54 protein-coding genes (1 of these 54 running past the window's edge) are annotated in these 55,357 nt (G+C 67.9%); 10 read left to right on the forward strand and 44 right to left on the reverse strand.

What is annotated here, in order from left to right; translation table 11 throughout:
- Positions 1-211 precede the first annotated feature (211 nt).
- The 3 genes from LMJ29_RS08650 to LMJ29_RS08660 are packed head-to-tail and all read left to right on the forward strand — an operon-like array spanning position 212 to position 1,916.
- On the forward strand, positions 212-769 hold the full coding sequence (locus tag LMJ29_RS08650) for a PAAR domain-containing protein (protein ID WP_229605119.1): 558 nt from the start codon (positions 212-214) through the stop codon (positions 767-769).
- On the forward strand, positions 766-1,548 hold the full coding sequence (locus tag LMJ29_RS08655) for a hypothetical protein (protein ID WP_229605120.1): 783 nt from the start codon (positions 766-768) through the stop codon (positions 1,546-1,548). Before LMJ29_RS08650 ends, LMJ29_RS08655 begins: the two co-directional genes overlap by 4 nt.
- Positions 1,545-1,916, forward strand: coding sequence for a DUF7079 family protein (locus LMJ29_RS08660; protein ID WP_417715020.1), 372 nt, complete (start codon positions 1,545-1,547; stop codon positions 1,914-1,916). Before LMJ29_RS08655 ends, LMJ29_RS08660 begins: the two co-directional genes overlap by 4 nt.
- Positions 1,917-1,947: 31 nt before the next feature.
- Here the strand turns inward: LMJ29_RS08660 and LMJ29_RS08665 are convergent, their stop codons facing one another.
- Positions 1,948-2,616, reverse strand: coding sequence for a TetR/AcrR family transcriptional regulator (locus LMJ29_RS08665; protein ID WP_229605122.1), 669 nt, complete (start codon positions 2,614-2,616; stop codon positions 1,948-1,950).
- Between the two features lie 96 nt (positions 2,617-2,712).
- The gene (gene quiC, locus LMJ29_RS08670) at positions 2,713-4,611 is read right to left on the reverse strand and encodes a 3-dehydroshikimate dehydratase QuiC (RefSeq protein WP_229605123.1); all 1,899 of its coding nucleotides are present in this window, start codon (positions 4,609-4,611) and stop codon (positions 2,713-2,715) included.
- Between the two features lie 465 nt (positions 4,612-5,076).
- Between quiC and LMJ29_RS08675 the strand changes: the two genes are divergently transcribed.
- Positions 5,077-6,342, forward strand: a complete 1,266-nt coding sequence (locus tag LMJ29_RS08675; protein ID WP_229605124.1) for an OprD family porin — start codon at positions 5,077-5,079, stop codon at positions 6,340-6,342.
- A gap of 107 nt (positions 6,343-6,449) precedes the next feature.
- Here the strand turns inward: LMJ29_RS08675 and LMJ29_RS08680 are convergent, their stop codons facing one another.
- The 4 genes from LMJ29_RS08680 to LMJ29_RS08695 all read right to left on the reverse strand — a co-directional run bounded on the left by LMJ29_RS08680 (position 6,450) and on the right by LMJ29_RS08695 (position 8,347).
- Positions 6,450-6,944: a hypothetical protein gene (locus LMJ29_RS08680; RefSeq protein WP_229605125.1), complete on the reverse strand. Its 495-nt coding sequence runs from the start codon at positions 6,942-6,944 to the stop codon at positions 6,450-6,452.
- 10 nt (positions 6,945-6,954) lie between these two features.
- Positions 6,955-7,350, reverse strand: a complete 396-nt coding sequence (locus LMJ29_RS08685; RefSeq protein ID WP_229605126.1) for a cupin domain-containing protein — start codon at positions 7,348-7,350, stop codon at positions 6,955-6,957.
- 305 nt (positions 7,351-7,655) lie between these two features.
- Positions 7,656-7,898, reverse strand: coding sequence for a DUF6868 family protein (locus LMJ29_RS08690; RefSeq protein WP_229605127.1), 243 nt, complete (start codon positions 7,896-7,898; stop codon positions 7,656-7,658).
- A 71-nt stretch (positions 7,899-7,969) separates the two neighbouring features.
- Positions 7,970-8,347 (reverse strand): nuclear transport factor 2 family protein, encoded by a 378-nt coding sequence (locus tag LMJ29_RS08695; RefSeq protein WP_229605128.1) that lies wholly within the window; start codon positions 8,345-8,347, stop codon positions 7,970-7,972.
- Between the two features lie 425 nt (positions 8,348-8,772).
- On the opposite strand from LMJ29_RS08695, the gene alkB reads away from it, so the two are divergent.
- Positions 8,773-9,450 (forward strand): DNA oxidative demethylase AlkB, encoded by a 678-nt coding sequence (gene alkB / locus LMJ29_RS08700; RefSeq protein WP_229605129.1) that lies wholly within the window; start codon positions 8,773-8,775, stop codon positions 9,448-9,450.
- Positions 9,451-9,595: 145 nt separating this feature from the next.
- On the opposite strand, the gene LMJ29_RS08705 is transcribed toward alkB, so the two are convergent.
- The 26 genes from LMJ29_RS08705 to LMJ29_RS08825 all read right to left on the reverse strand — a co-directional run bounded on the left by LMJ29_RS08705 (position 9,596) and on the right by LMJ29_RS08825 (position 36,329).
- The gene (locus LMJ29_RS08705) at positions 9,596-11,119 is read right to left on the reverse strand and encodes a DUF389 domain-containing protein (RefSeq protein WP_229605130.1); all 1,524 of its coding nucleotides are present in this window, start codon (positions 11,117-11,119) and stop codon (positions 9,596-9,598) included.
- A 23-nt stretch (positions 11,120-11,142) separates the two neighbouring features.
- Positions 11,143-11,814, reverse strand: a complete 672-nt coding sequence (locus LMJ29_RS21065; RefSeq protein WP_377655527.1) for an SH3 domain-containing protein — start codon at positions 11,812-11,814, stop codon at positions 11,143-11,145.
- Positions 11,815-12,047: 233 nt separating this feature from the next.
- Positions 12,048-13,025 carry a Gfo/Idh/MocA family oxidoreductase gene (locus tag LMJ29_RS08710; RefSeq protein WP_229605131.1) on the reverse strand — a complete coding sequence of 326 codons (978 nt, stop codon included), beginning with the start codon at positions 13,023-13,025 and terminating at the stop codon, positions 12,048-12,050.
- Positions 13,018-13,884 (reverse strand): DMT family transporter, encoded by an 867-nt coding sequence (locus LMJ29_RS08715; RefSeq protein WP_229605132.1) that lies wholly within the window; start codon positions 13,882-13,884, stop codon positions 13,018-13,020. Before LMJ29_RS08715 ends, LMJ29_RS08710 begins: the two co-directional genes overlap by 8 nt.
- 224 nt (positions 13,885-14,108) lie before the next feature.
- On the reverse strand, positions 14,109-14,501 hold the full coding sequence (pcaC, locus tag LMJ29_RS08720; RefSeq protein WP_229605133.1) for a 4-carboxymuconolactone decarboxylase: 393 nt from the start codon (positions 14,499-14,501) through the stop codon (positions 14,109-14,111).
- A gap of 198 nt (positions 14,502-14,699) precedes the next feature.
- Positions 14,700-15,488: a 3-oxoadipate enol-lactonase gene (pcaD, locus tag LMJ29_RS08725; RefSeq protein ID WP_229605134.1), complete on the reverse strand. Its 789-nt coding sequence runs from the start codon at positions 15,486-15,488 to the stop codon at positions 14,700-14,702.
- 10 nt (positions 15,489-15,498) lie between these two features.
- Positions 15,499-16,887 (reverse strand): 3-carboxy-cis,cis-muconate cycloisomerase, encoded by a 1,389-nt coding sequence (locus LMJ29_RS08730; RefSeq protein ID WP_264758821.1) that lies wholly within the window; start codon positions 16,885-16,887, stop codon positions 15,499-15,501.
- Between the two features lie 158 nt (positions 16,888-17,045).
- Entirely contained in the window at positions 17,046-18,251 is a 1,206-nt protein-coding gene (gene pcaF / locus LMJ29_RS08735; RefSeq protein ID WP_229605135.1) for a 3-oxoadipyl-CoA thiolase, read from the reverse strand.
- On the reverse strand, positions 18,248-19,030 hold the full coding sequence (locus LMJ29_RS08740; RefSeq protein ID WP_229605136.1) for a CoA-transferase subunit beta: 783 nt from the start codon (positions 19,028-19,030) through the stop codon (positions 18,248-18,250). The genes pcaF and LMJ29_RS08740 overlap by 4 nt, the downstream gene beginning before the upstream one ends.
- Positions 19,030-19,887: a CoA transferase subunit A gene (locus LMJ29_RS08745; protein WP_229605137.1), complete on the reverse strand. Its 858-nt coding sequence runs from the start codon at positions 19,885-19,887 to the stop codon at positions 19,030-19,032. The genes LMJ29_RS08740 and LMJ29_RS08745 overlap by 1 nt, the downstream gene beginning before the upstream one ends.
- 442 nt (positions 19,888-20,329) lie before the next feature.
- Positions 20,330-21,607, reverse strand: a complete 1,278-nt coding sequence (locus LMJ29_RS08750; protein WP_229605138.1) for an OprD family porin — start codon at positions 21,605-21,607, stop codon at positions 20,330-20,332.
- Between the two features lie 131 nt (positions 21,608-21,738).
- A complete protein-coding gene (locus tag LMJ29_RS08755; RefSeq protein WP_229605139.1) occupies positions 21,739-22,941 on the reverse strand; it encodes a benzoate/H(+) symporter BenE family transporter in 1,203 nt (400 codons plus the stop codon).
- Between the two features lie 187 nt (positions 22,942-23,128).
- On the reverse strand, positions 23,129-24,076 hold the full coding sequence (catA, locus tag LMJ29_RS08760) for a catechol 1,2-dioxygenase (protein WP_229605140.1): 948 nt from the start codon (positions 24,074-24,076) through the stop codon (positions 23,129-23,131).
- Between the two features lie 51 nt (positions 24,077-24,127).
- The gene (gene catC / locus LMJ29_RS08765; protein ID WP_229605141.1) at positions 24,128-24,418 is read right to left on the reverse strand and encodes a muconolactone Delta-isomerase; all 291 of its coding nucleotides are present in this window, start codon (positions 24,416-24,418) and stop codon (positions 24,128-24,130) included.
- 19 nt (positions 24,419-24,437) lie between these two features.
- Positions 24,438-25,559, reverse strand: coding sequence for a muconate cycloisomerase family protein (locus LMJ29_RS08770; protein ID WP_229605142.1), 1,122 nt, complete (start codon positions 25,557-25,559; stop codon positions 24,438-24,440).
- A 31-nt stretch (positions 25,560-25,590) separates the two neighbouring features.
- Positions 25,591-26,931, reverse strand: a complete 1,341-nt coding sequence (locus LMJ29_RS08775) for an MFS transporter (RefSeq protein ID WP_229605143.1) — start codon at positions 26,929-26,931, stop codon at positions 25,591-25,593.
- A gap of 90 nt (positions 26,932-27,021) precedes the next feature.
- Positions 27,022-27,795 carry a 1,6-dihydroxycyclohexa-2,4-diene-1-carboxylate dehydrogenase gene (locus LMJ29_RS08780; RefSeq protein WP_229605144.1) on the reverse strand — a complete coding sequence of 258 codons (774 nt, stop codon included), beginning with the start codon at positions 27,793-27,795 and terminating at the stop codon, positions 27,022-27,024.
- 88 nt (positions 27,796-27,883) lie between these two features.
- Entirely contained in the window at positions 27,884-28,894 is a 1,011-nt protein-coding gene (benC, locus tag LMJ29_RS08785) for a benzoate 1,2-dioxygenase electron transfer component BenC (RefSeq protein ID WP_229605145.1), read from the reverse strand.
- Between the two features lie 126 nt (positions 28,895-29,020).
- Entirely contained in the window at positions 29,021-29,509 is a 489-nt protein-coding gene (gene benB, locus LMJ29_RS08790; RefSeq protein ID WP_229605146.1) for a benzoate 1,2-dioxygenase small subunit, read from the reverse strand.
- Positions 29,510-30,871, reverse strand: a complete 1,362-nt coding sequence (gene benA, locus LMJ29_RS08795; RefSeq protein ID WP_229605147.1) for a benzoate 1,2-dioxygenase large subunit — start codon at positions 30,869-30,871, stop codon at positions 29,510-29,512.
- A gap of 221 nt (positions 30,872-31,092) precedes the next feature.
- Positions 31,093-32,043 (reverse strand): AraC family transcriptional regulator, encoded by a 951-nt coding sequence (locus LMJ29_RS08800; protein WP_229605148.1) that lies wholly within the window; start codon positions 32,041-32,043, stop codon positions 31,093-31,095.
- A 368-nt stretch (positions 32,044-32,411) separates the two neighbouring features.
- Positions 32,412-33,251, reverse strand: coding sequence for an IclR family transcriptional regulator (locus LMJ29_RS08805; RefSeq protein ID WP_229605149.1), 840 nt, complete (start codon positions 33,249-33,251; stop codon positions 32,412-32,414).
- A 51-nt stretch (positions 33,252-33,302) separates the two neighbouring features.
- Positions 33,303-34,379 (reverse strand): cell division protein ZapE, encoded by a 1,077-nt coding sequence (gene zapE, locus LMJ29_RS08810; protein ID WP_229605150.1) that lies wholly within the window; start codon positions 34,377-34,379, stop codon positions 33,303-33,305.
- Positions 34,380-34,615: 236 nt separating this feature from the next.
- A complete protein-coding gene (gene pcaG / locus LMJ29_RS08815; protein WP_229605151.1) occupies positions 34,616-35,206 on the reverse strand; it encodes a protocatechuate 3,4-dioxygenase subunit alpha in 591 nt (196 codons plus the stop codon).
- Between the two features lie 14 nt (positions 35,207-35,220).
- Positions 35,221-35,940 (reverse strand): protocatechuate 3,4-dioxygenase subunit beta, encoded by a 720-nt coding sequence (gene pcaH, locus LMJ29_RS08820; RefSeq protein WP_229605152.1) that lies wholly within the window; start codon positions 35,938-35,940, stop codon positions 35,221-35,223.
- A 161-nt stretch (positions 35,941-36,101) separates the two neighbouring features.
- Positions 36,102-36,329, reverse strand: coding sequence for a hypothetical protein (locus tag LMJ29_RS08825; protein ID WP_229605153.1), 228 nt, complete (start codon positions 36,327-36,329; stop codon positions 36,102-36,104).
- Positions 36,330-36,541: 212 nt separating this feature from the next.
- Between LMJ29_RS08825 and LMJ29_RS08830 the strand changes: the two genes are divergently transcribed.
- On the forward strand, positions 36,542-37,288 hold the full coding sequence (locus LMJ29_RS08830) for a tetratricopeptide repeat protein (protein WP_229605154.1): 747 nt from the start codon (positions 36,542-36,544) through the stop codon (positions 37,286-37,288).
- Positions 37,289-37,697: 409 nt separating this feature from the next.
- On the opposite strand, the gene pobA is transcribed toward LMJ29_RS08830, so the two are convergent.
- On the reverse strand, positions 37,698-38,882 hold the full coding sequence (pobA, locus tag LMJ29_RS08835) for a 4-hydroxybenzoate 3-monooxygenase (RefSeq protein ID WP_229605155.1): 1,185 nt from the start codon (positions 38,880-38,882) through the stop codon (positions 37,698-37,700).
- A gap of 168 nt (positions 38,883-39,050) precedes the next feature.
- Here pobA and LMJ29_RS08840 point away from each other — a divergent pair, with 168 nt between their 5' ends.
- Positions 39,051-39,995 carry a helix-turn-helix domain-containing protein gene (locus LMJ29_RS08840; protein ID WP_229605156.1) on the forward strand — a complete coding sequence of 315 codons (945 nt, stop codon included), beginning with the start codon at positions 39,051-39,053 and terminating at the stop codon, positions 39,993-39,995.
- Between the two features lie 30 nt (positions 39,996-40,025).
- Here LMJ29_RS08840 and pcaQ read toward each other — a convergent pair whose 3' ends face one another.
- The 8 genes from pcaQ to LMJ29_RS08880 all read right to left on the reverse strand — a co-directional run bounded on the left by pcaQ (position 40,026) and on the right by LMJ29_RS08880 (position 48,105).
- Positions 40,026-40,988 (reverse strand): pca operon transcription factor PcaQ, encoded by a 963-nt coding sequence (pcaQ, locus tag LMJ29_RS08845; protein WP_229605157.1) that lies wholly within the window; start codon positions 40,986-40,988, stop codon positions 40,026-40,028.
- Between the two features lie 156 nt (positions 40,989-41,144).
- On the reverse strand, positions 41,145-42,494 hold the full coding sequence (locus LMJ29_RS08850) for an MFS transporter (protein ID WP_229605158.1): 1,350 nt from the start codon (positions 42,492-42,494) through the stop codon (positions 41,145-41,147).
- A gap of 648 nt (positions 42,495-43,142) precedes the next feature.
- Entirely contained in the window at positions 43,143-44,147 is a 1,005-nt protein-coding gene (locus LMJ29_RS08855; RefSeq protein ID WP_229605159.1) for an ArsJ-associated glyceraldehyde-3-phosphate dehydrogenase, read from the reverse strand.
- A 230-nt stretch (positions 44,148-44,377) separates the two neighbouring features.
- Complete coding sequence (gene arsJ / locus LMJ29_RS08860) at positions 44,378-45,604, reverse strand: organoarsenical effux MFS transporter ArsJ (protein WP_229605160.1); 1,227 nt, start codon at positions 45,602-45,604, stop codon at positions 44,378-44,380.
- Between the two features lie 245 nt (positions 45,605-45,849).
- On the reverse strand, positions 45,850-46,854 hold the full coding sequence (locus tag LMJ29_RS08865) for an ArsJ-associated glyceraldehyde-3-phosphate dehydrogenase (protein ID WP_229605161.1): 1,005 nt from the start codon (positions 46,852-46,854) through the stop codon (positions 45,850-45,852).
- A gap of 29 nt (positions 46,855-46,883) precedes the next feature.
- Complete coding sequence (locus tag LMJ29_RS08870) at positions 46,884-47,210, reverse strand: YnfA family protein (protein ID WP_229605162.1); 327 nt, start codon at positions 47,208-47,210, stop codon at positions 46,884-46,886.
- A gap of 9 nt (positions 47,211-47,219) precedes the next feature.
- Complete coding sequence (locus LMJ29_RS08875) at positions 47,220-47,714, reverse strand: phosphatase domain-containing putative toxin (protein ID WP_229605163.1); 495 nt, start codon at positions 47,712-47,714, stop codon at positions 47,220-47,222.
- Positions 47,715-47,748: 34 nt separating this feature from the next.
- Positions 47,749-48,105 carry a metalloregulator ArsR/SmtB family transcription factor gene (locus tag LMJ29_RS08880; protein WP_229605164.1) on the reverse strand — a complete coding sequence of 119 codons (357 nt, stop codon included), beginning with the start codon at positions 48,103-48,105 and terminating at the stop codon, positions 47,749-47,751.
- Positions 48,106-48,321: 216 nt separating this feature from the next.
- Here LMJ29_RS08880 and arsB point away from each other — a divergent pair, with 216 nt between their 5' ends.
- Positions 48,322-49,401: an ACR3 family arsenite efflux transporter gene (gene arsB / locus LMJ29_RS08885; protein WP_229605165.1), complete on the forward strand. Its 1,080-nt coding sequence runs from the start codon at positions 48,322-48,324 to the stop codon at positions 49,399-49,401.
- 13 nt (positions 49,402-49,414) lie between these two features.
- The gene (gene arsA, locus LMJ29_RS08890) at positions 49,415-51,184 is read left to right on the forward strand and encodes an arsenical pump-driving ATPase (RefSeq protein ID WP_229605166.1); all 1,770 of its coding nucleotides are present in this window, start codon (positions 49,415-49,417) and stop codon (positions 51,182-51,184) included.
- Positions 51,185-51,290: 106 nt separating this feature from the next.
- On the opposite strand, the gene LMJ29_RS08895 is transcribed toward arsA, so the two are convergent.
- Together LMJ29_RS08895 and LMJ29_RS08900 are read right to left on the reverse strand one after the other, a co-directional pair.
- Positions 51,291-51,968 (reverse strand): phenylalanine--tRNA ligase beta subunit-related protein, encoded by a 678-nt coding sequence (locus tag LMJ29_RS08895; RefSeq protein ID WP_229605167.1) that lies wholly within the window; start codon positions 51,966-51,968, stop codon positions 51,291-51,293.
- 98 nt (positions 51,969-52,066) lie between these two features.
- Positions 52,067-52,435 (reverse strand): hypothetical protein, encoded by a 369-nt coding sequence (locus LMJ29_RS08900; RefSeq protein WP_229605168.1) that lies wholly within the window; start codon positions 52,433-52,435, stop codon positions 52,067-52,069.
- Positions 52,436-52,797: 362 nt separating this feature from the next.
- On the opposite strand from LMJ29_RS08900, the gene LMJ29_RS08905 reads away from it, so the two are divergent.
- On the forward strand, positions 52,798-54,630 hold the full coding sequence (locus LMJ29_RS08905; RefSeq protein WP_229605169.1) for a sulfatase-like hydrolase/transferase: 1,833 nt from the start codon (positions 52,798-52,800) through the stop codon (positions 54,628-54,630).
- A gap of 44 nt (positions 54,631-54,674) precedes the next feature.
- Here the strand turns inward: LMJ29_RS08905 and LMJ29_RS08910 are convergent, their stop codons facing one another.
- Positions 54,675-55,357: the end of a heavy metal sensor histidine kinase gene (locus tag LMJ29_RS08910; RefSeq protein WP_229605250.1), read on the reverse strand. Its footprint extends 688 nt past the window's final position; 683 of the gene's 1,371 nt are visible here — the last part of the coding sequence; its start codon lies beyond the right edge, outside the window; it ends in the stop codon at positions 54,675-54,677.

Raw genomic sequence — 55,357 nt, forward strand, 5'->3', positions numbered from 1 at the left:
TGATTAGCAAATGAGGAGTCGAATTTAAATTCGCTCCCTTTTCCACCTTGCAAAACCACCCAGCGACGGAGGATGTGTGGTGCCAGCGCGATCACGAAGCCATGGTCAGTGGATGAACACTCTCCACAAAGTTTGAACCCCGTCATTGCAATGTACTCAGTGAACCAATAATCCTCCTGCCACTTTGGAAGAAACAAGAGAAGGACTCTCCATGTCAGGCAAACCTGCCGCTCGCTTGAGCGATCCCACTACCTGCCCCGTACCCGGACACGGCACTCCGCCTATCCAGTCCGGCTCCCCCGATGTGCAGATCAACGGCCTACCCGCGGCGCGTCTGGGAGACCTCGCCAGCTGCGGTCAGGCTATCTCCGGCGTTTACTCCGCCACTGTATTCATCAACGGCAAGAACGCCGCCACGGTCGGCAGCACCCTAAGCCATGGCGGTGTGATCATCGGAGGCTCGGGTGATGTACTGATCGGCGATATGTTCGTCGCGGCGCCCTTCATCACTCCAACGCCTCTGGAGGTCGGCAATTGGATCAGCTTCCAGATCCCCACCACTGAGCGTTACACCGATTGGCAATGCATCGCCCATTTCGATGATGGCTCGATACTTACCGGCACCTTTAACAGCGACAACCTGGTGACTTTCACCAACCCCTCGGGATCGACCTGCACACGGATCGAAATCCCCGTGCCCAGCGTGAACGAGCAGCCCTCCGTGACCGACAAACTTCTTTCTATCATCACCGGGAATAGTCAAGGATGACCGAAAATCTCGAGGTCCAGGGCCAATACCAGACACAGCGCGGGCATTCCCTGCCACGCTCCCCACTCGAAGAGGCCATCGCCGGCATGGAAGGCGCAGCGACGAGGTTCTCCCTCGACGCCATCAATGACGCCCAGACTCGCACCAGCTATGCCGCCAACATCAAACGCATGTCCGCTCAAGTGCGGGCAGACGTTGCGGCCGGCAGGATCAGCAGCCAGGCAGGCGTCGAGTTCTGCTATGAGATGCGCAACAAGATCATGGCAGAGCACCGCAAGGTCACGTCCGTTACCGGACTCGCCAAGGCGGAGCAGTACAAGAAAACGCCCCCGCCTCTACCGCAACTGTTCGAGAAGTATGCAACCAGCAAATTCGGCAAGTCCTACGAGGCACTTACCGCTGAACAGAAGAAGCAGATTCATTACGAAGTCATCGAATCCTCCGGTCGGGACAACGCCAAGTTCACCAAAGGCACAGACCGCTTACGTATCATGGGCAAGGTAGGCATTCTGGTGACTGCAGCATTCGCTACCTACGAAATTCTCAATGCCGACAACAAGGTCAAAGAGACTGCGCGCCAAGGCATGATCATCGGCGGAGGCGCCGCCGGGGGCTTTCTCGCCGGTCTCGGCGTCTCGCTGATCTGTGGCCCGGGCGCGCCGGTCTGCGCCATCGCCGTAGTGCTGGCGGGTAGCGCGGTTGGCGGGGTTGCAGGCAGCATGGCAGCAGACTCCCTGGGTGACGAGCTCGAGGAATTCTCCAAGTGGGAAGTATTTTGACGCACGATGAGCGCATCCGGTTGTGGTCGGCGCTATCGGATGCCTTCGTCGACAACGAAGTCGACTACGCCGCCATCGCTCGTCAGGTGGCCGGCTTTGAGCGCGCCACGGTGGAGGCTGCGTTCTTCGAGGACGTAGCTTCTGCTTGCTACTCGAACCTGCAGGCACCCATCCCGCCGATCTGGACGGCATTCGACAGCACCTGGCTCGCCGAAACCATCTACAGCACCCAAGAAGCCCGCCGCGCCTCGGCCCTTCGTCGCCTGCGCGACCAGGTCTTCGTCGCCTACCTCCGTTATCGACTCAAGGACGAATGGCAGAGTATCGAGCGCGAACTGAATCGGCAGGGCGCAGCCGCCCCCGATTGAAGGACAGCCGAGGCAGCTCGCAAGCAACGCCTCACGCCCTCACATACCTCAACACCGCCTCGCAGATCATCTCCTTGTGCCGCGCGCGGGTCGTCGGGTCGGTGAAGTCGACCTGGTGGATGGTGGCGAAGGTGTGGCGGTTGGAGACGCGGAAGAAGCAGAACGAGCTGATCATCAGGTGCAGGTCCTGCGGCTCGATGCCCGGGCGGAATACCGCGGCGGCCACGCCGCGCTCGAGGATGGCGGCGATCTCGGCGAGGATCGAGCGGTTCATCGAGCGGATCACCTGCGACTCGGCCAGGTGCGCGCCGTGGTGGATGTTCTCGATGCTGACCAGGCGGATGAAGTCGACGTTGCTGTCGTGGTGCTCGAAGGTGAACTCGACCAGCCGGCGGATCGCCGCCTCCGGGTCCAGCTCGTCGAGCTTGAGCGCGGCCTCGGTGGTGCGGATGTCGCCGTAGAGCTTCTCCAGCACCGCCAGGTAGAGCTGCTCCTTGCTGTTGAAGTAGTAGTAGATCATCCGCTTGGAGACATTGGTGCGCTCGGCGATGGCATCCACCCGGGCGCCGCTCAGGCCGTGCGCGGAGAACTCGGCGACGGCCGCATCGAGGATGTCCTGGCGCGTCTTCTCCGGGTTGTTCTTGCGCGGCTGGCGCGCTTCGATCGGCTCGGCTTTGGGCTGGGGGATGACTAGCGACATGGCTCGCGGACTCGGCAACGAAGGTTTCAGGCGATTATCGGTTGCCGCCCAGCGGGAGGGAAGCCACGCCGCCCTCCGCGGCGTGGCTTCGGCCCGTCACAGCTTGGGACTGCGCCGCCCGGAGCGGGCCTGGGCCATGGCGGCGAGGCGCACGGCGACGTTGGCCGCGCCGTAGGCCGCGTAGTCCTTGCGCTGCAGGATCTCGAAGAAGAAGCGCTCGGCGAACGGCTCGGTGTAGACGTGGAACAGCTCGCCGCCCTGGGCGTCGCGGTCGTAGAGGACGTTGAAGTAGGCCAGCTTGCTGAGGAAGTCGTCGTCGAAGTCGAAGCGCGCGGCCAGGTCGTCGTAGTAGTTCATGGGGATGTCCAGGAGCGGCACCCCGGCCTCCTTGGCGCGCTCGACGGCGACGAAGATGTCGTCGCATTCGAAGGCGATGTGGTGCACGCCCGAGCCGCGATAGGTGGACAGCGAGCGGGAGATCGCCGTGTTGCGGTTCTCCGAGATGTTCAGCGGCAGGCGCACGGTGCCGCAGCGGCTGCGGATGGCGCGGCTCTTCACCAGGCCGTAGGGGTCGGGCAGCACCACCTCGTCGTCGGCCTCGAAGTCGAACAGGCTCTTGTAGAACAGCACCCAGGAGTCCATGCCCTCGGCCGGCAGGGCCATGGCGACGTGGTCGATGCGCTTGAGCATGCCGGCGTCGTTGCTGCCCTTCAGGGCGAAGTCGGTCTCGTAGATGCTGTGGCCTTCGGCGTCGAGGTCGGCCAGGTAGATCAGGCTGCCGTCCGGGGCGCGCACCGCGGGGATCTCGCGCTCGTTGGGGCCGATCAGGCTGCGGTACGGCTGGCCGCCGAACTGGCTGGCGCGCTCCAGCGCCTGGTGGCTGTCGCGCACGCGCAGCGCGGTGGCGCACAGCGAAGGGCCGTGGGCTTCGAAGTAGCTGTGGGCGAAGGAATACGGCTCGGCGTTGAGCACCAGGTTGATGTCGCCCTGGCGCAGCAGGCTGACGTTCTTCGAGCGGTGGGTGCCGGCCTCGGCGAAGCCCAGGCGGGTCAGCCACTGCGCCAGCTGGGCGCCGTGCTCGCCGTCGACGGCGAATTCGAGGAACTCGATGCCGTCGTAGCGACTGGCCGGCGGCGGGGCGAACAGCACGCCCTCCTCGACCGGCTGGCGCTGCTCTTCCAGCAGCAGGCGGGTCTTCTCCTCCAGGTAGAGCAGCGAGCGGTGGCCGTCCACCGCGGTGGCACGCGGCGGCGCGGCGCGGAAGCCGTCGTTGAAGATCTCCAGGGACAACGGGCCGCGGTAGCCGCTTTTCAGGATCGGCGCGAGGAAGCCCGGTAGGTCGAAGTCGCCCTGCCCCGGGAAGCAGCGGAAGTGGCGGCTCCACTCCAGCACGTCCATGTTGAGAATGGGCGCGTCGGCCATCTGCACGAAGAAGATCTTCTCGCCGGGAATCTCGGCGATGGCACTCGGGTCGCCCTTGAGCGACAGGGTGTGGAAGCTGTCGAGCAGCACACCGAGGCTCGGGTGGTCGGCAGCGCGCACGATGTCCCAGACCTGCTGCCAGGTGTTGACGTGGCGGCCCCAGGCCAGCGCCTCGTAGCCGATGCGCAGGCCGCGCGCGCCGGCGCGTTCGGCGAGCAGACGCAGGTCGTCGACCAGGATCTGCCGCTCGCCCAGCGAGTCGGCGGCGACGTTGCTGCACACCAGCACCAGGTCGGTGCCCAGCTCCTGCATCAGGTCGAACTTGCGCTCGGCGCGGTCGAGGTTGCGCTGCAGGCGCTCGCGGCGGCAGCCCTCGAAGTCGCGGAACGGCTGGAACAGGGTGATCTCCAGGCCCAGGTCGGCCGCCAGCTTGCTCACTTCGCGCGGACTGCCGCCGTAGTAGAGCAGGTCGTTCTCGAAAATCTCGACGCCGTCGAACCCGGCGGCGGCTATGGCCTCCAGCTTTTCCGGCAGGGTTCCGCTGAGCGAGACGGTGGCGATGGAGCGATGCATGGGGCCTCCTGGGGCAGGCAATCCGTCTCTCCGGCAGGCGGATGGAGCGACGACTGAGGGGGTGAATCGAGTATCGACCAGGCCTTCGGGAGCGGCAATCGAAATGTACTAACCGGTTAGTATTGTGTTCGATAATCGAACAATTCAGGTTTGACCCGATTGACCGTCATTCGTCCGGCCGCCACCATCGGCCCATGAGCTGGCCAACGCCCCCTGTCGCTCGCCAGCTTCTGATCCGATAACAACAGCAACAAAACGGAATCGCCCAAATGCTCGTGCCTCCATCGTTCCTGCCGGTCCGTGCGCGGATCAGGCCACACGCCCTCCCCCCTCTTTCGCCACGCGGCGTGACCGCCCAGACACGCGCGTGACTTTCCGGCCCAAGGCCGGACCACCCCGCCCCGTCGATCCGTCGCCAATGCCACGGCCGGGGCTTTTTTGCTCGAAATCGGGAGTACAACAATAATGACGTCTCGCACCTCTCTCTCGCTCGCCATCGCCGCCGCCAGCGCCCTCGGCACCTCTGCCCTGGCGACGCCGGCGCTGGCCGCCGGCTTCGTCGACGACGCCACCGCCACGCTGAACCTGCGCAACTACTACCTGCACCGCGACTTCCGCAACTCCGCCAGCACCGCGCAGAGCCGCGCCGAGGAGTGGACGCAGAGCTTCATCCTCGACGCCCGCTCGGGCTACACCGAAGGCCCGGTGGGCTTCGGCGCCGATGTGCTGGGCCTGTATTCGGTCAAGCTCGACGGCGGCAAGGGCACCACCAACACCCAGCTGCTGCCGGTGCACGACGACGGCAGCCCGGCCGACGACTACGGCCGCCTGGCGGTGGCCGGCAAGGCCAAGTTCTCCAACACCGAACTGAAGGTCGGCGAATGGATGCCGGTGCTGCCGATCCTGCGCTCCGACGACGGCCGCTCGCTGCCGCAAACCTTCCAGGGCGGCCAGCTCACCTCGAAGGAAATCGACGGCCTGACCCTCTACGCCGGCCAGTTCCGCCAGAACAGCCCGCGCAACGACGCCAGCATGGAGGACATGACGATCTTCGGCCGCCCGGCCTTCACCTCCGACCGCTTCAACTTTGCCGCCGGCGAATACACCTTCAACGACAAGCGCACGATGCTCGGCGCCTGGTACGCCGAGCTGGAAGACCTCTACCAGCAGCAGTACTACAACCTGGTGCACAACCAGCCGGTCGGCGCCTGGACCCTGGGCGCGAACCTCGGCTACTTCATCGGCCAGGAGAACGGTGACGCGCTGGCCGGCGATCTGGACAACAAGGCCGCCTCCGGGATGTTCTCGGCCAAGACCGGCAACCACGGCTTCTACGTCGGACTGCAGAAGCTCAGCGGCGACGACGCCTGGCTGCGCGTCAACGGCACCAGCGGCGGCACCCTGGCCAACGACAGCTACAACTCCAGCTTCGACAACGCCGAGGAGCGCTCCTGGCAGCTGCGCTACGACTACAACCTGGTCGGCTGGGGCGTGCCGGGCCTGACCTTCACCACCCGCTACATCAGCGGCGACAACGTGCACAACGCGGTCACCGATGACGGCAAGGAATGGGTGCGCGAGACCGAGCTGGCCTACGTGGTGCAGTCCGGCCCGCTGAAGAGCCTCAACGTGAAGTGGCGCAACTCCAACATCCGCAAGAGCTGGGCCAACAACGGCACCGACTTCGACGAGAACCGCCTGATCGTCAACTATCCGCTCAACCTGCTCTGACCGTGCAATACCGGCCGGAGGCAACGCCGGCCTGATCCTGGGGTATGACCTTTAGCCCGTCCTCGCGACGGGCTTTTTTTCGCCGGCGGTTTTATTCGCCCAAGCGGTCAAGAACGCCCCTGCCTGCCGGGATAGCGGAGGGTGCCGGTGACGATGTGCGGGCGGCTGCGCGGCTGACGCCACCAAGCCTCCACCTCCGGAAGCAACGCCAGAAAGGCCCGAACCGCCTCGACGGGCGTCGTCTCGGCCCTGGCCCACCAGCGCGAAAGCAGCGACCGCCCCTGGCCGAAGGCGCGGACCGGAAACGGCCACATGATTCGACTGGGCGACAGCGTGCCGAGGATCAGCGCGCCACCGCGGGCTTCGAGTTCGGCCAATCCCTCGGGCGGCTCGATGAACAGCTGGACGCCGAACTGCGGGCTGCGCCGGCGATTGAAGAGGATCGCGATGGTCTCCCGCCCGGCCGCGCCCTCGCGGGTGAACTCGTAGCGCAGATTATGGCGATCGAAAGGAATGCCGGGAGGCCGATAGCCCGCGGCCGCCAGCGCGGAGGGCAGCGAGGCGTTCAGCTCGGCGCAGAGCGCGCGAAAGGGGCTGGGCATGGCGCGCGGCCTAGCTGGCGGGCTGCGATGGCGGCACGGCGACGTAGGGCTCGACCTTGTCCTGCTCGGCCGGATCGTTGCGCGCCACCACCGCGCGAGCCGGCTCGCTGTCACTGAGATTGATCGCCTCGTGCGGCACACCGGGGGGAACGAACAGGAACTCGCCGGCCTCGCTGACGACCTCGTTCTCCAGCGCCGCGCCCCAGCGGGTGAGCACGCGGCCCTCCAGCACGTAGATGCCCGTCTCGTAACCCACGTGCAGGTGCGGTTCGGCTCGCCCACCGGGCGGGATGACCACCAGATGCATGGACAACCCCTGCGCCCCGACCGTCTGCCCCGAGATGCCGACGAAATAGGGCAGCCGCTGGCGGGTCATCACCGCGCTATCGGGGCGTATGCCTTGCACCTTGCGCTCGTCTGCGGCCATGAAGGCTTCCTCCTCGTGTACCCGCGGCACGGAGCAACGGTAACGCAGCCGGCGTGCCGGATTGCCATGCCTCGCAGTGCCAGAGGTCCATCGTCGTGGTCGTCCGCCCGGTCCGGCTGCACTCCCAATTATGAGTCAGCACGCCACGCTGGCAACGAAGCGAAGCAGGTCGCGGCCAACCGTTCAGCTCAGCAGGCGTGCGGCTTCGGCCGACGGCTGAGGGAAAGAGTCACACCCCACCTGCGGCGACCGCCTGCGTATAAAAAGCGGCCAGCCGCGCGGCCTCAGGAAAGCAGGGATAAAGCGATCAATGGCACCAGATTGAACAGGAGGATGCCAATCTTGTAGACGGCCATCGCCGTGTAATGAATGCCATCGAACACCTCAGCCGACAACTTGAACCAGCGGGTATGCACTGCATACATCCAGTCACGGGCAAAGACGAAGATCAGAAACCAGAAGAGGAGAACCGCGTAGTTGGTGCCGGCGCACCAGAGCAGAAGGTCCCTGACCTCATTCGGAGTCACGACCGTTCCTCGTGAAATCCCATGCTCGCCGCGAAAAGGGCCGGGCGACAGCGGCAAGCGGGTGGTACCGATTAGAACATCCCAAGCTCATTGGGCGATTCCTTGGGAATTTCCTGGGAAACATCCCACATCTCAGCGATCTTTTCGCCATCGAACTTCAGGATATGCACGACGGCGTAGCCAAGATCTACTTTCGAAGGTTGCAGGCGGGAAAACACCGCCACCGTGTCCGCAGATTCAATGACCTTGCGGATCTGAAACGATTTGTTTGGATCCTCGGCCGAACTCTTTTCCATCGCCTCCATCAGAGAACGCCGATCACAGGGGCAGTAGGGATTGTGGTGCTTGAAGTTTTCACGAACGTAGCGTTTGTAAGCTTCCCGAACCTCTCCGGACGCACACATGGTCAGAAACTCGGCTGCCATGTCTTTCTTGCTTGGAGTCGTCATAATCTTTCTCCGCGAGAGCCAACCATCATCCGGCGCCAAGCGATGAAAAATCCAGGCGCCATTTGCCGTATGAAACTCCCTCGCCAAACCCCGCGCGCCTCCCGGTTGCGACTTACAGCCCCTGGCTGTCAGCCTGCAGGATATAAATCTCCAGAATAGTCAATCCCTTGCGGTTTGCCTGCTGCTCGGACGAATGCAGCGGATGGCAATCCATCGGCCGGAGGCTTCGTATAGGGCCGGTCGCTGCCGCAGGCGCTACAGAGGGGCCGTTCACTTGCGTGAGCGGATAGCGGACGCTGACCGAGGGACAGCCATTTTGTCCGCGCCATGGAAGCTGGGGTTTCGCAGTCAGCCGCTGTCCTCGTCGACCGCGGGTGTTAGATTGAAAACGCCCATCCCCAGCCGCCGCCTGCGGGTCCACCGCCATGCCGTATCGATCCCCTCCCCCCTTCACTCCCGACCTGTTCGGCGAAACGCCCAGCGAGTTGCCGCGCGAGGAGCGCCTCGGCGCTCAGGCGTTGCTGCTGCGCGGTTTCGCCCTGCCCTGGGTCGATGAGCTGTTGCCCGCGCTGGCGGCGGTCGAGGCGATGGCGCCGTTTCGCATCATGGTCACGCCCGGCGGGCAGTCGATGTCGGTGGCGCTGACCAACTGCGGTGAATTGGGCTGGATTAGCGACCGCCGCGGCTATCGCTACAGTCCGGCCGATCCGCTGAGCGGGCTGCCGTGGCCGGCGCTGCCGGAGGCGTTCCGCCGGCTGGCGCGGGAGGCAGCCGCCGCCGCGGGCTTCGCCGATTTCGCGCCGGACGCCTGCCTGGTCAACCGCTACCTGCCCGGTACGCGTATGAGCCTGCACCAGGACCGCGACGAGCGCAGCTTCGCGCACCCCATCGTCTCGGTGTCGCTGGGCATCCCGGCGGTGTTCCTGTTCGGCGGTCACGCGCGGCGCGATCCGGCGCAGCGGGTGGCGCTGCTGCACGGCGACGTGGTGGTGTGGGGCGGCGAGGATCGGCTGCGCTTTCACGGCATCCTACCGGTCAAGGAGGCGGTGCATCCGCTGCTCGGCGCGCAGCGGATCAATTTCACCCTGCGCAAGGCCGGCTGAACGCCCGGCCAGTGCGACGTCAGCCACATCGGCTGCTCCAACCGCTCCGGCATCCCCGTGCCGGCATTTCCGCGCAGACGAGGTCGATCCTGATCTCGCTGCCGATGGACAGTCCCCGGATCGGCTGGGCCATTGGCCTCTCGACTCAGCGTATCGGTGGCGGCTGATACCCCTCTTCCCCCACCTCGAGTTCCACACGGCTGAGAATCTTCAAATCGATCTGCTGGTTCAGGTCGCGCTTGACGGCGCCTTGCAGAGACTGGATGTCGGCAGGACTCAGAACATTGGGCCCCGCAACCCATCCACGTACGGTCCAGGACTCTCCGGCAGGCGCCGCATCGATGGCCTGCACATAAAAGTGCGGCTTGTTCGTGATCAGGCGAGTCAGCAGGCTTTCGATCTGCGCCTGTATCCGCCGCTGCCGGTCGTCGAGCGCACCGTAGTGCGCCGCACCCAGGATCACCGGTCCCTTGGCGCTCACCTCACTGGTCGAGATGCGCCGGATATCCACGCGAATATTGTTGTTTTGCAGGCGCTCCCGCAGGAACTTCTGGAATTTCTCGACCCTCTCCGGACCCGGCTGACGCGGACTCTGGATGGCTATCACCAGAACCGGCCCGGAATCGAGTTCAACCAGACTGATATCGTCGATGTGGATGTGCTCCCGGTCGGCAAAAGCCTCGCGGGCGATCGGCTCTGCCTGCTGGAGCAGGGTCATGGAAGGAGACGCCTGGACCTTTGCCGGTTTCGGCTCGAGCTCCTGCGGGGTATCCAAGACGGCGCTGACGCTTCCCCCCTGCGCCGTGGAGTCGACCTCCACGCGGGTCAGGGCGGTATCGGTCAACTGGGCGAATTGCTCGTCAGGCACGCGGTCGACCAGCCGATTCGCGCGCAAGTCATCGATCAGGGTGAAAAGGTGGCCGGTCAGCGCGGTAGCGAGCAACGTCAGGCTTATCAGTGTCAGGGCGAATTGCCCGGCGCCTCCCCGCCGACTACCCGTCTCGCCATGACTTGCAAAACCGGCGACGAAAAACACCACGACACTCACGGCTAGTGTCACCAGCACGTTGGCAAAGAACAGCAGCAGTGCCGCCAATGCCCCCTGGTAAGCCTCGGCGGCCAGGCACAGCCCAATGGCGGCGATGGGCGGATTCAACGCGATGGCGATAGCCACAGCCGGCAGTATCGGCGAGACACGCTCGTCGATCATCGCCAGGGCACCGGCAAAGCCCGCCAGCGACGCCACGCACAGACCGATGAGAGTGGGTTGGGTCTGAGCGAGCAGCAGCGCGGTGAACTCGTCCATGGGCGACAGGCGGCCAAGGGCAAAACAGAGGATCACGCCCAGCAGCGCACCGATCAACAGGGCGAGCATCGCCTTGGACAGCGATTCGACCTCGCCCCGCAAAAGCGCGAGCGACATACCGATGATCGGGGTCATGAACGGCGCCACGACGCTCGCGCCGATCAGGGTGGCCGCGCTGTCGATGAGCAAGGCAATGCCGGCGACCACCGTGGCAATGCCCAGCAAACCATAGTAGGTGCCGCCGGGTATCGACCCCTGGTGGATGTCGCCGAGAACCTGCTCGCGCCGCTCACCCGATACCTGACGCAATTGAAGCAGGGCGGTCCACCAGCCCGAAAACAACCCCGCCTGTTTCTCGCTCATCGCAAACCTCGGACGCCAACGGCTCAGAATCTATCGAATACCTCGGCACCCGGCCTGGCCTGCAAGCCATCGGCATTCTCGGCGGGCGGGGCGACTTCCGCCGGGGCTACCAGCTCGCCTGGATCGGCCGGATCGGCTGAAGCTGTTTGCTCGGCTGGGGCTGGCGGCTCGACCGAAGCGGTCTGCTCCACCGGGGCGGCCGGCTCAGCCGGACTTGCGAGTGGAGCAGTCTGAGGGGGGCACTTGACCGCAGCCGCGGCAGTGGCGGAGCGCTTGGCCGCCGGCAGGCGCCAGATGAGCAGGCCATTGTTGACCCACCCCTGTTTCCGCCCGTCCGGGGTGCGGATTCGCGCGTAGCCATCCTGAACTTCGCTGCGGAGCACCTTTTGATGGAGCGCCAAAGTGCCCAGCACTCGTGCGCCACGCCTGGGAGCACTGTAAACCTTGAGATTCCGCCGACCCGCATAGTAGGGAAGCTCAGCGGAAGGCCGGGCCTGGACCCGCGCCGGCTCCGGGGCGCGGGCCGGTTCCGGGGACTGCGAAAGAAACCCTTGCCCGGTGGAGCAGCCATTCATGCCAATCACGCCAACCAGCATGAGCAGAAAAAGACGGATCAGGCGGAGCCAGTGGCATGCTAGGAACATGATCCTTGGCCTCGGGAAATGATTGTCTGAGTCTAGATCCCTGCACGCCATCGTGTGGCCAAGGCCCCTTTTCGAAGAGCCGGCGACTTATCCTTGCCCACCCAGACCGTAAGCCGCACCGCTGCCCCACAGTCGTGAAGGCATCGGCCATAGAGGCGCCAGCCAAGGCACGAAAGCCACGGCGTCTACGGCGGGGAAGTCCATGCCTGGGGCCAGTCGCCCTGCCGTCCAGGCCGCGCCGCCACGGATCGACTCACCCGACGCAGCCCCGGGCGATTCCCCGCTCAGCGCCGAGTGAGGCCCATCGCCCGGTCGATCCGCTCGAGCAGGCGCATGCTCGGCAGACAGGCGGCGAAGGAGGATTCGGGCGTGCGCCCTTCGCGGATGGCGGCGAGAAATTCGCCGTCCTGGCGGGCGAAGCCGCTGCCCGCGGGCACGCTCTGCAGCAGGCCGTCGTGGTCCTTCAGCTCGTCGCGGTAGGCGTGCAGGGTCGCCTCCTCGCCGATGTAGCGGTAGTGGCCGCCGAACGGGCCGCGGTTGTTGAACGACAGCACCAGCGTGGCCATCGCCCCGTTGCGCGCGCGCAGGCCGATGTTCATGTCCATCGGGATGCCCAGCTCGGGATGGCGCGGGCCGGCGCTGCCCCACACGTCCAGTTCGAAGTCGTCGAGCAGCCAGGCGAACAGGTCGACGCTGTGGCAGGCGTGGTGCCAGAGCAGGCAGTCGGTCCAGCTGCGCGGCTGGCCGAACATGTTGCGGTTGTCGCGGCGCAGGAACCAGGTCTCGGCCACCAGGTGCTGCAGGTGGAATTCGCCAGCGGCGATGCGCCGCTTCAGCTCCAGGTGCGGCGCGCTGAAGCGGCGGGTATGGGCGACCATGCACACGCGGTCGCTGGCCGCGGCCTCGGCGCCGAGGCGCTCGGCGTCGGCCAGATTCAGGCTCATCGGGATCTCGGCCAGCACGTGCTTGCCGGCGACGATGGCCGCGCTGGCCTGTGCGGCGTGCAGCGCGCTCGGGCTGGCGAGGATCACCGCGTCGATATCGTCGCGCGCGAGACAGGTGGCATAGTCGAGCGAATGCTCCGGGATGCCCCACTGCGCGGCGAAGGCCGCGGTGTCGGCGGCCACGCCGCCGGCGACGCAGACCACCTCGGCGCCGGATATTTCCTGCAAGGCGGTCATATGGATACCGGCGATGGCGCCCTCGCCGGCGAGCAGGATACGGATCGGCTGGTCGTGCATGGCAGTCCCCGGATCAGGCATGCCGGCGCGCCTGCAGCCAGGCGCTGCCCAGCCCGCTCAGGGCGATCACGCCCATGCCCAGCAGCGCGCCGCCATCCGGCGCGTGGTCGAATATCAGAAAGCCGTAGAGCACGGCGAAGAAGATCTGCAGGTAGCTGAACGGCGCCAGCAGTACCGGCGAGCAGTGCTGGAAAGCCACGGTCAGCAGCATGTGGCCACTGACGGCGATCACCCCGAGGGAGATCATCCCCAGCAGCGGCGGCCACGCCGGCAGGCCGTTCCAGTAGAACGGCAGCAGCAGGGTCATGATGGCGGCACCGACCAGCCCGGTGACCAGGTTGGTGGTGGCCGCACTGTCGCGCGTACCGATGCGCCGGGTGAGCAGCTGGAAGATCGCGTAGCAGCTGGCCGAGCACACCGGCAGCAGCATGGCCGGGGTCAGCAGGCCGCCGCCGGGGCGCACGATGATCAGCACGCCGGCGAAACCGACCGCCACCAGCAGCCACTCGGCCAGACTGGCGCGCTCGCCGAGCATGGGGATGGCCAGCAGGACCACCAGCAGCGGGGTCAGGAAGTGCACGGCGGTGGCCTCGCCGATCGGCAGATAGCGGAGGGCGAACAGGAAGAACATGCCGATGGCGAGCAGCGACAGGCCGCGGGCCACCTGCAGGCCCGGGCAGTTGACCTTGAAGATGCGCAGGCCATGGCGCGGCAGTTGCCAGGCGACGAGCAGCAGGCTCTGCGCCAGGTAGCGCACCCAGAGGATCATCAGCACGCTGGTGAAGCTGGTGAGGTACTTCGACACACTGTCCAGCGACGCGAAGGCGAATACCGCGGCGCAGGTCAGCAGGATGCCCTTGAGCGGGCGGGACATGGTCATCCGGAAACGGGGTTCCTGGTGAGGGGGTGAAAGGGGCCCGGGCTTGCTGGCCTGCGGCTGGCAAGCGGGCGGACGGGGCCGTGGCGGAGCGGACTATATTAACTTGTTAGTTAATTCCGCACACGGTCCGCCCGACCACGTTCCCCTGCAGGGGCGAATTTATTCGCCTACGTGGCTTGGGCAGGCGAATAAATTCGCCCCTACAGGCCCGCCCGGCGCATCCATCACTCCAGCGATTCGACGCCCAGCTCGTTCCACACTTCCTCGGCCAGGTGGAAGGTGGCGTTGGCCGCCGGGATGCCGCAGTAGATCGCGCTCTGCAGCAGCACTTCCTTGATCTCGTCGCGGCTCACGCCATTGTTGCGCGCGGCACGCAGGTGCAGCTTCAGCTCGCCCTCGCGGTTCATGCCGATCAGCATGGCGATGGTGATCAGGCTGCGGGTGTGGCGCGGCAGGCCCGGGCGGGTCCAGATGTCGCCCCAGGCATGGCGGGTGATCATTTCCTGGAACTCGCCGTTGAACTCGGTGATGTTCTTCAGGCTGCGGTCGACATGGGCGTCGCCCAGCACCGCGCGGCGCACCTGCATGCCGGCTTCGTAGCGTTGTTTCTCGTCCATTGCTGGCTCCGTGAGAGGCTCGGCCGGCTCGCTCGTGGCGGCTGGCCTGATGATTATGGTGACGGGCGCGCTGGTGAGGCGCCCTGCTCCGCCAGTGCAGGCGGGCTGGATTCTCGTAGGGTGGGCAACGGCGCAGCCTTGCCCACCGTGGCTGTTGGTGGACAAGCGCTGCGCGCGTTGTCCACCCTACGCCCGTACTTACTTCCTGAGGAACGCCAGCACCGCCTGGCTGAAGGCGTCGCCGGCCTCGACGTTGGACAGGTGCGCGGCGTGGAACTCGACCAGCTCCGCGCCCTTGATGCGCTCCTGCATAAAGCGGCCATGCTCCGGCGTAGTGACGGCATCGAAGCTGCCGCAGACGATCAGGGTCGGCGCGGTGATCGCAGCGATCTGCTCGCGGTAGTCGGCGTCGCGCACCGCGGCGCAGTTGGCGGCGTAGCCCTGCGGCGAGGTCTGCGCCAGCATGCCGACGATGGGCTCGACCTTGCCCGGCTGGGCGGCGGCGAATTCGGCGGTGAACCAGCGACCGATAGAGGCGTCGCGCAGATCGCGCATGGCCTGCTGACCGCCGGCCAGCACGGTGTCGATGCGGGTGTTCCAGACCTCGTCAGTGCCGATCTTCGCGCCGGTGTTGCACAGCACCAGCTTTTCCAGGCGCGCGCCGGCGTTGATGCCCAGCCACTGGCCGATCAGGCCGCCCATCGACAGGCCGCAGAAGGAAAACTTCTGGATGTCCAGGGCATCGAGCAGCGCCAGCACGTCGCGGCCGAGCTGTTCGATGTTGTACGGACCCTCGGTCACCAGCGAGGCACCGTGGCCGCGGGTGTCGAAGCGCAGCACGCGAAACTCCTTGGCGAACGCCGGGATCTGCGCGTCCCACATGTGCAGGTCGGTGCCCAGCGAGTTGGACAGCACCAGCACCGGCGCGCCGGCCGGGCCGTCGAGCTGGTAGTTGAGGGCGCCATCGGCGAGTTGCACGGTCGGCATGGAAGACTCCTTAGCGGTGGGTGGCGCGGTGTTCGGCCACGGCACGGGCGACCCAGCTCTGCGCCAGGCCAAGGTAATGGGACGGATCGAGCAGGCGATCCAGTTCGGCGGCGGACAGCTCGGCGGCGACTTCGGCGTTGCCGCCGAGCACGGCGCGCAGGTGGCGACCGTCGTTGACCGCCTGGCGGCAGCACTGCTCGACCAGGTGGTGGGCGCGCTCGCGACCGATGCGCTGGGCCAGGGCGATGCTCACCGCCTCGGCCAGCACCAGGCCGCGGGTCAGGTCGAGGTTCTCGCGCATGCGCGCGGCGTCCACTTCCAGACCGGGCAGCAGCAGGCGCGCCTGCTGGAGGGCGCCGGACAGCAGGCAGCACAGCTCGGGCAGGGTTTCCCACTCGGCATGCCAGAGGCCGAGGCTGCGCTCGTGCTCCTGCGGCATGGCCGACAGCATGGTGGCGACCAGCCCCGGCGCGCGAGTAGCGGCGCCGATCAGCACGGCGGCGCCGACCGGGTTGCGCTTGTGCGGCATGGTCGAGGAACCGCCCTTGCCGGGCGCGGACGGCTCGAACGCCTCGCCGACGTCGGTCTGCATCAGCAGGGACAGGTCGCGGCCGAGCTTGCCGAGGGTGCCGGCGAGCAGGCCGAGCCAGCCGGCGAACTCGACCAGACGGTCGCGCTGGGTGTGCCAGGGCTGCTCGGGCAGGGTCAGGTCCAGTTCGCGGGCCAGCGCCTCGGACACCGGCAGGGCGTGCTCGCCCAGCGCGGCGAGGGTGCCGGCGGCGCCGCCAAACTGCAGCACCAAAAGGCGCGGTTTCAATTCGGCCAGGCGCTGACGCTGGCGGGTGAGCGCGCCGAGCAGGCCGGCGAGCTTCATGCCGAGGGTCACCGGGGTGGCGTGCTGCAGCCAGGTGCGCCCGGCCAGCGGCGTGGCGGCATGGCGCTCGGCCTGGGCGGCGAGGTCGTCGGCCAGTTGCGCCAGCTCGGTTTCGAAGAGGGCGATGGCGGCGCGCAGTTGCAGCACCAGGCCGCTGTCCATGGCGTCCTGGCTGGTGGCGCCGAGGTGCACGTAGCGCTCGGCCTCGGCGTCGACGGCGGCGATCTGCCGGCCGAGGGCCTTGACCAGCGGAATCGCCGAGTTGCCGGCGGAGGCGATGGCAGTGGCCAGCGCGGGAATATCGTAGAGCTCGGCGCGGCAGGCGCCGGCGATGGGCGCCACGGCGGCGGCCGGAATCAGCCCGACCGTCGCCTCGGCGCGCGCCAGCGCGACCTCGAAGTCGAGCATGCCCTGCAACCGGCCCTGGTCGCAGAACACCGCGCGCATCGGCGCGCTGGTGAAGTAGGCATCGAACAGTTGGTTGCTCAAGACGGTGTCATCCTGTGAGCGATGGGATAGGACCAAGGTTGGCAGCGCGGCGCGACGGGGTCCAGCGCGGAGGCGGCGGTGCCGCACGCAACCGTAGGGTGGACAACGACGCAGCCTTGTCCACCAGACCAGGTGGCACGTGGTGGACAATCGCTGCGCGAGTTGTCCACCCTACGCCATGCCCCTACTCCGCTTCACACGCGCTCGATGGCCAGCGCCAGGCCCTGCCCGACGCCGATGCACATGGTGGCCAGGCCCAGCTTGCCGCCGGATTTCTCCAGCTGGTGCAGGGCGGTCAGCACCAGACGCGCGCCGCTCATACCCAGCGGGTGGCCGAGGGCGATGGCGCCGCCGTTCGGGTTGACCCGCGCGTCGTCATCACTGATGCCCAGCTCGCGCATGCAGGCCAGACCCTGGGCGGCGAAGGCTTCGTTGAGCTCGATCACGTCGAAGTCGGCGACCGCCAGGTTCAGACGCTCGCAGAGCTTCTGCACCGCCGGCACCGGGCCGATGCCCATGATGCGCGGCTCGACGCCCGCGGCGGCCATGCCGAGCACCCTGGCGCGCGGCTTCAGGCCGTACTTGGCCACCGCTTCGGCCGAAGCCAGGATCATCGCCGCGGCGCCGTCGTTGATGCCCGAGGCGTTGCCGGCGGTGACGGTCTTGCCCTCGCCGTTGACCGGCTTGAGCTTGGCCAGCGCTTCGGGCGTGGTGTCCGGGCGCGGATGCTCGTCGGTATCGACGACGGTGTCGCCCTTCCTGCCCATGATCACCACCGGGACGATTTCCTCGGCGTAGTAGCCCTCGGCCTGGGCGCGGCCGGCGCGCTGCTGGCTGCGCAGGGCGAAGGCGTCCTGGTCGGCGCGCGAGATGCCGAAGTCCTCGGCCACGTTGTCGGCGGTCTGCGGCATGGCCTCGACGCCGTACTGGGCTTTCAGCAGCGGGTTGACGAAGCGCCAGCCCATGGTGGTGTCTTCGATCTTCTGGCTGCGACCGAAGGCGCTGTCGGCCTTGCCCATCACATAGGGCGCGCGGCTCATCGACTCGACGCCACCGGCGATGGCCACCTCGATCTCGCCCAGGGCGATGGCGCGGAAGGCGCTGCCCACCGCGTCGAGGCCCGAGGCGCACAGACGGTTGAGGGTCACGCCCGGCACGCTGGCCGGCAGGCCGGCGAGCAGCAGCGACATGCGCGCGACGTTGCGGTTGTCCTCGCCGGCCTGGTTGGCGCAGCCGTAGAACACGTCGTCGATGGCCGTCGGATCGAGCTGCGGATTGCGCTCGAGCAGGGCTTTCAGCGGAATCGCACCCAGATCGTCGGCGCGCACCGCCGCCAGCCCGCCGCCGAAGCGGCCGATGGGCGTACGGACGGCGTCGCAGATGAAGACGTCGCGGCTCATGCGTCACCTCCGACCTGGCCACCGTGGGCGGCGGCGGTGCGGGCTTCCAGGGCGCGCAGGGCGTCCAGTTCGACGGCGGTCGGCTCCGGGGTGACTTTCACGTCGGCGGCGAAGCGGATCGCCCAGCCGGTGTTCTCGATCACCTGCTCGCGGGTCACGCCCGGGTGCAGCGCGGTGACGATGAATTCGTTGGTGCCGGCCTCCGGCTCCATGATGCACAGGTCGGTGATGATGCCGACCGGGCCCTTGCCCGGCAGGCCGAGCTGCTGGCGATGGTCGCCGCCCTCGCCGAAGCCGACCGAGGTGATGAAGTCGAGCTTGTCGACGAAGCTGCGATGACCCTGCTTGAGGATGATCAGCACCTCTTTCGCCGAGCCGGCGATTTCCGGGGCGCCGCCGGCGCCGGGCAGGCGCACCTTCGGCGAGAAGTAGTCGCCGACCACGGTGGTGTTGATGTTGCCGTACTTGTCGACCTGCGCCGCGCCGAGGAAGCCGACGTCGATGCGCCCGCCCTGCAGCCAGTAGCGGAAGATCTCGCCGGTGGGCACCACGGTGTCGGCGGTCTCGGCCAGCTCGCCGTCACCGATGGACAGCGGCAGCACGCTCGGCTTGGCGCCGATGGGCCCCGATTCGTAGATCAGCACCACGTCCGGGGACGAGGTCAGGCGTGCCAGGTTGGCGGCCTTGGACGGCAGGCCGATGCCGACGAAGCACACGGCGCCGTTCTTCAGGCGGCGGGCGGCGGCCACGGTCATCATTTCGTTGGTGGTGTAACTCATTACTTGGCCTCCTGCTGCGCGGCCAGCTTGGCCTTGAACTCGGAAAAATCGGCGGTGCCGCGGATGTAGGTGTCGATCCAGGCGGTGAAGGTGTCGCGGTTGCGCGCGATCGGATCCCAGGCCTGGTAGAAGCGGTTGTCGCGCTCGTAGTAGCCGTGGGCGTAGGACGGATGGGCGCCACCCGGCACCACGCAGACCGCGGACAGCGCCCAGGTCGGCAGCACGCAGGCGTTCATCGGCGCGTTGAGGTCGTCGACGATCTCCTCGACGGTGACGATGGCGCGCTTGGCGGCCAGCACGGCTTCCTTCTGCACGCCGAGGATGCCCTGCACCAGCACGTTGCCCTTGCGGTCGGCCTTCTGCGCGTGGATCACGGTGACGTCCGGGCGCACGCTCGGCACGGCGGCCAGCTGCTCGCCGGTGAACGGGCAGTTGATGAACTTGATCAGCGGGTTGACCTTGGGCAGGTCGGAGCCGGCGTAGGCGCGCAGCACGGCGAACGGCAGGCCGGAGGCGCCGGCGACGTAGGCGTTGGCCAGGTCGGCGTGGCTGTGCTCCTCGATCTCCAGGGCGTGCGGCCACTGCTTCTCCACCGCATCGCGCAGGCGGTGCAGCGAACCGACGCCGGGGTTGCCGCCCCAGGAGAAGATCAGCTTCTTCGCGCAGCCGGAGCCGATCAGCTGGTCGTAGATCAGGTCGGGGGTCATGCGCACCAGGGTCAGCTCTTTCTTGCCCTGGCGGATGATCTCGTGACCGGCGGCGGTCGGAATCAGGTGGGTGAAGCCTTCGAGGGCGACGGTGTCGCCATCGTTGACGAAGCGCTGGACGGCTTCGCGCAGGGTGAGGATTTCGGCCATTGTTTCTGCTCTAGCTCGTTGACGGTGCCCGACGCTGTGGCGCCGGCCAGTGCGTCAACATTAGGACGCGGGCCGAAGCGAAACAATCCGATAATCGAATCTTGGTTCGATAATCGAACAATAACGCAGACATGTCACCGCCAGCCAAAATGCCGACGCATGGCCGCCGCAGAGCGGGCCCCGCGCCGGGCGCCGCAAAAAAACGCCGCCCGTACCTAGCGGTGACGGGCGGCCAAGGGGAGGAACGTTGTGAGCCCCAACCGGCGGCCTCGCCGCAGCGGGGACGGGCCCTTTTGTAGGGGCGAATTTATTCGCCTGACGGGGCTGCGCTGGCGAATGAATTCGCCCCTACAGAGATGCGGCGGTGGTGCAATTCGCCGACGCGGCCGAACCGGGCGAATGAATTCGTCCGCCACGGCCACGCCAGCGGCGCACAGACGACTCAGAACAGCGTGACGGTGTAGGTCAGGATCAGGCGGTTCTCGTCGATGTCGGTGCGGTAGTTGGAACGCGCGGTGACGTTGCGCACGCGCACGCCGAAGTTCTTCAGCGGGCCGCTCTGCACCACGTAGGCGAGGTCCAGATCGCGCTCGAACTCCTCGCCCTCGAAGCCGCGGCCGGTGTCGACGTTGTCGCCCTCGATGTAGCGCACGGTGGCGGTCAGGCCCGGTACGCCGAGGGAGGCGAAGTCGTAGTCGTAGCGCAGCTGCCAGGAGCGCTCGTCGGCGTAGGCGAACTCGTAGGTCGGCACCTCGTTGCCCAGCGGCGAGACGTTGGCGAACACGCGCGGGAAGGCGTCGTCGCCGTAGATGCCCTGGTAGCCGACGTAGACGGTGTGGCCGCCGCGCTTGACCGACAGCAGGGAGAAAAACGCCTGGTTGTCGATGTCGCCGAGCAGCTGCTTGCCGTCCTCGGCGGAGTCGTAGTAGCCGAGGTTGGCGCCCAGGGTCCAGGCGCCCAGCGGCTGGCTGTGCTTGAGGCCGAAGAAGCGCTGGTCGTAGATGTCCTCCAGCTGGCCGTACCAGGCGCTGACCGTGGTGCGGTTCTGGTTGAACGCGTAGTCGGCGCCGGCGTAGTTGAAGCGATCCGAGCTGACCGCGAGCTGCGGCACGTGGCCGAGCATGGCCGACATCTCGCCGTCGCCCGCTTCGTTGCGCAGGTGGCTGGAGCGCAGTTGGCCGCCCTGCAGGGTCAGCCCGGCGATTTCCTGGGAAACGATGCTCGCGCCCTGGTAGCTCGGCGGCAGCAGGCGGATGTCGGAGAAGGTCAGCACCGGCAGGTTGGGCTGCAGTTCGCCGACCTTCAGCTCGGTCTTCGACACCCGCACCTTGGCGGCGGCGCCCAGGCGGCTGTACTCGTCGGCGGCCTCGCCATCCTGCTGCACCGGCAGCAGGCCGGTGCCGCTGCGGTCCGGGCTGGAGTCGAGCTTGATGCCGAGCAGGCCTATGGCGTCGACGCCGAAGCCGACCGGCCCCGGGGTGTAGCCGGACTTGAAGTTGAGGATGAAGCCCTGCGCCCACTCCTCGGCCTTGGATTTGCGCTGCGCGGCGGGCGAGCCGACGATGTCGGAGAAGTCGCGGCTGAAGTAGTAGTTGCGCGCCGTCAGGGTGGCGGTGGAGTCCTCGAAGAAGCCCCCCTCGCCGGCCAGGGTGGTCAGCGGAATGGCCAGGGTGATGGCGGTGGCGAGGGCCAGGCGTTGGGTTTTCGGATACTGGTTCATGTCGTTCTCTTGTTCTTATCGTTGCTGAGAGCACCCTCGCCGCCTCGCTACTCCGGCGGGCACGCAGGCAGGGTGTGGCTTACCGCCGCCCTGCCCGGACCAGGCCCGGCAGAACGGCAATAACGGTGGCGTCAGCGCGACGCCGGTTGCGCCGCCGGGGCGGTCGCCGACCTGCGGGCGCTCATCGCCCAGTGGCAGGCCAGGCCGAACAGCAACCCCCAGAAGGCTGCCGACAGGCCGAGGAAGGACACCCCCGAGGCGGTGACCAGGAAGGTGAACAGCCCGGCGTCGCGCTCGCTCGGTTGCGCCGCGCTGCGCGCCAGCGCCTCGCTGATCGCGCCGAACAGGGCGAGCCCGGCCAGCGCGGCGACCAGCTCGGCCGGGAAGGCGGCGAACAGCGACACCAGGGTGGCGCCGCCGACGCCGAGCACGAGGTACAGCACGCTGCCGGACAGCGCGGCGACGTAGCGGCGGTCCGGCTCCTCGTGCGCCTCGCGGCCGGTGCACAGGGTGGCGGTGACCGCGGCGAGGTTGAGGCCGTGGCAACCGAAGGGCGCGAGCAGCGCGCTGCCCACCGCGCTGGCGCTGACGATGGGGCTGGCCGGGGTCTGGTAGCCGGCGGTGCGCAGCACCGCCATGCCCGGCATGAACTGACCGGTGAGCGCCACCAGCACCAGCGGCAGGGCCAGGTTGAGGGTCGCGGCAAGGCTGAATTCGGGGACGATCCACTGCGGGGTGGCGAGGCCGAGCACCAGCGCATCGGCGCGGAAGTCGCCGCCGGCGACGGTCAGCGCGGTGCCGACCAGCAGCACCATCATCACCGCGTAGCGCGGCAGCAGGCGGCGGAAGACCACGTAGGTGGCGAACATCGCCAGCACCAGCAGCGGCTTGGCCGGCAGCGAGCGGAACAGCGCGGCGCCGAAGGAAAACAGGATGCCGGCCTGCATGCCGGCGGCGATGGAGCCCGGCAGGCGGGCGATGATGCGGTCGAAGGCACCGCTCAAGCCGATCAGCAGGAGGATCAGGCTGGCCACCAGATAGGCGCCGACCGCCTGGTTCAGGCCGATCTCAGGGAGCTGGGAAACCAGCAGCGCGGAGCCGGGAATCGACCAGGCGATCACCACCGGAACCCGGTAGCGCAGGCTGAGCAGGATGCCGAGCACGCCGCTGCCGATGGCGATGGCCCACACCCAGGAGGACAGCATCTCGCGGGGCAGATCCGCGCTTTCCGCGGCCTGGAAGATGATCACCAGCGGGCCGGCGAAGGAAATGATGGTGGCGATGCAGCCGGCGACGATGGCCGACAGCGAGAGGTCCCTGAACAGGTCTTTCATGGTGCCTCGCAAGGTATCGATGGCGCCCGTCGAGGGACGCTCTTGTTGTGGGTGACCGCGGGGCGCCGACCGCCCGCGCGGTTACAGCTCGCCGCCTCGCCGCCGGGGCGCGCACGGGGGCGGTCGTGCGCGATCCGGCGGTGACGCGGCGGCGGGCCTGCCCTCCCGGCAAGCCCGCCCTGCCCGCTTAGGCGCCTTGCACCTGCAGGGCGCGCGGACGCAGGCTGCGCAGCTCGGCCTCGGGGCTCACGGCGTTCTGCAGCTGGAAGTCGAAGTCCAGCTCGGCGAAGCGGTTGCCTTCCACGCCACGGTCGCGGGCGGCGGCGGCGTCCTCGACGAAGCGGATGTCGCCGACCAGGCCATCGCGGGTGGCGTAGGCGAAGTCGTCCCACAGGTACTTCTCGCCGGCCAGGTTGATCTGGGTGGTCAGCAGGCGATAACCCGGCGCGGAGATGAAGAAGTGGATGTGCGCCGGGCGCTGGCCGTGGCGGCCGAGCAGGTCCAGGCACTCCTGGGTCGGGCCCTTGGGGTCGCAGCCGTAGCCGGACGGCACGATGCTGCGCGCGCGGTAGCGGCCTTCGGCGTCGGTGACGATGCGGCGGCGCAGGTTGTACTCGGACTGGCTCTTGTCGAAGTACGAGTAGTTGCCCTTGGTGTTGGCGTGCCACAGGTCGACGGTGGCGCCGGCCACCGGCTTGCCGTCGGCGTCCAGCACGCGGCCCTGCAGGAACATCACGGTGGCGACGTCCAGCTCGCTGCCGTCGTCCATGCGGGTCTCGCCCTGGCAGATCGGTGCGCCGGCCACGTACAGCGGGCCTTCGATGGTGCGCGGGGTGCCGCCGGTCAGGCCGACCTGCTCGTCCTTGGCGTCCTGCAGCAGGTCGAGGAAGTGCTCGAGACCCAGGCCCGCGATCAGCAGGCCGAACTCGTGGCGGCCGCCCAGGCGGTTGAGGTAGTCCACCGCCAGCCAGAACTCGTCCTGGGTCACTTCCAGGTCTTCGACGATCTTCGCCACGTCGTTGACGATGCGCAGCATCAGCTGCTTCAGGCGCGGGCTGCCCTGGTCGTTGTTGAAGCCGCTGACTTCCTGGAAGAACTGCTGGACTTCGGCGGTTTGGGAGACTTTCACGGTCATGGTGGTCAACCTCGGATCGGGATTGTTGTTATCGAATGAAGCGGCTGGCGATCAGCGATCGTCGGCGTGGATGGACGAGGGATGGCGGCACAGGCCGTCGACCTCGATGTCCATGTAGGGGAACAGCGGCAGCTGCATCAGGGTGTCGTGCAGCTCCTCGACGCTGGCCACGTCGAACACGCTGTAGTTGGCGTAATGCCCGGCGATCCGCCACAGGTGGCGCCACTTGCCCTCGCGCTGCAGGCGCTGGGCCAGCTCCTTCTCGTCAGCCTTGAGACGGGCGGCCTGGTTCGGGTCCATGTCGACCGGCAGCTTCACCGTCATCTTCACGTGGAACAGCATCGGAACTTCCTCCTCGGTATCACTGGCGGGCGAAGCGCTTGACGCGTTCTTCGTCCAGGGTCAGGCCCAGGCCCGGGGTACGCGGCACTTCCAGGTGGAAGTCGCGGTACACCGGCGCCTCGGTGACGATTTCTTCGGTGAGCAGCAGCGGGCCGAACAGCTCGGTGGCCCAGGTGAGCTTGTTGAGGGTGACGAAGGCGTGCGCGGAGGCCAGGGTGCCGACCGAGCCTTCCAGCATGGTGCCGCCGTACAGGGCGATGCCGGCCGCCTCGGCGATCTGCGCGGTGCGCAGCACGGCGCGCGGGCCGCCGTTCTTGGCGATCTTCAGGGCGAACACGCTGGCAGCGCCGTCGGCGGCCAGGCTGAAGGCGTCCTCGACGCTCTCGATCGACTCGTCGGCCATGATCGGCGCCGGACTGCGCTGGTTGAGGCGCACCTGGCCGCCGCGGTTGATGCGCGCGATCGGCTGCTCGATCAGATCGATGCCGTTGTCGCCGAGTACCCGGCAGCCGCGGATCGCCTGCGACTCGTCCCAGCCCTGGTTGACGTCGACGCGCACGCTGGCGCGCTCGCCGAGCGCCTGCTTGATCGCCACCACGTGCCTGAGGTCCTGCTCCAGCGCATTGGCGCCGATCTTCAGCTTGAAGATGCGGTGGCGACGCAGATCGAGCATGCGCTCGGCCTCGGCGATGTCCTTGGCGGTGTCGCCGCTGGCCAGGGTCCAGGCCACTTCCAGGCTGTCGCGCACCCGGCCGCCCAGCAGCTCGCTGACCGGCAGGCCCAGGCGCTTGCCCTGGGCGTCGAGCAGCGCGCTCTCGATACCGGACTTGGCGAAGGTGTTGCCCTTGGCGATCCTGTCCAGGCGCAGCATGGCGGCGTTGATGTTGGCCGCGTCCTGACCGACCAGCACCGGGGCGAGGTGGCTGTCGATGTTCTGCTTGATGCTCTCCGGGCTTTCGTTGCCGTAGGAGAGCCCGCCGATGGTGGTCGCCTCGCCGATGCCCTGCACGCCGTCGCTGCAGTGCAGGCGGATGAGCACCAGGGTCTGGTGCTGCATGGTGTGCATGGCCAGCTTGTGCGGGCGGATGGTCGGCAGGTCGACGATGACCGTCTCGATGCGTTCGATCAGGGCGTGGCTCATATCAATTTCCAAAGGTTGCGGGCCGATGCGCTCAGGCCTTGGCCGGCGCCATGGCGACAGCCGGGGCGCTGGCGCGCTGGCTGCTGACGGCGAACACGGTCATGGCGAGGGCGGCAATCGCACCGGGGATGGCGAAGGCCATGAAGTTGAGTTGCAGCGGCAGCTCCATGCCCAGCAGCACACCGCCGAGCAGCGGGCCGACGATGGCGCCGTTGCGGCCGACGCCGGAGGCCCAGCCGAGACCGGTGGAGCGGATCGCCAGGCTGTAGAACTGCGCGGCGCAGGCGTACAGCAGGATCTGCGTGCCGATGGTGGTGGCGCCGGCGATGGCGATCAGCAGGTAGAGCACCGGGGTCGGGCTCTTGAAGCCGAGCAGGCTGATCGACACGGCGGCGACCACGAAGAAGGCCACCAGCACGCGCGGCAGGTTCATGCGATCGCCCAGCCAGCCGCCGAAGATCGCGCCGACCACCGAGCCGCAGTTGAGCGCGACCAGGAACGACAGGCTGGAGCCCAGGCTGTAGCCGGCGTTGGCCATCAGCTTCGGCAGCCAGGAGCTCAGCGCGTAGACCATCAAGAGGCAGCAGAAGAACGCCACCCAGATCGACAGGGTGCGCACCGCGCGGCCCTCGCGGAACAGCTCCAGGGCGGCGACGCCCTTGCCCTTCACGTCGGCCATTTCCAGTACGGCGTCGTCCTGCAGGGCGCGGCTCGGGTCGACGCGCTTGAGCAGCGCGCGGGCCTCGTCGCTGCGACCCTGGCGGACCAGGAAGCCGATCGACTCGGGCAGGTAGAGCATGATCACCGGCAGCAGCAGCAGCGGCACGGCGGCGGCGAAGAACATCGCCTTCCAGCCGAAGGCCGGCAGCATGTAGATGCCGATGCCGGCGGACAGCATGCCGCCCACCGCGTAGCCGCTGAACATGATGGCGACCAGGGTGCTGCGCAGACGCTTGGGCGCGTACTCGTTCATCAGCGCCACGGCGTTGGGCATCAGCCCGCCGCAGCCCAGGCCGGCGACGAAGCGCAGGATGCCGAACTCGGTCGGCCCGCTGGCGAAGCCGTTGAGCACGGTGGAGCCGCTGAACAGCACGAAGCAGATGGCGATGCCCTTCTTGCGGCCGATCTTGTCGGCCAGGGTGCCGAAGGCCAGGGCGCCGAACATCATGCCGAACAGCGCGTAGCTACCGAGGGCGCCGGCCTGCAGCGGGGTCAGGCCCCACTCCTTCATCAGCACCGGCAGGACCACGCCGTAGATGAACAGGTCGTAGCCGTCGAAGATCAGCAGCAGCGCGCACAGGCTCATTACCATCCAGTGGAAGTTCGTGAAGCGCGCGTCGTCGATGATGTGGTGGACGTCGATTTTTCGCATGGCGTTTCTCTTTTGTTGTTGTTGTGAAGATTCGTACGCATTGCTGGTGGTCCGCGGGGGCCGGTGGGCCGGCCCCCGCGGATGCGGGTGTCAGCCCAGGTCGCCGCCGCCTACCGGCAGGGTCACGCCGGTGATGTAGGAGGCCTCGTCCGAGGCGAGGAACAGGATCGCGCCGACCTGTTCGTCGATGGTCCCGTAGCGCTTCATCAGGCTCGACTGGATGGTCTGGTCGACGATCTGCTGGTACCAGACCTTCTCCTGCGCGCTCTGCTCGGCACTGTTACGCGGGATGCGCCGCGGCGGGGCTTCGGTGCCGCCCGGCGCGGTGGCGTTGACGCGGATGCCGCGCTCGGCAGTTTCCAGCGCCAGGCACGCGGTCAGCGCGTTGACGCCGCCCTTGGCCGCGCCGTAGGGCACACGGTTGACGCCGCGGGTGGCGATGGAGGAAACGTTGACGATGGCGCCGGCGCCCTGCGCGAGCATGTACGGCAGCGCGGCGTGGCAGCACCACAGGGTGGGGAACAGCGAGCGACGCACCTCGGCCTCGATCTCGCTCTCCTTGTAGTGTTCGAAGGGCTTGGCCCAGATGGTGCCGCCGACGTTGTTGACCAGGATGTCGAGGCGGCCGAAGCGTTCCACGGCGGCGGTCATGACCCGCGCGCAGTCGGCGCTCTGCTCGAGGTCGGCGGTGAGGGTCAGCACCTCGACGCCGGCCAGTTCGCCCTGCAGTTCGTGGACCAGTTCGGAGCGGTCGACCAGAACCAGGCGGCCACCCTCGGCGGCCATGCGCAGGGCGACGCCGCGGCCAATGCCCTGGGCCGCGCCGGTGATCACCGCGACCTTGTCTTGGAAACGCTTGTTCATGGCGATGAATCCTTAAAAAAGGGCCTGTGGTTAGCAGGCCCAAGGCCTCTCAAGCTGTAATCGGGGACCCGCAGCCGGGAGCCGGAAGTCAGGCGCTGGCGGCGAACTTCTCGTAGTAGAAGTTGGCGGGCTGGATGCCGCGCTGGCGCAGGTCCTGGCTGACCGCCTCGACCATCGGCGGCGGGCCGCACAGGTAGATGTCGACGTCGCCGTCGTTGAGCTGGCCGGGGGCGATGTGCTGGGTGACGTAGCCCTTGTTCGGATAGGCGCTCTCGGGGTTGGCCACGCAGGCGGCGAAGGTGAAGTTGGGGATGCGCGCGGCGAAGGCTGCGAGCTTGTCCATCTCGACCAGGTCGAAGTCGTTGGTCACGCCGTAGATCAGGTGCACCGGATGGGCGCTGCCCTCGGCGGCGATCTTCTCGAGCATGGCGAGGAACGGCGCCAGACCGGTGCCGCCGGCGAGCAGCAGCAGCGGGCGCTTGATGTCGCGCAGGTAGAAGCTGCCCAGCGGGCCGGTCAGGGTCATGGCGTCGCCGGCCTTGGCCTGGTTGCCGAGGAAGCTGCTCATCAGGCCGCCCGGCACGTTGCGGATCAGGAAGCTGACCGCGCCGCCGCTCTGCAGCGAGCTGAACGAGTAGGCACGGGTCTCGCCGGTGCCCGGCACCTGCAGGTTGACGTACTGGCCCGGCAGGAAGGCCAGGCTTTCCAGCTCGGCGCCGGCGATGGTAAGGCCGATGCTGCTGGCCGACAGCGCGCGCACTTCGCGGATCTCGGCCTTGAAGCTGGCCTGCTGGGTCTTGCACACGGCGGAGGACGCCGGCACGCGCACCACGCAATCGCTCTGGGCGCGCATCTGGCAGGTCAGCACATAGCCCTGCTGCAACTCGTCGTCGCTCAGCGCGTCCTCGATGAAGTTGTCGCCCATGTCGTAGCTGCCGGCTTCGGCGAAGCACTTGCAGGCGCCGCAGGCGCCGTCGCGGCAGTCCAGCGGAATGTTGACGCCCTGGCGGTAGGCGGCATCGGCCACGGTCTCGCCGACCTTGGCGTCGATGAAGCGGGTGACCCCGTCTTCGAAATTCAGTGCGATCTTGTGCGACATGCTGCACCTCGCTTGGAGCAATTATCAGCGCATGGCCCGGGCCACACGCGCACGCAGGGAGGAAGTGGCGCCGGCGGCGCCCTTCCGGTCCAGCCTGGGGCGCCAACGGCGCCCCGGCCGGATCATTTAGATGTGGTAAACGTCGATGACCTGGCGGACGTAGTCGTTCTTCAGGACCACCTTCTTCTCCTTGATCACCGGGTTGGAGCCGCGGGTGTCGAGGGTGTAGAAGCTGGTGCCGTAGAAGTGGTCGACGGTCTTGTAGCGGAAGCTCATGGTGTGCCAGTTGAAGCGCACCTTCACGAAGCCCTCGCCCTGCTCGACGATCTCCAGGTTGCTGATGTTGTGCGAGGTGCGGGTATCCGGGATGGTGGCACTCGAACGCTCGGTCTTGATGCGGAACACGCGGTCTTCCAGGCCGCTGCGGTTGCCGTACCAGATCAGCGAGATTTCGCGCTGCGGGTCCTGGGTCAGCTCGTCCTGGTCATCCCAGGCCGGCATCCAGAAGCTGGCGTCCGGGGCGTACAGCTCCAGCCACTCGTCCCACTGCTTCTCGTCCAGGAAGCGCGCTTCGCGGTAGAGGAAGTCGCGAACCTGCTCGTAGGTCATGCTCATTTACGCGCCCTCCACGTGGATCAGCTGGTCCTTTTCCTTCTTCAGCGCCTTGATCATTTCCTGCTGCCAGTAGTTGTGCTGCAGCACGAACAGGCCCTCGTCCTCGGTGCGCACGCCGCTGAGCTGCGGTTGCAGGTCGATTTCCCTGGCGGCCTCGTCGGCGCCGTCGACCCAGTGCTTGGCACCGCGCGACATGTCGTTCCACGGCATGGCACGGCCCTGGAAGCCTTCCTGGCAGGCGCGGAACTCTTCCAGGTCGTCCGGGGTGGCCATGCCGGAGACGTTGAAGAAGTCTTCGTACTGGCGGATGCGGCGGGCACGCGCTTCGGCGTTCTCGCCCTTGGGCGCGATGCAGTAGATGGTCACTTCGGTCTTGTCGACCGACAGCGGACGGGCGATGCGCAGCTGCGAGCCGAACTGGTCCATCAGGTACAGGTTCGGGTACAGGCACAGGTTGCGCGAATGGCCGATCATCCAGTCGGCGCGGGCTTCGCCGAACTCGCTGACCAGGCGCTCGCGCTGGGCGAACAGCGGGCGGTCTTCCGGGTTGTCCCAGCGGGTCCACAGCAGCAGGTGGCCGTTCTCGAAGGAGTAGAAACCACCGCCCTTCTTGCCCCAGCCGCCGGCGCTCATGGCGCGGATGTCGTCGCCGGCCTCCTTGAGCTTGCGCTGCTGCTGGGTGGCGGCGTAGTTCCAGTGCACGGCGGTCACGTGGTAGCCGTCGGCGCCGTTCTCGGCCTGCAGCTTCCAGTTGCCCTCGTACACGTAGGTGGAGGAACCGCGCAGCACTTCCAGGCCTTCGGCCGACTGGTCGCAGACCATGTCGATGATCTTCTTCGACTCGCCGAGGAATTCTTCCAGCGGGGCCACGTCGGCGTTCAGGCTGCCGAACAGGAAGCCGCGGTAGGACTCGAAGCGGGCGACCTTCTTCAGGTCGTGGGAGCCGTCGCAGTTGAAGCTGTCCGGATAGCCGGCTTCGGCCGGGTCCTTGACCTTGAGCAGCTTGCCCGAGTTGTTGAAGGTCCAGCCGTGGAACGGGCAGGTGTAGGTGGCCTTGTTGCCGCTCTTGAAGCGGCACAGGGTGGCGCCGCGGTGGCTGCAGGCGTTGATGAACGCATTCAACTCACCATCCTTGTTGCGCGCGATGAAGATCGGCTGGCGCCCCATGTAGGTGGTGTAGTAGTCGTTCTTGTTGGGGATCTGGCTTTCGTGCGCCAGGTAGATCCAGTTGCCCTCGAAGATGTGTTTCATCTCCAGGTCGAACAGACGCGGATCGGTGAACATTTCCCGCTTGCAGCGGTAGACGCCCTTTTCCTTGTCTTCTTCCAGCAGGCTTTCGAGGTATTCGAATTCCAGGGTCATCGCCTTGGCCTCCGTTGTTATTGTTCGTTGCAGTGAGATGAAGGCTAAGGCTCGGGCGGCGGCGGCAATATCCACTTTGCGCGCGAGCTTTATCCGTTTTTTGCAACGGGACAAAAACGCATGGACAGACGAATGCAGCCCGCGCGTGGCGGACGCGCGGGCAGGTCAAGGGCGGGCGGGAACGGGCGGCCGCGCGGGATGGCGGCCGTGAGGGGCGCGGATCAGCCGCGCCGGCGCAGGGTATCGGAGGGCAGTTCGCCGAAGGCGTTCTTGTAGGTTTCCGAGAAGCGGCCGAGGTGCAGGAAGCCGTAGTCGAGGGCGATCTCGGTGACGTTGCGCACCGTGGTGTGCGGGTCGCTCAGGCGCTGGCGGATGGATTCCAGCTTGCGCTGGCGGATGTAGTTCTTCGGCGTGGTGCCGGTGCTCTTCTCGAACAGCGCGTACAGCGAGCGCGGGCTCATGCGCGCCAGCTGGGCCAGTTGCTCGAGGCTGATGTCCTGCTTGAGGTTTTCCTCGATGAACTGGGCGATGCGCTCGAACGACGGGTTGCCGGAGAGCGGGTCGAAGCTGATGTTGTTCTTGAGCAGGGCGAGCAGCTTGCTGGCGATGATCCGCGCGTACTGCTCCTGGATCTGCGGGATCGCGTGCGCGCTTTCCGCCTCGTCGCAGACCAGGCCGAGCAGGCCGGTGAAGCCCTCCAGCTCGTTCAACTGGTGACGCGGAGTGAAGCGGATGCCCTCGCCGGGCCGGCGCCATTGATTGTCGCTGCAGGCCTTGTCGAGGAACGCCGCCGGCAGCTTGACGATGAACTTCTCGCAGTCGTCCGAGTAGGTCAGGTCGACCGGGTCGTCCGGGTTGATCAGCAGCAGCTCGCCGGGGGTGAAGTGGTGCTCCTCGCCGTGGCCGCGCCACAGGCAATGGCCCCTGAGCAGGATCTGCAGGTGGTAGAGGGTTTCCAGCGCCGGCGAGGTGACCCGCACGGAGCCGCCGTAGCTGATGCGGCACAGATCGAGGCTGGCGAAGGTGCGATGGCTGAGGCTGGCCGCCGGGGTGCCGGTCTTCGGCAGGCGGATGCAGTGGGAGCCGACGTGCTGGTTGACGTACTCCGATACCGCGTAGGGATCGGCGTTCGCGAAGATAAGACTCTTCTCGTTCAGCAGACGACAGTCCATGACTCTGGGTGCTCTTGTAATTGTTTTCGGCACTGGCGGTGGAGCGCACGCAAGGCATCCACCGTCCGTTTTCCCCATTGATCCACAACCGTTGCTCTGCGGCAACTGGCTACCGATCAAGTGTCCCCTCCCCGCTGCGCGCACCCTCCTGGCAATGGAGGACGACCGTGCGCGGCAAAGCCGAGTGGGTGACTAGGATATTTACCCTTTCCAGAATAGGGGATTCGACCAAGGCCGGACACGGCTGCGTGCGATAAACGCACACATTTTCCATATCCCGCTTGCCAAACGGCTCCGCAAAAATGGTCAGCCGCCGCTCTGCGCCGCGCCTTGCAGGCCATTTGCCAGCAACGTGCGGCGAACAGGCCTCAGTGGAACAATTGCAGGCTCAGTTCGCGGCTGGCGGCGAGCAGCGCCGGCAGGTAGCGGCTCTCCAGCTCCTGGCGGCTGACCCGGCCGGCGTGGGTGCTGACGTTCATCGCCGCCAGCACGTGGCCGGCGGCGTCGCGCACCGGCACGGCCACCGAGCGCAGACCCTGCTCCAGCTCCTGGTCGACGATGCACCAGCCCTGCGTGCGCACCTGCTGCAGGCACTCCCACAGCGCCTCGGGGGTGTGCAGGGTGCGGCTGGTCTTGGGCAGCAGCTCGGCGTGGGCCAGGTAGTCCTGCAGGCTGGCGTCGTCGAGGGCGGCGAGCATGATGCGGCCCATCGAGGTGCAGTAGGCCGGCAGGCGGCTGCCGACGCTCAGATCCACCGAAATGAGCCGCTGCGGGATGGCGGAACGGGCGATGTAGAGCACTTCCTCCCCTTCCAGGGTGGCCAGGTTGCAGGCCTCGTGGAGCTGCTCGCTGATGCGGTCGAGGAACGGCTGCGCCGACACCGCCAGCGGCGTGGACGACAGGTAGGCGTGGCCAAGGGTCAGCACCTTGGGCAGCAGCGAGTAGGTGCGCCCGTCGGTGGTGGCGTAGCCGAGCTTCATCAGGGTGTGCAGGCAGCGGCGCACGGCGGCGCGCGGGATGCCGGTGCGGTGGCTGATCTGGGCGATGGTCAGGTGGCGCTTGCGCTCCTGGAAGGCGTTGATCACCGCCAGGCCGCGGGCCAGCGAGGTCATGAAGTTCGGATCGCCGCTCAGCTCCTCGATGCGCTGGGCCGGCGAGATGTAGGGCGGCGGAGCGAGGGGCGAAGGCGTCGGGCGGGCGTCGGTCATGGGGGCGTTCCTGGCGGCGATGGACCGCCCCCGGACGGAGCGGCGATCCGATTATCGAACCACAGTTCGATTATCGCAATCCACCGCGCGCAGCTGCGCCAGGCGGCTGCGGGTGCGCGCGAAGTCGGCCTGGGCGCGCTTCACGCACAGCTCGTCGAGGGCCACCGCGCTGCCGAGCAGCAGCTGCACGCCGCTGTCGTAGGCGATGTCGACGAAGTTGAGAAAGCGCTGCTGGACGTCTACGGAGCGCTGGTCCAGCGGCGGAATCTCGCTGATCGCCAGGCAGGCGAAGTGCCGGCACAGCCATAGGTAGTCGGCGGTGGCGCTGGGCGCCTCGAACAGGTCGGCGAACCTCAGCCACAGGCGGTCCTGGCTGCGCGCCAGCGGCTTGAGGCGCAGGCGGTTGACGGCAAGCGGCTCCCCTGCCCCGTCCGGCGCCAGTCCCAAGGCCTCGGCCAGGTGCGCCTCGGCGGCGGCCGCCGGCCAGCAGTAGCGGCCCCAGTCGCGCGCGCTGAGCGGTCGATAGTCGCGGCCGCCGTCCAGCTCGATGACCGTCAGGCGCTGCTGCAGGAGGCGGATGAACGGCTTGAAACGCTCGTGGTAGAGCGGATTGGGACATAGCGCGGCGGGCGCGTAGTTGGAGGTGAGCACCACGCCGACCTGCTCGTGCAGCAGGTGCTGGAGCAGGCGGCCGAGCAGGATGGCGTCGCCGATGTCGTGGACGTGGAACTCGTCGAAGCACAACAGACGCACCTCCCCTGCCAGCTCGCGGGCGACCAGCGCCAGCGGATCGGGCTGCCCGGTGAAGCGCAGCAGACGCTGCTGGACGTCCTGCAGGAAGGCGTGGAAGTGCACGCGGCGCTTGGCGGTGAGCGGGGCGGCGGCGAAGAAGGCGTCGAGCACCAGGCTCTTGCCGCGCCCTACCCCGCCCCACAGGTACACCCCGCCGCTGTGCCGGCGCAGCCAGCCGCGCCGGCCGCCGAGCTGGCGCTGCACCCAGTCGGCCAGGCGCGCGAAGGCGGCCTGCTGGGCGGCGTCGGCGGAGAGGCCGCGTTCGGCGAGCTGGGCGGCGAAGCCCTGGCGCAGGGTGGCGGCGAGGTTGGCGGGGACGGGTTGGGCGGCGGGCATCGGAGCGAAATTCTCGACATGACGAACCCGCGCTGCCAGGCAGCGCGGGTTCTTGGGGTCAACGGCAGAATGAGAGGGGTCTACAAAACTCGGCGCAGCGGTTCTGCCGAGGCGTGCAGGCGCAGCACCTGTCGGCGATCCTCTCGCCGCCAGGCATTTCCCGCATCCCTGCAGGTCCCCTTGCGACTAGTGCGGCCAGCCTGCACGACGACGCCAGACGAGTCTTGGGGCTGCACTCAGAAGTCGAAGAATACCGTCTCGCCCTCACCCTGGATGCGGATGTCGAAGCGGTAGGCGGTCTTGCCGTCCACCTCGCAGCGCTTGGCCACCAGGGTCTGCCGACGCTCCACCGCCTCGATCAGGTTCAGCACCGGATCGGCGGCGTTGGCCTCCACTTCGTCGTCGAAGTAGATGCGCGTCTGCAGCTGGATGTTGATCCCGCGGGCGAACAGCGACACGTTGATGTGCGGCGCCTGCTTGCCCACCGCGCCCGGCTTGACGGTCTGCACCGTCCATTCGCCGGCGTCGAAGGTGGTGGCGGTGCGGCCGAAACCGTTGAACGGCTTTTCCAGGTCGTAGGCGCAGTCGTAGACGCCTTCATGGTTGGCCTGCCAGAGCTCGAGGAAGGAGTCGCGCACCAGGTGGCCGTTGCCGTCGAACACCCGGCCGATCAGCACGATGTGCTCGCCGGCGGCGTCCGGCTTGGCCATCTCGTTCCAGATCTCCTGGTCGCGGGTCGGGTTGCCGGCGGCGGCCAGCGCCAGGCCGATGTGGACGTAGGGGCCGGCGGTCTGCGAAGGGGTTTCCGGCAGCAGGTCGAAATTCATGGTCGGCTCCTCTCTCACTGGTTCTCGAAGTGGGTCTTGCGCTGGCCGCGCAGGACGATGTCGAAGCGGTAGGCCAGGCTGTCCATGGGCGTGCCCATGCTCATGTCCAGGCGACCGATCAGGGTTTGCACGGCGTCCGGGTTGGCGAGGGTGCGGACGATCGGGCACTTCGGAATCAGCGGATCGCCCTCGAAGTACATCTGGGTGATCAGCTTGGTGGAGATCGACGGGCCGGCGATCGACACGTGGATGTGCGACGGACGCCACTCGTTCGGGCCGTTGCGCCACGGGTAGGGACCGGGCTTGATGGTGCGGAAGAAGTAGTTGCCGTTGGCGTCGGTCAGGGTGCGGCCGACACCGCCGAAGTTGGGGTCGAGCGGCGCCAGGTAGCGGTCGTTCTTGTGGCGGTAGCGGCCGCCGGCGTTGGCCTGCCACATCTCCACCAGGGTGTGCGGGATCGGCTGGCCGTACTGGTCGACCACGCGGCCGAACATGATGATCCGCTCGCCCACCGGCAGACCGCCGTTGTTGAAGTTGAGCAGCAGGTCGTTGTCGTACTTGCCGAGCTTCAGGTGCGAGAAGTCCGGACCGGTAGTCTCGGAGATCGACTGCGGGATGCTCACCAGCGCCTGACGCGGCGAGCGCGGCACGGAGGTCTTGTAGTCGGGGGTGTAGGCCTTGGGCTGCCAGTTGCGGTCACGGGTGACGAACCGGCTGTTTTCCGCGTCGTGCATGCTGCGTTCCTCTTGTTGGAGTTGTCGGAGCGGATCTGAGTGAGTTCAGTCTGCCCGGCTGCCCGCGTTGAGGAAATTGAATTGTACTGCTTGTTCCATAACTTAATGGTTATGACAAAGCACTTCGCTACGGCCTGCGGATGCGACCAGACACCGCACTGTCAAAGTCCCTGCAGCGCCGCGCCGGCCTTGAATCCCAGCCGCTGCGCGGGCGGCGCCGACGGGCGGGCGGCGCGGAGGCAACCGCTACGCCGACGGGTTATCCGTCCCCCACCCGCCGGCGCCGGCGGCACCTCGAACAGGTCGGCTACCTGGCCATAGGCGATGAGCTGGTAGGTCGTCCTCTGCCAGTCCGTGTTGATCGCCGAGATGACTTTCGAGTTCGTCATTGCGCCACATGCGGGACGGTGCGGAGGTCCCGCCAGGCGTCGCTCGACTGCCGGCTGAAGAAGATGGCGCAGTATTGAAGCGTCCGACAAAAAGACCCGCCGCGCCCGGGAACGAGCGTCGCAAAAGGCAATCGAAGAGGATCGCCGCCATCGCCTCGCGCGTACCGAGGCACCGGCGGCATGCCCAACGACGCCTCGACGATCCCCCGAACATGATGAAAACAAACCTGCGGATTGCCGTCCTGTGGCCAGGACTGCTGCTCTGGGCCGCCTGCATGGCACCCGCCGCCAGCGCGGCGCGTCCGGAAAACCCGGCGGTGGGCGCCCTGGTGGAAAGCGCCTCCCGTGACCTCGGCGCCGGACGCACGGAGGCGGCGGCGGCCACCCTGGAGCGCGCCCAGCGCATCGAGCCGGGCAATCCGGTGATCGTCCACTACCTCGGCCAGGTTCGCCTGCGCCAGGGCAACTACCAGCAGGCCGAGGCGCTGGCCGCCAAATCCGACGTCCTCTCCGGGGGCGACCGCACGCTGCACGAACGCAACGTCTGGCTGAGCAACGCCGCCCGGCAGGCCGCCGCAGAGAACCTCTCCCCTGCCATGGCCGAGCAAAACGAACGACTGGCCCGACAACAGCAGCTCGACGAGGAAATCGCGGCGCGGCGGATGGCCGAAGAGCAACTGGCGCAGGAACAGGCCGCCGCCAGGGAGTGGGACGAACGCCAGGCGCGGCGATTCGACGACGAATTCGGGGAGGACGCTCGACGTCAGGACCTGCAGAAAGCAGCCTACGACCCGGAGTACGACCCGCGCATCGAGCGCATCCCCCGCGGCCATCGGCCACCCCGCGGGCTATGCCGCATCTGGTTCCCCGGGCGCCCGCCGGGCAAACAGCCGCCCCCCGGCGACTGCCGCACGCTGGAACGCCGACTGCCGGCAGGCGCCTGGCTGATCGGTTCCTGATCCACTCCGGGTGTCCCCGGCAGGGCAGCCACTGTAGGGGCGAATTCATTCGCCAAAGGGGTGCGAAGCGCCCCTCCGCACCACCAAGGGCAGGCCATTGGCCTGCTTGGCGAATGAATTCGCCCCACAGGGATGCGAGGGTCGTCAGCGCGCCGGTCGCAAAAAAAACCGCCCGTACCTGAGAGGTGGCGGGCGGCCAAGGGGACGAACGTTGCCAGCCCCAGCGGGCGGCCTCGCCGCAGCGGGGACGGAGACGGGCTCTTTTGTAGGGGCGAATTCATTCGCCAACGCGGCCCCGGTCAGGCGAATGAATTCGCCCCTACAGAACATCGTGCCGGCAGGCCCGCGAAGGGACCTGCCGGCCATCGGGCCTCGCCCGCTCAACGGCCGCCGCACGCGGCCGGGCGACTCATTCGACCGGCTCGTACGGCAGGCCGACGTAGTTCTCGGCGATGGTCTGCCGCGCCGCCAGGGTGCTCAGGTAGTACTCGCGCTCGGTCTGCTGGATGCGCTGGTCGAAGCCCTCCTGCTCGGGGAACTCGTGCAGCAGCTGGGTCATCCACCAGGAGAAGCGCTCGGCCTTCCAGATCCGCCGCAGGCAGATCGGCGAGTACTTCTCGAGCAGCTCGGTGCGCCCCTCGCGGTAGACCTTGACCAGGATGCGATACAGGGTACTGACGTCGCTGGCCGCAAGGTTGAGCCCCTTGGCGCCGGTCGGCGGCACGATGTGCGCGGCGTCGCCGACCAGAAACAGCTTGCCGTACTGCATCGGCTCGACCACGAAGCTGCGCAGCGGCGCGATGCTCTTCTCCAGCGAAGGCCCGGTGACCAGCCGCTCGGCCACGTCGGCCGGCAGGCGGTTCTTGAGTTCGCTCCAGAAGCGCTCGTCGGACCAGTCCTCGACCTGGTCGCTCAGCGGCACCTGCAGGTAGTAGCGGCTGCGGCTGGTCGAGCGCTGGCTGCACAGCACGAAACCGCGCGGATGCTGCGCGTAGATCAGCTCCTCGGCGACCGGCGGGGTATCGGCGAGCAGGCCGAGCCAGCCGAAGGGATAGACGCGCTCGAAGTTCTTCAGCAGCTCGGCGGGAATCGACTGCCGCGACACGCCGTGGAAGCCGTCGCAGCCGGCGATGTAGTCGCAGTCGACGCGCACCGTCTCGCCCTGCTTCTCGAAGGTCAGCCAGGGCTTGTCGCCTTTGAGGTCGTGCAACTGCACGTTGCCGGCCTCGTAGACGATCGGCGCGCCGCTGGCTTTGCGCGCGTCCATCAGGTCGCGGGTGACCTCGGTCTGGCCGTAGACCATGACGGTGCTGCCGCCGGTCAGCGCCTTGAGGTCGATGCGCTCGCGACGGCCGTCGAAGACGATCTCGAAGCCCTCGTGCACCAGCCCCTCGCGGTCCATGCGCGCGGCTACCCCCGCCTCGCGCAGCAGGTCGACCATGCCCTGCTCGAGCACTCCGGCACGGATGCGGCCGAGCACGTAATCCGGCGTCTGCCGCTCGACGATCAGGGTGTCGATGCCGGCATTGTGCAGCAGTTGGCCGAGCAGCAGGCCGGACGGGCCGGCGCCGACGATAGCGACTTGTGTCTTCATTGTTGTTGTCCTGATGGATGCAAGATGCGGGTTGTCCAGCGGCAGCTCTCTACCGCCCACGTCTGCATTTTTGGTCAGACCCACTGGCAAAAAAATGCACATCAGGATAAGAAAACAGGACTTTTGGAAACTCTCGCCGATTACCGAACACCATCAAGGCCAGCCCCGATGAAACCGTCCGCCGCCGCCGTTCCCGTATTCACCCTGTATGGCGGCGAGCTGTCCTGGCCGACGCCCGACCTGCTGCACTGCGAGTCGATTGCCGAGCGCAGCCGCCTGCACGACTGGGAGATCCGCCCGCATCGCCACGGCGATCTCGCCCAGCTGCTGTACCTGCGCCGGGGCGTCGCGCGGATGGAAATCGAGGGCCGGCAGATCGCGGTCGAGCAGGCCGCGGTGCAGGTGATCCCGCCGCTGACCATCCACGGCTTTCGTTTCTCCACCGACGTCGACGGCTACATCGTCACCCTGGCGGCGCCCTTGCTGGCCAACCTGCAGGCGCATCTGGGCACGCAGCAGGCGGTGCTCGCCCAGCCCGGCCTGTACCTGCTCGGCGACGACGAGCTGCGCCATGTCGACGCGCTGTTCCAGGCCATCGCCGAGGAGTACGCCAGCGCCGCCGCGCCGGGGCGCGACCTGCTGCTGCAATCCTTGATCGCCGCGCTGGCGGTATGGCTGAGCCGCCGCCTGGCCGCCCCGCCGAGCAGCGAGCGCGGCCTGGGCGGCCCGCGTCAGGGCGGCCCGCGTACGGGCGACCGGCGTCCCGGCGGCCCGCGCGGCGAGCGGGCCGGCGAATACCTGGCGCACTTCACCCAGCTGCTCGAAGCGCACTTTCGCGAGCACTGGGCGGTCGAGGAGTACGCGCGCCGGCTGGACATTTCCACCGCGCACCTGAACGGCATCTGTCGCCGCCTGCACGGCCACAGCGCGCTGGGCCTGCTGCACCAGCGGCTGCTCTTGGAGGCCAAGCGCAACCTGATCTACACCAGCCTGACGGTGAACCAGATCGCCGAACTGCTCGGCTTCAGCGAGCCGGCCTACTTCACCCGCTTCTTCAAGCGCCTGACCGACACCACGCCCGGCGCCTTCCGCCGCGGCGAGGGCCGTCCGTAAGCGGCGGCTCGCCCGCCGCCGGCCAGCGGCTCAGGCGGGCGCCTGTCCCTCCGCCGTCCCCGCCCCGCGCTCACCGGCCACCTCGCGCAACGCCGCGCAGAACCACTGCGCCGCCGCCGGCAGCGGCCGCGCGCTGCTGGTGCAGATGCCGATGGAGCCGCCCGGCTCGCGGATGCCGAGGGCCAGTTCCTTGAGCAGGCCCTCGGCCAGGTCGTGGCTCACCGCGTCCTGCGGCGCCACCCAGATCGCCTCGCTGTCCAGCACGTAGCGGCGGCCCAGGGCGATCGACAGGGTCTCCAGGCACTGCGCGGCCGGCGGCACGCCCCACTGCACGAACAGGCTGTCGGCGTATTTGCGGATGGTGGTGCCGGCCGGCGGCAGCACCCGCGGGTAGTCGGCCAGGCGCGCCAGCGCCTCGGCGCCGCCCGCCCGCTCGGCGATGCCCAGCAACGGATGGCCCGCGCGCACCACCAGGGTCATGGATTCGCTGTACAGGTGCTCGAAGATCAGCCCCTGGATCTCCGGGCTGTCGGTCATCCGGCCGACCACCAGGTCCAGCTCGCCGACCTTGAGCTGGGCGAGCAGCTGGGCGCTGGAGCCGCCGGCCACCTGGATCGCCAGCGCGCCGTGGCGGCGATGCAGGCGGGCGATGACCTCGGGCAGCAGGCGACTTTCCACCGTCGATAGCGCGCCGACGCGCACCTCGCCGCCCTGCGGCTCGCTGCCGCGCACCACGCCCACGCCGTCGCGCAGCGACTGCACGCAGGGCCCGGCGTAGCGCAGGAAGGTTTCGCCGGCGGCGGTCAGCACCACGCCGCTCTTGCCGCGCTCGAACAGCTGGTGGTCGAGGATGCCCTCGAGTTCCTTGAGGGTCTTGGAAATCGCCGGCTGGCTCACCGCCAGGCTGTCGGCGGCGCGGGCGAAGCTGCGCAGGCGGGCGATCTCGAGGAAGCACACCAGGTGGCGGAACTTGATGCGGTTGTCGATGTTCATCGGCGCAGGTCATCCAGAAACGATACCGCGACTGTGGCACAGCGCGGCGCCGGGCCAAAGGGTGGTCGGCGATTTTCCGGCCACCCCGCCGCCGATCCGCGGCGGACCGGCGCCCTCGCCAGCAAGACGAGGGCTGCCGGCAGTCAGCGACGCTGCTCAGGTGGCATCGGCGTGGCTGACCAGGCCCTTGATGACGATAGCGCAGGTGGCGATGCCCGCCGGCACCACCAGGGCGGTGAGCACCTGCTCGAAGTTCCAGCCCAGGCCCAGCAGGGTGGCGCCGATCCAGGCGCCGAGGATCGCGCCGCAACGGCCGATGCCGAGCATCCAGGACACCCCGGTGGCGCGCCCCTGGGTCGGATAGAAGCGCGCGGCCAGCGACGGCATCGCCGACTGCGCACCGTTGATGCACATGCCGGCCAGCAGCACCAGGGTCGCCAGCAGGGTCACCTCGCCCAGGCTCTGGCCGACGAAGTAGGCGAACACCCCGGCCAGCAGGTAGAACACGCCGATCACCTTGTGCGGGTTGATGCGATCCATCGCCCAGCCCACGCCCACCGCGCTGAGCACACCGCCGAACTGGAACAGCGCGCCGGTGAAGGCGGCCTGCTCCATGCTCGCGCCGCTGTCGCGCAGCAGGGTCGGCAGCCAGCTGCTGAGCAGATAGACGATCACCAGGCCCATGAAGTAGGTCAGCCAGAGCAGCAGGGTGCCGGCGCTGTAGGTGCCGGAGAAGATCACCTTGAACACGTTGCCGCTCTGCACGGTGTTCTGCTCGGGCACGCTGAAGCCGCTGGCCATCGCCACCTCGGCCGGCGCGATCGGCGCCAGCACGCGGCGGACCTTGTCGGTGCCGCGGTTGCGCACCACCAGAAAGCGCGCCGACTCCGGCAGCCAGAGCAGCAGCGCACCGGCCAGGATCAGCGGCAGGATGCCGCCGAGCAGCAGCAGGCTGTGCCAGCCGAAGGCCGGAATCAGCTTGGCGGAGACGAAACCGCCGCACGCCATCCCGAGGTTGAAGCCGCAGAACATGCTGGTCACCAGCAGCGACTTGAGGCGCTCGGGGGTGTACTCGGAGAGCAGCGTGGTGGCGTTGGGCATGGCGGCGCCCAGGCCCAGGCCGGTGAGGAAGCGCAGCGCCACCAGCTGTTCGATATTGCCGCTGAAGGCCGAGAGCAGGCTGAACAGCCCGAACAGGAACACCGCGCCGAACAGCACCAGGCGACGGCCGAAGCGGTCGGCCAGCGGGCCGGAGCCCAGTGCGCCGAACATCATGCCGAACAGCGCCGCGCTCATCACCGGGCCGAGGCTGGCCCGCTCGATGCCCCACTCCTGGGTCAGCGCCGGGGCGATGAAGCCCATGGCCGAGGTATCCAGGCCGTCGAGGAAGACGATGAGAAAGCACAGCGCGACGATGCGCCACTGATAGGCGGACAGCGGCTGCGCGTTGATGAACGACTGAACGTCGAGAGTACCGGCGACCGGTAGCTGGGCAGAACTTGTCATTGTTGTTTTCCTTGAGAGGCGTTTTCCGCCGGACGGGACCGTGTACCGGCCCCGCCGACGGAACGGAGCATCGCTGACCAGGATCGACCTTTCGGGCGACAGGGAGCCCGCGGCAGGGCGCTGGTGCGCCCTGCCCGCTCGAATCCGGGTTGATGCTCGTCGTTGTCGTTGGCCGCGCTAGGCTCGAGCGCGGCAGCTCGGACACTACGAAGCCGCGCGCCTTCGCTCAATCCGATAATCGACATTGGGTTCGATCAGCGAACCGTTTTAGGGAAATCCGATCCGGGCGTCAGCGGGAAGTGGCGCGCCGAGCGGCGGCGCAATGCGGTCAGACAGGGGAATGGGCGGGGCTGCCGAGCACATCCGTGTAGGGGCGAATTCATTCGCCTTCACAAGGTTTTTGGGCGAATAAATTCGCCCCTACAGCGGGTCAGCCGACCAGCCTCACCAGCGCGACAGGAAACGTAGGGTGGGTTAGCCGCGCAGCGGCGTAACCCACCAGGGATGCCGCAGGCATCCTCGTTGTCGGCCTCACGGCCGATTGGCGGGTTACGGCCTGCGGCCTAACCCGCCCTATGCATAGCGGCCCCTTTGCCGGTCAGGCCGACCAAGAGCAGGCGCCCACGCCGGAGCGTGGGCACCCTCGGTTCAGCGGGCCATGCCGACCAGCCGCGCCAGCTCGACGGCGCGATTTGCGTAGCCCCACTCGTTGTCGTACCAGGAATACAGCTTCACCTGGGTGCCGTCGACCACCATGGTCGACGGCGCATCGACGATCGACGAGCGCGGATCGCCGCGGTAGTCGATGGACACCAGCGGGCGCTCCTCATAACCGAGGATGCCTTTCAGCTCGCCCTCGGCGGCGGCCTTGAGCAGACCATTGACCTCCGCCACCGTGGTCGCGCGCTCCACTTCGAACACGCAGTCGGTCAGCGAAGCGTTGGCCAGCGGCACGCGTACCGCGTGGCCGTTCAGGCGGCCGCGCAGCTCGGGGAAGATCTCGGCGATGGCGCTGGCCGAGCCGGTGCTGGTGGGGATCAGGCTCATGCCCGAGGCGCGGGCGCGGCGCAGGTCCTTGTGCGGCTGGTCGATGACCACCTGATCGTTGGTCAGCGCGTGGATGGTGGTGATCGAGCCGTGGCGGATGCCGAGGCTTTCGTGGATCACCTTGACCAGCGGCGCCAGGCAGTTGGTGGTGCAGGAGGCGGCGGTGACGATGCGGTGGCGCTGCGGATCGAACTGCTGGTCGTTGACGCCCAGCACCACGTTGAGCACCTCCGCATCCTTGACCGGCGCGCTGACCACCACGCGCTTGACGCCCTGCTCCAGGTAGCCCTGGAGCAGCGCCAGCTTGGTCATCTTGCCGCTGGCCTCGATCACCAGGTCGCAGTCCGACCAGTCGGTCTCGGCGATGGCGCGATGCTTGGTGACCTTGATGCGCTGGCCCTCGATCAGCACGCAGTCGCCGTCGCTGGTCGCCTCGTGCCGCCAGCGGCCGTGCACCGAGTCGAAGTTGAGCAGATGGGCGTGGGTGGCCGCGTCGGCGGCCGGGTCGTTGATATGGACGAATTCGATTTCCGGCCAGCCCCAGGCGGCGCGCAGGGCCAGACGTCCGATACGGCCGAAGCCGTTGATGCCTGCCTTGATGGTCATGATGGTGCCCCCTTCTTCGTGGAGGTTGCATAGCGGCGAACCGCTCGACCCGGGCCACGTGGGCAGGATGCCGGATGACCGTGGAGCGCGGCTCCGGCATCGGGACGCAACCCGTTCTGGCTGGGCCAGGACGGTTCTCGCCTGCTACGACTTCAGTCTGGCAGATGCGGCCACGGGCGGTAATCCCCCCGCGCTCCCCCAGGCGGCCGACCGCGCAGCGCCCGAAAGCGTCAGGCCGCGGCCACCGCCGCATGGCGCGGCAGGGCCACGGAGATCAGCGCGGCGAGCAGCACGAAGGCGCTGGACACCCACAGGCAGGCTTCGAGGCCCCAGGCCTGGAACACCCAACCCGACAGCAGGGTGCCGATCAGCCGGCCGAGGGCGTTGGACATGTAGTAGAAGCCGACGTCCAGCGACACGCCGTCCTCCTTGGCGTAGCTGACGATCAGGTAGCTGTGCAGCGACGAGTTGACGGCGAACAGCGCGCCGAACAGCAGCAAGCCGCCGACCAGCACCGTCTGCGCCGGCAGAGCGCTGGCAAGTCCCAGGGCGATGGCCGCCGGCAGCCCGGCCAGCAGCGCCGCCCAGACGAGCACGGCGCGGCCGTCCGGCAGCCGGCCGCTGCGTTTGCCGGTGAGGTGCGGGGCCAGCGACTGGACGAAGCCGTAGCCGATCACCCACAGGGCGAGGAAGCCGCCGACCTGCCAGAAGTCCCAGCCGAAGCTGGCGGACAGATAGACCGGCAGGGCCACCACGAACCACACGTCGCGGGCACCGAACAGGAACAGGCGCGCGGCGGACAGGATGTTGATCGCCCGGCTTTTCGACAGCAGGTCGCGGAACTTGGGCTTGCTCTTGGCCTTGCCCAGATCCTTCTTCAGAGTCGCCAGGCTGACCAGCCAGATCAGCGCCAGCGCCACGGCCATCGCCAGCACCGCGCCGGTGAAGCCGAGCGCGGTCAGCAGCGCGCCGCCGAGGAAAAAGCCGACGCCCTTGAGGGCGTTCTTCGAACCGGTCAAAAGCGCCACCCACTTGAACAGGGTGCCCTGCTGACCGTCCGCCACCAGCAGCTTGATCGAGCTCTTGGCGCTCATCTTGTTGAGGTCCTTGGCGATGCCGGACAGCGCCTGCGCCGCCATCACCCAGGGCACGGTGAGCAGCGTCGCCGGCACCGTGAGCATCAGCAGCGCCGCCACCTGCAGGCCGAGGCCGAGGTTCATGGTGCGGTTGAGGCCCAGGCGCGCGCCCAGCCAGCCGCCGACCAGGTTGGTGACCACGCCGAAGAACTCGTAGAACAGGAACAGCGCGGCGATCGACAGCGGGCTGTAGCCCAGGCCGTGGAAGTGCAGCACCACCAGCATGCGCAGGGCGCCGTCGGTGAGGGTGAAGGCCCAGTAATTGCCGGTGACCAGCAGGTACTGGCGGACTTCGGGGGCAAGACGGGACAGGGCGTGCATAGGGGAACCCGTGTGGCAGATCGTGTAGGGGCGAATTCATTCGCCTGACGGAGCCGCGCCGGCGAATGAATTCGCCCCTACTGGTCAACCGACCAGCCTCGCCTGCCCGACAGGAAACCGTAGGGTGGGTTAGCCGCGCAGCGGCGTAACCCACCAGGGATGCCGCAGGCATCCGCGTTGCCGGCCTCACGGCCGGTTGGCGGGTTACGGCCTGCGGCCTGACCCGCCTTACGCAAAGCGCCCGCTTAACCGGCCAGGCCGACCTTGCGCGCCAGCTCGACGGTGCGGTTGGCGTAGCCCCACTCGTTGTCGTACCAGGCGTAGACCTTCACCTGGGTGCCGTCGACCACCATGGTCGACAGCGCGTCGACGATCGACGAGCGCGGGTCGGTGCGATAGTCGATGGACACCAGCGGACGTTCCTCGTAGCCGAGGATGTCTTTCAGCGCGCCCTCGGCGGCGGCCTTGAACAGGGCGTTGACCTCCTCGGCCGTGGTCGCGCGTTCCACCTCGAACACGCAATCGGTCAGCGAAGCGTTGGCCAACGGCACACGCACGGCGTGGCCGTTCAGGCGGCCGCGCAGCTCCGGGAAGATCTCGGCGATGGCGGTGGCCGAGCCGGTGGTGGTCGGGATCAGGCTCATCCCCGAGGCGCGGGCGCGACGCAGGTCCTTGTGCGGCTGGTCGAGGATGCTCTGGGTATTGGTCAGGTCGTGGATGGTGGTGATCGATCCGTGGCGGATACCGAGGGCCTCGTGGATCACCTTGACCACCGGGGCCAGGCAGTTGGTGGTGCAGGAGGCGGCGGTGACGATGCGGTGCTGCTCGGGATCGAACAACCGGTCGTTGACGCCCATGACGACGTTGAGCGCGCCCGGCTCCTTGACCGGCGCGCTGACCACCACGCGCTTGACGCCCTGGTCGAGGTAGGCCTGCAGCAGCGCTACCTTGGTCATCTTGCCGCTGGCCTCGATCACCAGGTCGCAGCCCGACCAGTCGGTGTCGGCGATGGCCTTGTTGGCGGTGACCCGGATGCGCTTGCCGTCGATCACCACGCAGTCGCCGTCGCTGCTCGCCTCATGCTGCCAGCGGCCGTGCACCGAGTCGAAGTTGAGCAGATGGGCGTGGGTCGCCGCATCGCCGGCCGGGTCGTTGATCTGCACGAACTCCAGCTCCGGCCAGCCCCAGGCGGCGCGCAGGGCCAGTCGTCCGATGCGGCCGAAGCCGTTGATGCCTACCTTGATGGTCATGGCCTTGTTCTCTCCGAAAATCGATGAAGTCAGGGGGTTCGCGGCGCCAGCATGATGATCGCCATGCCGGTGAGGGCGACGGCGCAGCCGAGCAGGTCCCACCCGGTCGGGCGGATGCCATCCACCCACCACAGCCAGAGCATCGCCACGGCGATATACACGCCACCGTAGGCGGCGTAGACCCGGCCGGCGGCGGTCGGGTGCAGCGACAGCAGCCAGGCGAACAGCGCCAGGGAGAGCGCCCCCGGCACCAGCAACCAGACGCTCTTGCCCTGCTTGAGCCACAGGTACGGCAGGTAGCAGCCGACGATTTCGGCCACCGCGGTCACGGCAAACAGGGCGAAGGTCTTCAGCATGCGGGCTGCCTACTGGCCGAACTGCGCCAGCCAGGTCGCGTGCGCCGGATGCTGGATGGCCTTGGGCCGCAGCGTCTGGACCATGGCCACCGCCTCGGCGCGCGGCAGGCCGCGGTCGATCAGGATGCGCGCGGCGATCAGCCCGGTGCGTCCGGAACCGCCCTTGCAGTGGATGGCTACGCTGCGGCCTTCGCCGAGCAGCGCCTGGATGCGCTCGCGCGCCTGTTCCCAGGCGCCGGCGAAATCGTCCAGCGGCACCGCTTCGTCGGCCACCGGCAGGTGGAACCACTCCAGCTCGCGCGCGGCGCACAGCGCCGGCAGCTCAATCGCCTGGTTCAGCTCCAGCTCGGCGGCCGGCATCAGGGTGATCAGCGCCTCGGCGCCGGCGGCCTGCAGGGTGTCCAGGGCTTCAGCCACGCTGGTTTCCTTGCTGCCCGGGCAGGGGGTGAAGATCAGCCGGCCGGAGCAGCCGGGGACGCCGAGGAGGTCGTAGGGATGGGACACGGTGTGGTTCCTTGGATGAATGGGGGCGCCGGGCTCAGCAGCAGGCGGCGCTGCGCGCGGGCCGTTCGCCCATGGCCGCCAGGCGCGTGGTTTCCGGGCTCAGCCAATGGCGGTTGGAGTCGAGCATCAGCCTGAGCAGGTCGTGCACCCAGTCGGGCAGGTCCGGGTGCAGGCGATAGAACACCCACTGGCCCTGGCGGCGGTCGGCGAGCAGACCGCTGCTGCGCAGCTGCGCCAGGTGGCGGGAGATCTTCGGCTGGCTCTCGCCCAGCGCGCAGACCAGCTCGCACACGCACAGCTCGCCCTCACGGGCGACCAGCAGGGCGATGCGCGCCCGGGTGTCGTCGGCGAGACTCTTGCACAGCAGCGGCGGGGTCAGGTGTTCGGCCATCGGATGCACTGGCGGACAGTCGGGGCGGAGAACATATGCCAGATCGGATATCCCGTAAAGCCGTCCTCCCCTGCAGCTGACCTGGATCAGAACGGACGGGATTTCCATCGGCGGAAACTAATATTCGATTTTTCATATGTTATGGTTTGAGCGAATTCTGCCCTGCCCGCCATGACCGTCCGATGACAGGCCGTACGAGAAGGAACCCACCCCCCGATGTCCAGTCCCTGTGAAGTGGCGGCCAGGCAGGCCGCCGGTGCCCCGCTCGGCTTCTTCGAGCGCTACCTGACCCTCTGGGTATCGCTCTGCATCGGCGGCGGCACCCTGCTCGGTCTCTACGCCCCGGCCATCGCCCAGGGCGTGGGCGCGCTGGAGATCGCCCAGGTCAACCTGCCGGTCGGCCTGCTGATCTGGGTGATGATCATCCCCATGCTGATGAAGATCGACTTCGGCGCGCTGCACGAGGTGCGCGAGCAGAAGGCCGGCATGGCCATCACCCTGTTCGTCAACTGGGCGGTCAAGCCGTTTTCCATGGCGCTGCTCGGCTGGCTGTTCGTCAAGGTGCTGTTCGCCGACGTCCTGCCGGCCGGCGAGCTGGACAGCTACATGGCCGGGCTGATCCTGCTCGGCGCCGCGCCCTGCACGGCGATGGTGTTCGTGTGGAGCAACCTGTGCAACGGCAACGCCAACTTCACCCTGACCCAGGTGGCGCTCAACGACCTGGTGATGGTATTCGCCTTCGCGCCCATCGTCGCGCTGCTGCTGGGCGTGTCGTCGATTCCGGTGCCCTGGGACACCCTGCTGCTGTCGGTGGTCATGTACATCGTCGTCCCGCTGGCCATCGCCCAGTTCCTGCGCGCCCGCTTGCTCCGGCGCGGCGCGGCGGCCTTCCAGGCGGCGCTGGGCCGCATCAGTCCGTTCTCCATCCTCGCCCTGCTCGCTACCCTGGTGCTGCTGTTCTCCTTCCAGGGCGAGGCCATAGTCGCGCAGCCTCTGATCATCGGCCTGCTGGCGGTGCCGATCCTGCTGCAGACGCTGTTCATCGCCGCGCTCGGCTACTGGCTGTGCCGCGGCCTGAAGGTCCGCCACGACGTGGCCGGCCCGGCGACCATGATCGGCGCGTCGAACTTCTTCGAGCTGGCGGTGGCGGTAGCCATCGTCCTCTATGGTTTCGATTCCGGCGCCGCGCTGGCTACCGTGGTCGGCGTGCTGATCGAGGTGCCGGTGATGCTGTGGCTGGTGCGCGCGGTGAACGACAGCCGCGCCTGGTACGAACGCGGCCTGGCCCGCGACTGAGGAGGGATCCACGATGAAGTTTCTCGAACGAGCGCCACGCTTCCTGTTCTTCACCGGCAAGGGCGGCGTGGGCAAGACCTCGCTGGCCTGCGCCACCGCCATCCGCCTGGCCGAAAGCGGCCGGCGGGTGCTGCTGGTGAGCACCGATCCGGCCTCCAACGTCGGCCAGGTGTTCGGCATCGAGATCGGCAATCGGATCACCGCGGTGCCGGCGGTGGCCAACCTCGCCGCGCTGGAGATCGACCCGCAGGCGGCCGCCGCGGCCTACCGCGAGCGCATCGTCGGCCCGGCCCGCGGCAAGCTGGCGGAGGACGAGGTGCGCGGCATGGAGGAGCAGCTGTCCGGCGCCTGCACCACCGAGATCGCCGCCTTCGACGAATTCACCGCGCTGCTGATCGATTCGGAGCTGACCGCCGGCTACCAGCACATCCTGTTCGACACCGCGCCGACCGGCCACACCATCCGCCTGCTGCAGCTGCCCGGGGCGTGGAGCGGCTTTCTCGACGCCGGCCTGGGCGACGCCTCCTGCCTCGGCCCGCTGGCCGGGCTGGACAAGCAGCGCGAGCAATACCGCGAGGCGGTCGAGGCGCTGGCCGATCCGCAGCGCACCCGCCTGGTGCTGGTGGCGCGCGCCCAGCAGGCCACCCTGCGCGAGGTGGCGCGCACCCACGAGGAACTGGCCGCCATCGGCCTGCGCCAGCAATACCTGGTGATCAACGGCGTGCTGCCGCCGGCCCAGGCCGCCCAGGACGCCTTGGCCAGCGCCGTATGTGCTCGCGAACAGGCGGCGCTGGCGGCCATGCCCGCGGTGCTCGCCGCCCTGCCCTGCGACCAGATCCCGCTCAAGCCATTCAACCTGGTCGGCGTCGCGGCGCTGCGCCAGCTGCTCGACGGCGAGGCGGATGCCGGCCTCGAGCCGGTGCCGCCCGCCCCCGCCCCGCAGGCGCCGAGCCTGGCCGCGCTGGTCGACGCCATCGCCGCCGACGGCCACGGTCTGGTGATGCTGATGGGCAAGGGCGGGGTGGGCAAGACCACCCTCGCGGCCGCCGTGGCGGTGGAGCTGGCGCGGCGCGGCCTGGCCGTGCACCTGACCACCTCCGATCCGGCCGCGCACCTGGCCGAAACCCTCGACGGCGCGCTGGACAATCTGACGGTGAGCCGCATCGACCCGCACGCCGAGACCGAGCGCTACCGCCAGCACGTGATGGCGACCAAGGGCGCCAAACTGGACGAACAGGGCAAGGCGCTGCTGGCCGAGGACCTGCGCTCGCCGTGCACCGAGGAGATCGCCGTGTTCCAGGCCTTCTCGCGGATCATCCGCGAGGCGGGCCGCAAGTTCGTGGTGATGGATACCGCGCCGACCGGGCACACCCTGCTGCTGCTCGACGCCACCGGCGCCTACCACCGCGAGATCGAGCGGCAGATGAGCGGCAGCAACATGCGCTTCACCACGCCGATGATGCAGCTGCAGGACCCTCGGCAGACCAAGGTGCTGTTGGTCACCCTGGCGGAGACCACGCCGGTGCTGGAGGCCGCCAACCTGCAGGCCGACCTGCGCCGCGCCGGCATCGAGCCCTGGGCCTGGCTGATCAACAACAGCGTCGCCGCGGCGCGCACCGACTCGCCGCTGCTGCGCCAGCGCGCCTGGAGCGAACTGCGCGAGATCGAGGCGGTGGCCGACCGGCACGCCCGCTGCTTCGCGCTGGTGCCGCTGCTCGCCGAGGAGCCGGTCGGCGTGCGACGCCTGCTGCAGCTGTGCGGTGCCGGCGACGCGCCGCACTGAATACACCCTGCCCCCGGCCCGGCCGTGCCGGCTCGCTGAACTGGCCGGCGCGGCCGGGCGGCTGTCGCCCGCGCCTGGCCTGGGCACGGGAGGCGAACGGCGGCAGTCAGGCCGCGACGCGGCGGCGCGACTGGCGCCGAGCCTGGCTCTCGCCGCAGCAGCAGGCCTTGAGGTCGGCCTTGAGCCCCTCGGCGACCGCGTAGAGCTCGTCCGGGTCGGTCTGCGCGTGGCCCTGGATCACCAGCAGCGCCGAGCGGGTCGCGGCGCTCACCGCGGTGGCCGCCGACTGCAGGTATTCCATGCGGCACAGCACCTGGCCGTCGCCGTCGAAGTAGGTGTACTCGCCGGCCGGCAGGCGCACCGGTGGCAGTCCCTGGCGCACCTGGAAGCTCTCGCCGCCGCGACTCAGCGCCAGGGTCACCGGCAGGCGCAGCCGCTGCAGGTCGTGGGCCCAGATCGACAGGCCGCTGTTCAGCGACCACTGCTGGTAGAGGTCGACCAGCGGCGACACGGCGGGCAGGCAACCGTTGCCCAGGTAGCGCTCGAACAGCGCCTGCGGCAGCGGCGGGTAGGCGCTCGGCGTGCGGCCGATCAGCTCGCGCAGGGCATGGAAGCCCTGCTGGCCGCTGAGGCTGTGTTCGGCGTTGAACTCGGCGCGCAGGCAGTCGAGGCGCTGCTGGTGGAGCGCCGTGGGCGTGCGGTTGTCGAGGCCGTGCAGGCTGAACGCGATGACCTTGAGACCCAGGTCGGCCGGGGTATCGAGCTTGAATACGGGAATCAGCATGGCGCTCTCTTCGCTTGGGACTGACGACGATCGACTTCCCCGCCGACCGCGGAGGCCGGGCCGGCGCGCGCGGCGCCGCAGCCCGGCCTCCCGGCTGGTCAGCGGCTGCTCACCGCTTCGCTCGGGGCATGCAGACGACCACCCTGGATGACGACCTTTTCGCCGTCGTCGAAGGCACGGTTGGGCGAGCGAACCACTTCCTGCTCGCCGTTTTCCTTGCGCACCAGGTAGGCGCGATCTTCCAGACCGGCGCCTTCCTGCACGCCCTTGCCGGCGAACAGACCGACGCCGGCGCCGACCAGCGCACCGATCGGGCCACCCGCCGCGCCGCCGACCATCACGCCGGTCAGCACGCCCACCGCACCGCCGGCGGTGGTGTCGCTGGTTTCGCCGACCACCTCGGCAGCCTGTACAACACCGGCACCGACGAGGCTCAGGGCAAGGGCCGCAATGCTGAGAAATTTCATGCTGTCTCCTTTCTAAGAATGTGCACGCAAGGCTGGATTGCCCCTCTCCTCATCCATGATTCATGCCATAAAAAAAACTTCTTACAATTCAGCAGCTTGAAGATAAAAGCCGGTGCATGGACAACGATGGGGACGCGACAACGACAAGGCGCTGTCGCAATGGCTACCACGCGCACCGGCCGGGCGCGCGGGGACCTGCACAAGACTTGTACACGCGGAACCGGACGCCACGAGCGCCGTCCAACCACCTGCGGACCTTTAAGCTCCGATTAAGCCGTCCGTGATAGTTTTGTGAACCTGTTCGCGCGACAACCCCGGTCTGTCGCCGGCGACCGACAACAACTCCAACGACAGGCTCCGCCATGCCCCTTGCCTCTCCTCGCCGCCCGGACGCCTTCTACTGGCTGCTGACCTGGCTGGCCGTCGCCCTGCATCTGGGCCGCTTCTTCGACCTTGCCGCCACGCCGCTGCTGGCCTACCAGCTGCTGCTGATCGGCAGCTACGCGCTGCTGTTCGTCCTCCCGGCCTGGGCGCTCAGCCGCCTGGCCGGCCGTTTCGCGCCGCGCGCCGAGGCGCCGCTGGCGGTGCTGCTGGCCGGTGTCGTGCAGCTCGCCCTGTACGGCGACCACCTGCTCTGGCAGCTGTATGGCTTCCACCTCAACGGCTTCGTCTGGAACATCCTCACCACCCCGGGCGGCATCGCGGCGCTGGGCTCCTCGGCGTCCACCGGGCGCGACGTGGCCCTGCTCGGCGCCGCCGTGTTCGCCGGCCAAGCCGCCCTGCGCCTGCTCGCCCAGCGCCTGGCGCGCCTGTCGCTGCCGGCGCCGCGGCTGGCCTGGGTGCTGCCGCTGTTCGTGGTCGCCACCCTCGGCGAGCGCGTCAGCTACGGGGTCGGCCACTTCTACGGCTACAGCCCGCTGCTGGAAAGCGCCCAGCGCGTGCCCTTCTACCAGCCGCTGACCATGCGCCGGCTGCTGGAGAAGCAGTTCGGCCTGGAGCGTCCGCAGCGCATGGAAGTGGCCAGCGCCGAACTCGAGGGCCGGCTGCGCTACCCGCAGGCGCCGCTGCGCATCGAGGCGCCGGCCAAGCCGCTGAACGTCGTCTGGCTGGTCGCCGAATCGTGGCGCGCCGACACCCTCAACCCGCGGGTGATGCCGCAGACCCACGCCTTCGCCCAGCGCGCGCAGCACTTCGTCAGCCACTTCTCCGGCGGCAACGGCACGCGCATCGGCATGTTCAGCCAGTTCTACGGCCTGCCGGCCAACCTGTGGTTCCCGGTGCTCGACGCCCGCGTCGGCAGCCCGCTGATCGACGTGCTGCAGCGTCAGGACTACCAGATGCGGCTGTTCACCAGCGCGCGCTTCAGCTATCCGGAGTTCGACAAGACCCTGTTCGTCAAGGTGCCGCGCGAGCAGCTGGTGGAGGACGACCAGGGCGAGACCTGGCAGCGCGATCGCCGCAACGTCGACCGGCTGCTCGAATTCGTCGACCGGCGCGACCCGGCCAAGCCGTTCATGACCTTCCTGTTCTTCGAGTCGCCGCACGCCAACTACAACTTCCCGCCCGAGTCGGTGATCGAACCGGACTACCTGCCGGATTTCAGCTACGCCAGCATGAACCTCGAGCGCGATATCAAGGGCATCCACAACCGCTACCTGAACGCCGTGCACCACCTCGACGGCCAGCTGGCGCGCATCACCGCGCACCTGGAGGCGAAGGGCCTGCTGGACGACACCCTGGTGGTGATCACCGGCGACCACGGCGAGGAGTTCATGGAAAAGGGTCGCTGGGGCCACAACTCCACCTTCGTCGACGAGCAGCTGCGCGTGCCGCTGGTGCTGTGGATTCCCGGCCGCGCGGCGCATCGGCAAAGCCTGCGCACCAGCCATCTCGACCTGCTGCCGACGCTGCTGCCGCTGCTCGGCGTGCAGAATCCCAGCCATGACTACGCCGTCGGCCACAGCCTGTTCGCGGCGCAGGCCGACCGTCTGCTGCTGGCCGGCGACTGGGACCGCCTGGCGTTCCTCGGCGAGCAGTACAAGCTGGTGCTGCCGTTCGCCAGCGGCAGCTTCGTCGGCATGCACGTCAGCCAGGCCGACGACCGCCAGGTGAGCGACCGCGCCAGCGTGCTGCAGCACAAGCTGCCGCTGATCCAGGTGGAAATGAGCGGCCTGCGCCGTTTCCTGGCGCATTGAGCCCACCCCGCAGTTGACCGACGCCCGCCTTTGCGCGGGCGTTTTCATTGCGCGGCGGGAAACTCCAGCTCGAAGCGGGTAAGGCCGTTCGCCGACTCGCAGCGGATGTGCCCGCGGTGCGCCTCGACGATCGAGCGGGTGATCGCCAGGCCCAGTCCGGCATGGCCGCCGCCTTCGCGGCGCGCCGGGTCGGCGCGGTAGAAGCGGTCGAACAGCCGGCCCAGATGCTCGGCCGGAATGCCCGGCCCGGGATTTTCCACACTCAGCCGCACCCGCCCGTCGCCGCCGTCGATATGGACGCGGATACAGCCGCCGGCCGGGGTGTAGCGCAAGGCATTGCTCAGCAGGTTGGACAGCGCGCGGCGCAGCATGCCGGCGTCGCCGTCGATCATCCCGCTGCCGTCCTGGCTCAGCTCGACCCCGGCGTCCTCACCGAGCAAACGGTAGTAGTCGAGCAGCTGCGCGGTCAGCTGGTGCAGGGCCACCGGCTGGCGCTCAGGGACGATCAAGCCGTTGTCGGCCTTGGCCAGGAACAGCATGTCGTCGATCATCCGCGCCATGCGCTTGAGGTCCTCGAGGTTGCCGTACAGCGCCTCCTGGTACTCCTCCAGGCTGCGCGCGCGGCCGAGCACCACCTCGGTGTGGGTCATCAGCTGGGTCAGCGGCGTGCGCAGCTCGTGGGCGATGTCGGCGGAGAAGTTGGACAGGCGCACAAAGGACTCGTCGA

Source organism: Pseudomonas oryzagri, from assembly GCF_020831405.1.
Lineage (GTDB): Bacteria > Pseudomonadota > Gammaproteobacteria > Pseudomonadales > Pseudomonadaceae > Geopseudomonas > Geopseudomonas oryzagri.

Coding starts and splice junctions, on each gene's coding strand:
- LMJ29_RS08870 (WP_229605162.1), bottom strand. CDS start 47,210: ATGCTGAAGACCTTCGCCCTGTTTGCCGTGACCGCGGTGGCCGAAATC.
- LMJ29_RS08830 (WP_229605154.1), top strand. CDS start 36,542: ATGATGAAAACAAACCTGCGGATTGCCGTCCTGTGGCCAGGACTGCTG.
- LMJ29_RS08655 (WP_229605120.1), top strand. CDS start 766: ATGACCGAAAATCTCGAGGTCCAGGGCCAATACCAGACACAGCGCGGG.
- pcaQ (WP_229605157.1), bottom strand. CDS start 40,988: ATGAACATCGACAACCGCATCAAGTTCCGCCACCTGGTGTGCTTCCTC.
- pcaH (WP_229605152.1), bottom strand. CDS start 35,940: ATGCACGACGCGGAAAACAGCCGGTTCGTCACCCGTGACCGCAACTGG.
- LMJ29_RS08840 (WP_229605156.1), top strand. CDS start 39,051: ATGAAACCGTCCGCCGCCGCCGTTCCCGTATTCACCCTGTATGGCGGC.
- LMJ29_RS08775 (WP_229605143.1), bottom strand. CDS start 26,931: ATGCGAAAAATCGACGTCCACCACATCATCGACGACGCGCGCTTCACG.
- LMJ29_RS08710 (WP_229605131.1), bottom strand. CDS start 13,025: ATGCCTGATCCGGGGACTGCCATGCACGACCAGCCGATCCGTATCCTG.
- LMJ29_RS08755 (WP_229605139.1), bottom strand. CDS start 22,941: ATGAAAGACCTGTTCAGGGACCTCTCGCTGTCGGCCATCGTCGCCGGC.
- LMJ29_RS21065 (WP_377655527.1), bottom strand. CDS start 11,814: ATGGCGTGCAGGGATCTAGACTCAGACAATCATTTCCCGAGGCCAAGG.
- LMJ29_RS08705 (WP_229605130.1), bottom strand. CDS start 11,119: ATGAGCGAGAAACAGGCGGGGTTGTTTTCGGGCTGGTGGACCGCCCTG.
- LMJ29_RS08745 (WP_229605137.1), bottom strand. CDS start 19,887: ATGGCCGAAATCCTCACCCTGCGCGAAGCCGTCCAGCGCTTCGTCAAC.
- benC (WP_229605145.1), bottom strand. CDS start 28,894: ATGTCGCACAAGATCGCACTGAATTTCGAAGACGGGGTCACCCGCTTC.
- LMJ29_RS08680 (WP_229605125.1), bottom strand. CDS start 6,944: ATGCCCAGCCCCTTTCGCGCGCTCTGCGCCGAGCTGAACGCCTCGCTG.
- pcaC (WP_229605133.1), bottom strand. CDS start 14,501: ATGGACGAGAAACAACGCTACGAAGCCGGCATGCAGGTGCGCCGCGCG.
- LMJ29_RS08715 (WP_229605132.1), bottom strand. CDS start 13,884: ATGACCATGTCCCGCCCGCTCAAGGGCATCCTGCTGACCTGCGCCGCG.
- LMJ29_RS08855 (WP_229605159.1), bottom strand. CDS start 44,147: ATGACCATCAAGGCAGGCATCAACGGCTTCGGCCGTATCGGACGTCTG.
- pcaF (WP_229605135.1), bottom strand. CDS start 18,251: ATGAGCCGCGACGTCTTCATCTGCGACGCCGTCCGTACGCCCATCGGC.
- LMJ29_RS08695 (WP_229605128.1), bottom strand. CDS start 8,347: ATGACGACTCCAAGCAAGAAAGACATGGCAGCCGAGTTTCTGACCATG.
- pobA (WP_229605155.1), bottom strand. CDS start 38,882: ATGAAGACACAAGTCGCTATCGTCGGCGCCGGCCCGTCCGGCCTGCTG.
- alkB (WP_229605129.1), top strand. CDS start 8,773: ATGCCGTATCGATCCCCTCCCCCCTTCACTCCCGACCTGTTCGGCGAA.
- catC (WP_229605141.1), bottom strand. CDS start 24,418: ATGCTGTTCCACGTGAAGATGACGGTGAAGCTGCCGGTCGACATGGAC.
- LMJ29_RS08825 (WP_229605153.1), bottom strand. CDS start 36,329: ATGACGAACTCGAAAGTCATCTCGGCGATCAACACGGACTGGCAGAGG.
- arsB (WP_229605165.1), top strand. CDS start 48,322: ATGTCCAGTCCCTGTGAAGTGGCGGCCAGGCAGGCCGCCGGTGCCCCG.
- LMJ29_RS08740 (WP_229605136.1), bottom strand. CDS start 19,030: ATGAGTTACACCACCAACGAAATGATGACCGTGGCCGCCGCCCGCCGC.
- LMJ29_RS08800 (WP_229605148.1), bottom strand. CDS start 32,043: ATGGACTGTCGTCTGCTGAACGAGAAGAGTCTTATCTTCGCGAACGCC.
- LMJ29_RS08900 (WP_229605168.1), bottom strand. CDS start 52,435: ATGAAATTTCTCAGCATTGCGGCCCTTGCCCTGAGCCTCGTCGGTGCC.
- LMJ29_RS08880 (WP_229605164.1), bottom strand. CDS start 48,105: ATGGCCGAACACCTGACCCCGCCGCTGCTGTGCAAGAGTCTCGCCGAC.
- benA (WP_229605147.1), bottom strand. CDS start 30,871: ATGACCCTGGAATTCGAATACCTCGAAAGCCTGCTGGAAGAAGACAAG.
- LMJ29_RS08865 (WP_229605161.1), bottom strand. CDS start 46,854: ATGACCATCAAGGTAGGCATCAACGGCTTCGGCCGCATCGGACGACTG.
- LMJ29_RS08805 (WP_229605149.1), bottom strand. CDS start 33,251: ATGACCGACGCCCGCCCGACGCCTTCGCCCCTCGCTCCGCCGCCCTAC.
- catA (WP_229605140.1), bottom strand. CDS start 24,076: ATGACCGTGAAAGTCTCCCAAACCGCCGAAGTCCAGCAGTTCTTCCAG.
- arsJ (WP_229605160.1), bottom strand. CDS start 45,604: ATGCACGCCCTGTCCCGTCTTGCCCCCGAAGTCCGCCAGTACCTGCTG.
- quiC (WP_229605123.1), bottom strand. CDS start 4,611: ATGCATCGCTCCATCGCCACCGTCTCGCTCAGCGGAACCCTGCCGGAA.
- pcaG (WP_229605151.1), bottom strand. CDS start 35,206: ATGAATTTCGACCTGCTGCCGGAAACCCCTTCGCAGACCGCCGGCCCC.
- LMJ29_RS08780 (WP_229605144.1), bottom strand. CDS start 27,795: ATGAACAAGCGTTTCCAAGACAAGGTCGCGGTGATCACCGGCGCGGCC.
- LMJ29_RS08895 (WP_229605167.1), bottom strand. CDS start 51,968: ATGCTGATTCCCGTATTCAAGCTCGATACCCCGGCCGACCTGGGTCTC.
- benB (WP_229605146.1), bottom strand. CDS start 29,509: ATGAGCATGACCTACGAGCAGGTTCGCGACTTCCTCTACCGCGAAGCG.
- LMJ29_RS08905 (WP_229605169.1), top strand. CDS start 52,798: ATGCCCCTTGCCTCTCCTCGCCGCCCGGACGCCTTCTACTGGCTGCTG.
- LMJ29_RS08770 (WP_229605142.1), bottom strand. CDS start 25,559: ATGAGCCACGCCCTGATCGAACGCATCGAGACGGTCATCGTCGACCTG.
- zapE (WP_229605150.1), bottom strand. CDS start 34,379: ATGCCCGCCGCCCAACCCGTCCCCGCCAACCTCGCCGCCACCCTGCGC.
- arsA (WP_229605166.1), top strand. CDS start 49,415: ATGAAGTTTCTCGAACGAGCGCCACGCTTCCTGTTCTTCACCGGCAAG.
- LMJ29_RS08850 (WP_229605158.1), bottom strand. CDS start 42,494: ATGACAAGTTCTGCCCAGCTACCGGTCGCCGGTACTCTCGACGTTCAG.
- LMJ29_RS08665 (WP_229605122.1), bottom strand. CDS start 2,616: ATGTCGCTAGTCATCCCCCAGCCCAAAGCCGAGCCGATCGAAGCGCGC.
- LMJ29_RS08650 (WP_229605119.1), top strand. CDS start 212: ATGTCAGGCAAACCTGCCGCTCGCTTGAGCGATCCCACTACCTGCCCC.
- LMJ29_RS08750 (WP_229605138.1), bottom strand. CDS start 21,607: ATGAACCAGTATCCGAAAACCCAACGCCTGGCCCTCGCCACCGCCATC.
- LMJ29_RS08675 (WP_229605124.1), top strand. CDS start 5,077: ATGACGTCTCGCACCTCTCTCTCGCTCGCCATCGCCGCCGCCAGCGCC.
- pcaD (WP_229605134.1), bottom strand. CDS start 15,488: ATGCCGACCGTGCAACTCGCCGATGGCGCCCTCAACTACCAGCTCGAC.